The 45,337-nt window shown below is 51.4% G+C and carries 38 protein-coding genes; 17 read left to right on the top strand and 21 right to left on the bottom strand.

Translation table 11 applies throughout. The annotated features are described in order from the left end of the window. On the bottom strand, positions 1–769 hold a 769-nt coding region (locus tag J1784_RS02800; RefSeq protein ID WP_217147927.1), incomplete at its 3' end, for a hypothetical protein. Between the two features lie 331 nt (positions 770–1,100). Between J1784_RS02800 and J1784_RS02795 the strand changes: the two genes are divergently transcribed. Next, positions 1,101–1,427, top strand: coding sequence for a hypothetical protein (locus tag J1784_RS02795; protein WP_217147926.1), 327 nt, complete (start codon positions 1,101–1,103; stop codon positions 1,425–1,427). A 110-nt stretch (positions 1,428–1,537) separates the two neighbouring features. Here the strand turns inward: J1784_RS02795 and J1784_RS02790 are convergent, their stop codons facing one another. Further along, positions 1,538–1,843: an EthD family reductase gene (locus J1784_RS02790; RefSeq protein WP_217147925.1), complete on the bottom strand. Its 306-nt coding sequence runs from the start codon at positions 1,841–1,843 to the stop codon at positions 1,538–1,540. Between the two features lie 154 nt (positions 1,844–1,997). Between J1784_RS02790 and J1784_RS02785 the strand changes: the two genes are divergently transcribed. After that, on the top strand, positions 1,998–3,377 hold the full coding sequence (locus J1784_RS02785; protein ID WP_217147924.1) for a cation:proton antiporter: 1,380 nt from the start codon (positions 1,998–2,000) through the stop codon (positions 3,375–3,377). A gap of 45 nt (positions 3,378–3,422) precedes the next feature. Here the strand turns inward: J1784_RS02785 and znuB are convergent, their stop codons facing one another. Further along, positions 3,423–4,208: a zinc ABC transporter permease subunit ZnuB gene (gene znuB, locus J1784_RS02780; protein ID WP_217147923.1), complete on the bottom strand. Its 786-nt coding sequence runs from the start codon at positions 4,206–4,208 to the stop codon at positions 3,423–3,425. Next, entirely contained in the window at positions 4,205–4,963 is a 759-nt protein-coding gene (gene znuC, locus J1784_RS02775) for a zinc ABC transporter ATP-binding protein ZnuC (protein WP_120162828.1), read from the bottom strand. Before znuC ends, znuB begins: the two co-directional genes overlap by 4 nt. Positions 4,964–5,058: 95 nt before the next feature. Between znuC and znuA the strand changes: the two genes are divergently transcribed. The 3 genes from znuA (at position 5,059) to lpxM (ending at position 8,419) form a co-directional block, all read left to right on the top strand. Beyond that, a complete protein-coding gene (gene znuA / locus J1784_RS02770; protein WP_217147922.1) occupies positions 5,059–5,991 on the top strand; it encodes a zinc ABC transporter substrate-binding protein ZnuA in 933 nt (310 codons plus the stop codon). Positions 5,992–6,010: 19 nt separating this feature from the next. Continuing rightward, entirely contained in the window at positions 6,011–7,345 is a 1,335-nt protein-coding gene (gene mepM / locus J1784_RS02765) for a murein DD-endopeptidase MepM (RefSeq protein WP_217147921.1), read from the top strand. 93 nt (positions 7,346–7,438) lie between these two features. Next, entirely contained in the window at positions 7,439–8,419 is a 981-nt protein-coding gene (lpxM, locus tag J1784_RS02760; RefSeq protein ID WP_217147920.1) for a lauroyl-Kdo(2)-lipid IV(A) myristoyltransferase, read from the top strand. Positions 8,420–8,463: 44 nt separating this feature from the next. Here lpxM and J1784_RS02755 read toward each other — a convergent pair whose 3' ends face one another. The 6 genes from J1784_RS02755 to J1784_RS02730 form a co-directional block, all read right to left on the bottom strand. Further along, positions 8,464–9,684, bottom strand: a complete 1,221-nt coding sequence (locus J1784_RS02755; protein ID WP_217147919.1) for an MFS transporter — start codon at positions 9,682–9,684, stop codon at positions 8,464–8,466. A 136-nt stretch (positions 9,685–9,820) separates the two neighbouring features. After that, positions 9,821–12,205: a GNAT family N-acetyltransferase gene (locus J1784_RS02750; protein WP_217147918.1), complete on the bottom strand. Its 2,385-nt coding sequence runs from the start codon at positions 12,203–12,205 to the stop codon at positions 9,821–9,823. A gap of 14 nt (positions 12,206–12,219) precedes the next feature. Further along, a complete protein-coding gene (locus tag J1784_RS02745; protein ID WP_217147931.1) occupies positions 12,220–13,524 on the bottom strand; it encodes a lysine N(6)-hydroxylase/L-ornithine N(5)-oxygenase family protein in 1,305 nt (434 codons plus the stop codon). A gap of 19 nt (positions 13,525–13,543) precedes the next feature. Then, the gene (locus tag J1784_RS02740) at positions 13,544–15,112 is read right to left on the bottom strand and encodes a pyridoxal phosphate-dependent decarboxylase family protein (RefSeq protein WP_238485360.1); all 1,569 of its coding nucleotides are present in this window, start codon (positions 15,110–15,112) and stop codon (positions 13,544–13,546) included. Between the two features lie 629 nt (positions 15,113–15,741). Next, the gene (gene pyk / locus J1784_RS02735) at positions 15,742–17,184 is read right to left on the bottom strand and encodes a pyruvate kinase (RefSeq protein WP_217147917.1); all 1,443 of its coding nucleotides are present in this window, start codon (positions 17,182–17,184) and stop codon (positions 15,742–15,744) included. 246 nt (positions 17,185–17,430) lie between these two features. Further along, complete coding sequence (locus J1784_RS02730; RefSeq protein ID WP_217147916.1) at positions 17,431–18,300, bottom strand: MurR/RpiR family transcriptional regulator; 870 nt, start codon at positions 18,298–18,300, stop codon at positions 17,431–17,433. Positions 18,301–18,708: 408 nt separating this feature from the next. On the opposite strand from J1784_RS02730, the gene zwf reads away from it, so the two are divergent. After that, positions 18,709–20,184, top strand: a complete 1,476-nt coding sequence (gene zwf / locus J1784_RS02725; RefSeq protein WP_112290019.1) for a glucose-6-phosphate dehydrogenase — start codon at positions 18,709–18,711, stop codon at positions 20,182–20,184. A gap of 263 nt (positions 20,185–20,447) precedes the next feature. Beyond that, positions 20,448–21,089 carry a bifunctional 4-hydroxy-2-oxoglutarate aldolase/2-dehydro-3-deoxy-phosphogluconate aldolase gene (locus J1784_RS02720; protein ID WP_217147915.1) on the top strand — a complete coding sequence of 214 codons (642 nt, stop codon included), beginning with the start codon at positions 20,448–20,450 and terminating at the stop codon, positions 21,087–21,089. A 66-nt stretch (positions 21,090–21,155) separates the two neighbouring features. Here J1784_RS02720 and J1784_RS02715 read toward each other — a convergent pair whose 3' ends face one another. After that, a complete protein-coding gene (locus tag J1784_RS02715) occupies positions 21,156–21,500 on the bottom strand; it encodes a RidA family protein (RefSeq protein WP_120509193.1) in 345 nt (114 codons plus the stop codon). Between the two features lie 142 nt (positions 21,501–21,642). Here J1784_RS02715 and J1784_RS02710 point away from each other — a divergent pair, with 142 nt between their 5' ends. From J1784_RS02710 to rnd, 5 genes are all read left to right on the top strand, one after another. Then, entirely contained in the window at positions 21,643–23,556 is a 1,914-nt protein-coding gene (locus J1784_RS02710; RefSeq protein ID WP_217147914.1) for a DNA repair helicase YoaA, read from the top strand. A 197-nt stretch (positions 23,557–23,753) separates the two neighbouring features. Further along, entirely contained in the window at positions 23,754–24,455 is a 702-nt protein-coding gene (gene tsaB, locus J1784_RS02705) for a tRNA (adenosine(37)-N6)-threonylcarbamoyltransferase complex dimerization subunit type 1 TsaB (protein WP_217147913.1), read from the top strand. A 72-nt stretch (positions 24,456–24,527) separates the two neighbouring features. Beyond that, positions 24,528–25,160 carry a Slp family lipoprotein gene (locus J1784_RS02700; protein WP_274387301.1) on the top strand — a complete coding sequence of 211 codons (633 nt, stop codon included), beginning with the start codon at positions 24,528–24,530 and terminating at the stop codon, positions 25,158–25,160. A gap of 298 nt (positions 25,161–25,458) precedes the next feature. Continuing rightward, positions 25,459–27,156 carry a long-chain-fatty-acid--CoA ligase FadD gene (fadD, locus tag J1784_RS02695; RefSeq protein ID WP_217147912.1) on the top strand — a complete coding sequence of 566 codons (1,698 nt, stop codon included), beginning with the start codon at positions 25,459–25,461 and terminating at the stop codon, positions 27,154–27,156. Between the two features lie 97 nt (positions 27,157–27,253). Further along, positions 27,254–28,375, top strand: coding sequence for a ribonuclease D (gene rnd, locus J1784_RS02690; protein WP_217147911.1), 1,122 nt, complete (start codon positions 27,254–27,256; stop codon positions 28,373–28,375). A 375-nt stretch (positions 28,376–28,750) separates the two neighbouring features. Here rnd and minE read toward each other — a convergent pair whose 3' ends face one another. Genes minE through minC form a run of 3 tightly spaced genes read right to left on the bottom strand, consistent with a single transcriptional unit; the run spans position 28,751 to position 30,550 of the window. Next, a complete protein-coding gene (minE, locus tag J1784_RS02685) occupies positions 28,751–29,020 on the bottom strand; it encodes a cell division topological specificity factor MinE (protein ID WP_112290033.1) in 270 nt (89 codons plus the stop codon). A 3-nt stretch (positions 29,021–29,023) separates the two neighbouring features. After that, positions 29,024–29,836, bottom strand: a complete 813-nt coding sequence (minD, locus tag J1784_RS02680; protein WP_217147910.1) for a septum site-determining protein MinD — start codon at positions 29,834–29,836, stop codon at positions 29,024–29,026. 24 nt (positions 29,837–29,860) lie between these two features. Continuing rightward, complete coding sequence (gene minC / locus J1784_RS02675; protein ID WP_112290035.1) at positions 29,861–30,550, bottom strand: septum site-determining protein MinC; 690 nt, start codon at positions 30,548–30,550, stop codon at positions 29,861–29,863. Between the two features lie 136 nt (positions 30,551–30,686). On the opposite strand from minC, the gene J1784_RS02670 reads away from it, so the two are divergent. The 4 genes from J1784_RS02670 to J1784_RS02655 all read left to right on the top strand — a co-directional run bounded on the left by J1784_RS02670 (position 30,687) and on the right by J1784_RS02655 (position 33,500). After that, positions 30,687–30,959: a YcgL domain-containing protein gene (locus J1784_RS02670; RefSeq protein ID WP_217147909.1), complete on the top strand. Its 273-nt coding sequence runs from the start codon at positions 30,687–30,689 to the stop codon at positions 30,957–30,959. Positions 30,960–31,081: 122 nt separating this feature from the next. Continuing rightward, a complete protein-coding gene (locus J1784_RS02665) occupies positions 31,082–32,260 on the top strand; it encodes a lytic murein transglycosylase (RefSeq protein ID WP_217147908.1) in 1,179 nt (392 codons plus the stop codon). A gap of 26 nt (positions 32,261–32,286) precedes the next feature. Next, the gene (locus J1784_RS02660; RefSeq protein ID WP_217147907.1) at positions 32,287–32,943 is read left to right on the top strand and encodes a fumarylacetoacetate hydrolase family protein; all 657 of its coding nucleotides are present in this window, start codon (positions 32,287–32,289) and stop codon (positions 32,941–32,943) included. 107 nt (positions 32,944–33,050) lie between these two features. Beyond that, on the top strand, positions 33,051–33,500 hold the full coding sequence (locus J1784_RS02655) for a YcgN family cysteine cluster protein (protein ID WP_120131200.1): 450 nt from the start codon (positions 33,051–33,053) through the stop codon (positions 33,498–33,500). A gap of 74 nt (positions 33,501–33,574) precedes the next feature. Here J1784_RS02655 and iraP read toward each other — a convergent pair whose 3' ends face one another. The 4 genes from iraP to nhaB all read right to left on the bottom strand — a co-directional run bounded on the left by iraP (position 33,575) and on the right by nhaB (position 37,856). Then, on the bottom strand, positions 33,575–33,916 hold the full coding sequence (gene iraP / locus J1784_RS02650; RefSeq protein WP_217147906.1) for an anti-adapter protein IraP: 342 nt from the start codon (positions 33,914–33,916) through the stop codon (positions 33,575–33,577). Between the two features lie 169 nt (positions 33,917–34,085). Then, positions 34,086–35,195, bottom strand: a complete 1,110-nt coding sequence (locus J1784_RS02645; protein ID WP_217147905.1) for an AI-2E family transporter — start codon at positions 35,193–35,195, stop codon at positions 34,086–34,088. A 375-nt stretch (positions 35,196–35,570) separates the two neighbouring features. Beyond that, positions 35,571–36,101: a disulfide bond formation protein DsbB gene (dsbB, locus tag J1784_RS02640; RefSeq protein ID WP_217147904.1), complete on the bottom strand. Its 531-nt coding sequence runs from the start codon at positions 36,099–36,101 to the stop codon at positions 35,571–35,573. A gap of 177 nt (positions 36,102–36,278) precedes the next feature. Then, positions 36,279–37,856 (bottom strand): sodium/proton antiporter NhaB, encoded by a 1,578-nt coding sequence (gene nhaB, locus J1784_RS02635; protein ID WP_217147903.1) that lies wholly within the window; start codon positions 37,854–37,856, stop codon positions 36,279–36,281. A 244-nt stretch (positions 37,857–38,100) separates the two neighbouring features. Here nhaB and fadR point away from each other — a divergent pair, with 244 nt between their 5' ends. Beyond that, positions 38,101–38,823 (top strand): fatty acid metabolism transcriptional regulator FadR, encoded by a 723-nt coding sequence (fadR, locus tag J1784_RS02630; RefSeq protein WP_217147902.1) that lies wholly within the window; start codon positions 38,101–38,103, stop codon positions 38,821–38,823. Positions 38,824–39,089: 266 nt separating this feature from the next. Here the strand turns inward: fadR and J1784_RS02625 are convergent, their stop codons facing one another. The 3 genes from J1784_RS02625 to tssI all read right to left on the bottom strand — a co-directional run. Further along, positions 39,090–39,770 carry an ankyrin repeat domain-containing protein gene (locus J1784_RS02625; protein WP_238485359.1) on the bottom strand — a complete coding sequence of 227 codons (681 nt, stop codon included), beginning with the start codon at positions 39,768–39,770 and terminating at the stop codon, positions 39,090–39,092. A 111-nt stretch (positions 39,771–39,881) separates the two neighbouring features. Then, complete coding sequence (locus J1784_RS02620; RefSeq protein WP_217147901.1) at positions 39,882–43,949, bottom strand: RHS repeat-associated core domain-containing protein; 4,068 nt, start codon at positions 43,947–43,949, stop codon at positions 39,882–39,884. Positions 43,950–43,976: 27 nt separating this feature from the next. Then, the coding region (gene tssI, locus J1784_RS02615; RefSeq protein WP_217147900.1) for a type VI secretion system tip protein TssI/VgrG at positions 43,977–45,337 on the bottom strand (1,361 nt) is incomplete at its 5' end.

Raw genomic sequence — 45,337 nt, 5'->3', positions numbered from 1 at the left:
GGTTGCCATCGAGATGGGTGGCTTGGGCATTCTGATGCGTCGGAATACCGGTAGGATCGTTATGTTGATAAGCCGCGACTTCGGCAACGTGCTGTTGCAAAGCTGCCTGCTGCGCCGCTAAGGATTCGGCGGTGTTGTGATTACCGTCGAGGTGGGTGGCTTCGGCAATCTGATGCGTTGGAACTCCGGTCGGATCGTTATGTTGATAAGCCGCGACCTCGGCTACGTGCTGCTGCAAGGCTGCCTGCTGTGCCGCTAAGGATTCTGCGGTGTCGTGATTACCGTCGAGGTGGGTGGCTTCGGCAATCTGATGCGTTGGGATCCCTGCGGGGTCATTTTTAACCAGGATAGGCTCCGCAGGGATCAGATTAGGCATTGGCATAACAGCGGGGCCGGTGAAAGAAGTCTGCATTCTTGCTGTAGGATCAAAAGCTGGCATCAGAACATTTTTCGAACCGTCCCAATAAGTATTTGTTTTCAGATAGTCAGTGACTTGCTGCAGATTATCTTTTCTCAGTATCTCATTCTGCTTATCTACAGGAACCCAGGAGTAGTTTGCAAAATAGGCTCGCGCAGCTTCCAGATCAGTTCCGGAAAGCTGGGCTTGAACAGGTGAAACCGCGCTTAACGCAATCACAACACCCAGCCAGACACGGCGAACGTTAATTCTCTGTGTTTGGAGATAACCCATCGTTTCCGGTGTGATATTCATCTCTGGTTTGCTAACCGTGATGTCATTAATGTTGCGATGTTCGACCTGTGCATTCATTTGTTTTTTCCGATATTGAAATAAGTATCTGTTAGCGACAAATAAGAAGCGTTATCAGAACGCTATTCTTGTCTCTTTTCGAAAATCATACATGCGGTGAATGTGACTTGCTTCACGCATTCACCAGTCGTTTGACTTATGTCAAGAAACGTAAACTTATAGCGCAACATGAAATTGTTTCACTTAGCGCGCTTATTTGTAGCTAATGGACACGAATTGAGTTGTCTGGAATGTTAAAAACTAGGAATTTTCGTAGCGAGTAGCGACGGGATGAAATCTCTAGGGGATTCTTGTACAATGTGCAGGGTTTTTAGAAACTGGAGATAAGTGAATGGCAGATAACGCAAATGAATTCCTGGACTATGTCCGGCGGCTGGGAATTGACCAACCCGCGTTGTGTATCCTGTTAGGACTGCCTCGCAGCACGTTAAACAAGTGGATCAATGGTACGGTAACGCAAATCCCACAAGTGGCGGTTACTGCGGTCAGAATGCTTTGGTTTATGCGTAAAAGCGATGAAGCCTTATTTGAAAAGTGGGCGATGGTGCAGGATTTTGGTGTAACTGCCGACTATGCCGTCAACGATAAAGCTCAGGAATTTCTTCACACGATCAAACGTGAACCCAGTCCAGCGATAAAAAAGTTACTGACTAAATAAAGGTGCTGGCAGGATGATCTGTGGCTCTAAAAAAGCGATAAAAAAGGCGACTAACCTTCCGGGTTAGCCGCCTTTTTTGTCATTCTGGTTCAGAAGAACAGGTGGTTTTTTCAGACAACCACGTCGAAAATCATCTTAACCGGTTCGATATTAGTGAAGTTTGCTACATCAGCAACAAAGTCCTCAACATTCCCTTCCATGCCTTTAGCGAAGTCTTCCATTGAATTGCAGTAGATATGGCAGGCGGCGACAAATGGTGTGTCGGCGGGAGCGTCAGCCTGAATTTTATCGATTGAGTAGGAATGACAAAACTCGCCCATGCGGCTTTTGATCAGCGGCAGATGGACCTCACGATAATAATCATGATCAAAGCTTCCGCCTTCGATGTTCGGATATAACACGCTGTATTTAATCACGTCGTCTCTCGTCTTTTTCGCAAGTAAAAATCAATTTTAGCGCACCGGTCCCGGCGGTGCCGCGCGATTTGTGCCCGATGCTCTTTATCCTAAAAATCATTCAGCTGACCACATGTACTAAGCTTAAAAGATTGATACTTAATATGGGACACGCATGGGATTTTTAGGTTGGACAGCAGCAGTCGGAGGACTGCTATTGATTATGTCACTGGCGTCGGGGTGGATTTCCCGCGGTCCGGTGACGACTTTTGGTTTATATCTGGCGGCAGGCATTATCTGTGGCCCCTGGGTTTTGGACTTACTGCATGTCGATCTGGTGGCGTATTCCACGCTCACCGCGCGCTTTACTGAAATCGCGATGGCGGCTTCTCTCTTTATTACCGGTCTCAAGCTAAGGCTGCCTTTTCGCGCGCAAAGCTGGCGAGTTGGCGTGCTCCTGGCATTTCCAGCCATGATGCTGACCGTCCTGTGCGTCGCCGCAATAGCACATTATATCACCGGGATTTCGTGGCCGCTGGCACTGGCGCTGGGGGCCATTATTGCGCCGACGGATCCGGTTCTGGCGAGCATGATTGCGGTGAATGATGCCAATGACGATGACGGTTTGCGCGTCGCGCTTTCCAGCGAGGCAGGCATGAATGATGGCTCAGCGCTACCCATTCTGATGCTGGCGCTGATGCTGTTTACCGCGCACGAGGGGTTATCGTCAGAGGCGATCTGGCACTGGGCATGGCGTGATGTGGCCTGGGCGTTACTCGGCGGATTAGCGATAGGTTATGCGATGGGCAAGCTGGTCGGGCTAAGTGCTACCCGTTTTCACAGCCGACAGCGTACGGTCGCGCCAAGCGATTTTCTGGCGCTGGCGCTGATAGCACTGAGTTATGCTGCCGCGCAAAGTCTCGATGCTTCTGGTTTTCTTGCGGCGTTCGCCGCCGGTGTCGGGCTTCGCAGTGCAGAAGTACGCGTTGTTTCCCAGCATCCGCCAGAGGATATAGAAGAAGGCTCACGTCCGCCACCGGCAGAAGGGATGGTCAACCCCCATCAGCGGCATTCCATGCAGGCCGAAATGCCGCGAAATTCTATCGGGCTGATGGTCGGTGATGCGCTCTCTTTTGGCGATACCATTGAGCGTATTTTTGCAGCAGGGATCGTTATGGTGCTCGGCATCACGCTTGCTGAACACTGGGAACCGATGGGTCTGCTGATTGCGGCGCTGTTGTTTATTGTGATCCGGCCGCTGGCGGTATATATCACCACGCTGGGCGTGCATGTGCCGAAGGGCAGGCGGCTGATGATTGGCTGGTTTGGTATTCGCGGTATCGGCAGTATGAATTACATCGCTTACGCCTGGACCCACGGTTTACACGGGGCAGAAGCCAACTATATGACCAATATTGCGTTTACCGTGATTGTTACCAGCGTGGTTATCCACGGTGTGACCGTTTCACCGGTACTTCATTGGCGTAAAGCCAGACAGGAGGCTGCCCGTGAAGAACAGGAAGAGCGGGAAAAACAGCAAAATAATGAGGCATAAAAAAGCGGACGCTCATGGCGTCCGTTCTTCTCTCTCATGTGGCAGTCAGGCAATCTGTTTTTTGCCCAGACTGAGCATGAACAACACAGCGGCACAAAGCACGACAGAAGGGCCTGCGGGGGTATCGTAAAACGCTGAGAATGTCAGACCGCCCGTCACGGCAATAATGCCAATCGCTACCGCTACCAGCGCCATCTGCTCGGGTGTTTTGGCGAAACGGCGCGCCGTTGCTGCAGGGATAATCAGCAGCGAAGTGATGATCAGCGCACCGACAAATTTCATCGCCAGACCAATCGTCAGCGCCGTCACCAGCATCAGGACAACGCGCGAACGTTGCAGATTTACGCCATCTACATGGGCCAGTTCAGGGCTGATGGTCATCGAAAGCAGGGCACGCCATTGCCAGCAGAGTACGGCAATCACCACGGTAACACCGATGCCAATCATCCAGATATCGCTGTAGGTCACCGACAGCAAATCACCGAACAAATAGGCCATCAGATCGACACGCACGCCAGACATCAGGCTGACTACCACCAGCCCGAGCGACAGCGCGCTGTGCGCCATAATTCCCAGCAGCGTATCGACAGCCAGATGCGGTTTGCGCTCGAGCGCCACCAGCAATACGGCCAGTAATAAGGTGACGGCAATGACGGTATAAAAAGGATTCACATTCAGCAGCAAACCAAACGCAACGCCAAGCAGCGAGGCGTGGGCCAGCGTATCACCGAAATAGGACATCCGTCGCCAGACCACAAACGAACCCAGCGGACCGGCAGCGATAGCCAGTAAAACACCGGCCAGCCAGCCCGGTAATAACAGCGCGATCATGCGTCACGACCTCCGGTATTGCGCAAAATTATCTTCCCTTTTAAATCGTGACGATGGTTATGATTGTGACGATAAATCGCCAGTTGTTCTGCGCCGCGGTTACCAAACATCGCGATAAATTCCGGATGCGTGGACACCACTTCTGGCGAACCGGAACAACAAATGTGCTGGTTCAGACACAGCACTTCGTCGGTTTTCGCCATCACCAGATGCAAATCATGCGACACCATCAGCACTGCACAACCCAACTCGCAGCGCAGGCTGTCAATCAGGTTGTAAAGCGCCAGCTGTCCGTTGACGTCAACGCCTTGCGTCGGTTCATCGAGCACCAGTAGCTGCGGACTGTTCATCAGCGCACGGGCTAAAAGTACACGCTGGTTTTCGCCACCGGATAACTTTTGCATGGGTTGATCCAGCAGATGCGCGGCCTGTACGCGTTTAAGCGCAGGCAGAATATCGCTTTTTTTCACGCCAGGTTTAAGGCGCATAAAGCGGCTAACGGTCAGCGGCATGGTGGGATCAAGATGAATTTTTTGCGGCACGTAGCCGATGCGCAAGCCGGGCTCACGGGTCATCACGCCTTCGGTGGGCGCAATCAGGCCAAGAACCACACGGACTAGTGTCGATTTCCCCGCACCATTCGGGCCGAGAAGGGTCAGAATTTTCCCCGGTTGCAGGCTCAGCGAGATGTTGGACAGCACGCGTCGGGAACCGAAAGTCACTGAAATATTTTGGAGCGTAGCTAAAGTGGGCATGTCATTGGGTCTTGCAGAACAAATCGAATGTTATAATATTGCGTTTCGCGAAAAATAACCAGTTTTCCCCCACCACGAAGATGAGTTCACTCTGCATGATACAGAAAAAAAGCGTTAAACGGATGTTTCTTGCCGCCGCAATATTGAGTTCCACTGCGGTTTTTAGCACGCAGGCCGCCGTTGTGGCTTCCGTTCGCCCGCTGGGTTTTATTGCATCGGCTATCGCTGATGGGGTTATGCCGACTGAAGTCTTACTGCCGGATGGCGCATCTCCCCATGATTTTGCGCTGCGTCCTTCTGATATTTCGCGCATGCGCAGTGCTGATCTGGTTGTCTGGGTCGGGCCGGAAATGGAAGCCTTCATGACCAAATCTGTCGCGCAGTTACCGCCAAACCGCCAGGTAGAAATTGCGACATTGCCGGCCGTCAAACCGCTGCTGATGAAAGGCAGTGACGATGACGAGCATGACCACGATCATGCCCATGAAAACGACGGCGATGAGCATCATCACGGCGAATACAATATGCACGTCTGGCTGTCCCCGGAAATCGCCCGTCAGACCGCGATTGCCATTCATAACCAACTCGTTCAGCTCGTGCCGCAAAAAAAGCAACAATTAGATGCAAATTTATCTCATTTTGAAGACGGCTTGACAAAAGCTGACAAAAACCTTGGTAGTATTCTGCAACCTGTTCAGGGTAAGGGATATTTTGTTTTTCACGATGCCTATGGCTACTTTGAAAAACACTTCGGCCTTTCGCCGCTTGGTCACTTTACGATCAATCCCGAAATTCAACCCGGTGCACAGCGATTACATCTCATTCGAACACAGTTGGTTGAGCAAAAAGCGACCTGCGTTTTTGCTGAGCCACAATTCAGGCCAGCCGTCATAACGGCTGTTGCCCAGGGGACAAAAGTGCGTATGGGCACATTGGATCCGCTGGGGAGCAGCATTGCACTGGGTGCGGACAGCTATGTGAACTTCCTGTCACAGCTGACGAACCAGTACCTGAGCTGCCTGAAGTAAGCTAAAAGGACAGAATTAAGTGCAGCTGATAGCCCGATCTATCGCTCTGGCGTATAGCAACCTTCCACGGCCCCATCGCATTATGCTGGGGTCTCTTACCGTCGTCACACTGGCTGTGGCCGTATGGAAACCGTTAGCCTATCACCCGGACAATGACCTCTCTTATACCAAACCTCTGGTTAAAAACATTACGTTAGATAACCAGCAATTGCGTTCTTTGCTTCCCGAAGCCAGCGAACCGATTGACCAGACGTCTCCCGCTGATGATGACATTCCGCAAGATGATCTTGATGATAAAACGGCCAATGAAGCGGGCGTTCACGAATATGTCGTTTCTACCGGCGATACCCTCAGTAGTATCCTGAATCAGTACGGCATTGATATGTCTGAAATTGCTGCTCTTTCAGACGCTAACCGTGATTTGCGTAATCTGAAAGTTGGGCAGCAGATTTCCTGGACACTCAACGATGCCGGTGATTTACAACGTCTGACCTGGGAAAAATCGCGCCGCGAAACCTATACTTTTGACCGTTCCGGTAACGCCTTTAAATCCTCTCTGGAAACCCTGAAAGGGGAATGGAAAGACACGGTAATTAAAGGTTCGCTGAACGGGAGTTTTGTCACCAGCGCCAGAGCCGCAGGGCTGAGCAGCGGTGAAGTCAGTGCTGTTATCAAGGCACTGCAATGGCAGCTCGATTTCCGTAAATTACAGAAAGGCGATGATTTCGCGGTTCTGATGTCCCACGAAGTGCTGGACGGCAAAAACGAGCAGAGTGAATTGCAGGCGGTGCGTATGCGCACTGGCGGTAAAGATTATTACGCGGTTCGCGCGGAAGACGGTAAGTTTTATGACCGCTCCGGCAGCGGGCTGGCGAAAGGCTTCCTGCGTTTCCCGACCGGCAAGCAATACCGCGTTTCTTCCAACTTTAACCCGCGTCGTCTGAACCCGGTCACCGGCCGCATTGCGCCGCACCGTGGCGTTGATTTCGCGGTGCCTGTCGGCACGCCGGTTCTGGCTGTCGGTGATGGCGAAGTGGTTGTTGCCAAAAACGGCGGCGCAGCGGGTAACTATGTGGCTATCCGCCACGGTCGTCAGTACATGACCCGTTATATGCACCTGCGTAAAATTCTGGTGAAACCGGGTCAGAAAGTTAAGCGCGGTGACCGCATTGCGCTTTCCGGTAATACCGGACGTTCCACCGGCCCGCATCTGCATTTCGAAATGTGGATCAACCAGCTGGCCGTGAATCCGCTGACCGCTAAATTGCCGCGTACTGAAGGGCTGACAGGTAAAGATCGCAGTACTTATCTGGCCACCGTTCGTCAGGTTGTTCCTCAGTTGAAGCTGGACTGATCGCTTAGGTTTTAATGATTAGCCGCCGTGATTTATTGCAAAATAACTCACGGCACTTATCATTAAGCCAGAATTTGATATAAGAGCCTGAGCATGCAGCCAGAAAAAGAAAAACGATCTTCCTTAGAATTTATTCCGCAATTTCAGAAAGCCTTCTACCATCCGCGTTACTGGGGCGTCTGGCTGGGCGTCGGTGCGATGGCAACGATGGCCTGTTTGCCCGCGAAAGTCCGTGACCCTGTTCTAGGCAGTCTGGGCCGTCTGGCAGGTAAGTTTGCCAAAGGCGCGCGCCGTCGTGCTCAAATTAATCTGTTGTATTGCCTGCCGGAAACACCGGAAGCTGAACGCGAACACATCATTGATGAAATGTTTGCTACGGCGCCACAGGCGATGGTGATGATGGCTGAACTGGCTATCCGTGATCCAAAAAAAGTGATGCAGCGCGTTCACTGGCACGGCAAGGAAATCGTCGATGAGATGCAGGCGAAAGGACAGAATGTCATTTTCCTGGTACCGCATGGCTGGGCCGTGGATATTCCTGCGATGCTGATGGCCGCAGGCGGTCAACCGATGGCCGCAATGTTCCATAATCAGAAAAACCCGTTGACCGACTACCTGTGGAATACCGTGCGCCGTCGTTTTGGTGGCCGTATGCACGCGCGTAACGACGGCATCAAGCCGTTCATCAGTTCCGTTCGTCAGGGTTACTGGGGCTATTATCTGCCGGATCAGGATCACGGGGCTGAACACAGCGAATTCGTGGATTTTTTCGCGACCTACAAGGCGACATTGCCTGCGGTAGGGCGTCTGATGAAAGTTTGCCGCGCTTCCATTGTCCCGTTATTTCCGGTCTACAACGGCCATGAGCAGCGTCTGGATATTTACGTCCGGCAACCGATGGATGACCTGGCGGCTGCCGATGATAACTACATTGCGCGCCGGATGAATGAGGAAGTGGAAATGCTGGTCGGGCCGAATCCTGAGCAGTACACCTGGATCCTCAAACTGCTCAAAACCCGCAAACCGGGTGAGCCTGAACCTTATTCGCGCAAAGAGTTGTATCCGAAGAAGTAACCGTCTGGATTTGAAAAAGCTGAGGCTCGCACCTCAGCTTTTTTTTACGCTTTTTTAAGCGAATGTTTTAGAAATGCGGCAATCAGAATCGTTCCTGCAACGCCCGCGATAAGACCCGAGAGCATGAAAATGCCGTTACCCAGCGCAAAATAGAACTGTTTAGCAATTTCAATACCAGCTGCAAATACCACGATGGTCATCAGTCCCAGCGCGGCCGCAACGGTGCCTTTTCCTGTCGGACTGGAAAACAGCGTCAGACGATACAGGCCGGCATTCACAAGCCCCGTTCCCACTGCGTAAAGACTCAGCCCGCCAGTTATCCAGTACCAGGCGTGCATCATAAACAGGGCTGCGTACGCACTGACCGACAGCCCGAAAACAATCGGCACAATACCGAGCCAGACCGGCGTGCGGATATTCACTTTGCCGCTGATTTTGCTCAACGTGATATTGCCAATAATCAGTCCGGTGAATACCGGCACCTGTAACCAGCCATACTGTAAAGGTGTCATGCCGGCATCCTGGATCAGCAAAACGGGTGACTGCGCGACCCACGCCAGCAACGGCAGGGTGATCAACCCGATAGCGAGTGAGCCCGTCACTACGCCTTTATTGGTGAACACTTCACGGTAATCTGCCAGCAGCCTGTGCATCGAAAATCGGCCATCATGCGCTGAGGCGGTTTCCGGCATACTTCGCCACAAGCCCCAGAACGCCAGAGCGGAGATGAAAGCAAACAGCGCAAACATGGCTTTCCACGGCGCGTAATGAATGAACGCCGCGCCCGCCAGCGGCCCAAGCAGCGGGGCAATCAGTGTAATGTTTGCCATCAGCGCCATCAGTTTGACGCTCAGGGTTTCGCTGAACGCTTCCTGTATCGCGGCATAACCGACAGCGCCGATAAAGCACAGGCTCATCCCCTGTAAAAACCTCATCAGAATAAATTGTTCGATACTTTGGGTAAAAACGGTCAGCAAACAAGTAACAGTGAAAAAGGCGACACCAGCCAGCAGAACCGGCTTGCGTCCGAGGCGGTCGGAAAGCGGCCCCAATAGCCATTGCAGCAGAATTCCGCCGCACAGATATGCGGTCAGGGAGGTGGAAACCCAGTCGGCGCTTGCGCTGAAATCACTGATCACCTGCAACATACCCGGCTGGATCATATCGTGGGCGATATAGGTGGCGAACTCGAATAACACCAGCGACAGCGGAAACAGCCACTGGCGAAAATTCAGCCGTGATGCAGATTCAGAAACGGACGACATAACGTTAACACTCCGGTACTTAAAATCGAAAAACGCGGCCTGTGAAAGCCGCGCAACTATTGATCAAACCAAAATCATCAAACCAAAATCATCAAACTAAATTCATCGCAATAAATTCATCACTCTAAAATTTTGCTCAGTAGCGGTTAGCGTACGCCGCAATCGGGTTTTCCAGCGTACCGGCGAATTTGAGGTTCTGTGCCGGATCTGAGAGGTTGATCATTTGCTGGTTATTCGCCAGTTGCAGACGGTTCAGGCACGAGTGCGTAAACTCTGGGCCAAACATGTCATAGCGGGCAAATTTACCGGCCAGTTCCGGATACTGAATCTGGTAATCGCGTACCACTTCCGCCACTACCTGCCAGAACTGATCGGCAGGATAGTTGCCGTTCTCTTCCAGAATACGGGCGATAAAGCGGAATACACCGGCGAAGACGTCGGTGAAGATCGACAAAATTTTAAGGTCTTCCGGCACATCGACCGCCAGACGTTTGGCTTTCTCTGGCAGGTTAGCGTCCGGATCCATGACCGCGATTTCTTCTGCGATATCCTTCATGAAGGCATTAACCGGAATATTGTTTTCGAAACGCAGGATCAGGTTTTCGCCATGCGGCATGAACACCAGGTCGTACTGATAGAAACAATGCAGCAGCGGGCTGAGATAAGCGTGCATATAGCGTTTCAGCCAGTCACCTGTCGCCAGACCGGAGGATTTGATCATCTCGACAATCAGCGCATCGCCATGCTTGTCGGTGTGCAACAGGGCAGCCATGGTCATCAGCCGCTGATTAGGCTGCAACTGTGCCACCGGATTTTCGCGCCACAGAGCGGCAAACATTTTTTTGTACGCGCTGTCGCCTTTAATCGCTTCTTCGAAGTAATGGTTGTGATAACCGATCGAAGCGACTTCCTGCAAAATGCTGAAACCGGTGGATTGCAGGTAGGAATCGTTTTCCACCAGGTCCGCCAGCCATTCGTTGATGCCCGGCGTGGTGGCCATGTAGTAAGGCGACAGCCCGCGCATAAAGCCCATGTTCAGAATCGACAGAGCGGTTTTGACGTAGCGCGCTTTCGGACGGCTGGCGTTATAGAAGGTGCGGATTGACTGCTGTGCCAGATAATCATCCTCGCCTTGACCAAGATAAATCAGGAACTGACGGGCGATATCCGGGGCGAAAACCGTCAGCAATTTGTTCTGCCACTGCCACGGATGCACCGGCATGAAATAGTAGTTTTTCGGACTGACACCCAGATCCACCAGCTTCTGCGTAAAGGCACAAATCTGCGCATCGCCCAGTTCTTCGGCGATCAGCGTTTCATACGGTAAATCCTTCACGCTGGCGAAATGTGCCTTGTCGTGATGTACCGCGACCCAGACCAGCTGCAATGGATTCGCCGCTTCCGGTGCGTAGCGCACATAATCACCGGCATCAAAACCGATACGTCCATTGTTGGCGATAAAGCTCGGATGGCCTTCGGTCATGCTGGTTTCAACGGTCTGGAAATCGGCTTCAGACAGTTGTTTGGCCGTCGTGTGGTTGTTCACCAGTTTGTAAGCGCTGCTGTAAAGCGTGCTGCTGATTTCTTCCAGATAGGTCGGCAGCATGGCCTGTGAAATGCCAATTTGTTCTGCGAATTCAATGATGAATTTCACGACATCCAGCGGTTGCGGACTGAGATTATCAAGCCGCTGAATACTGTCGAGATCAATCATCCAGTCATTCAGGGGCAGCTGGCGTGCGCGGAAACGGTATTCAATTTCTGAGGCCGGAACCGCCAGCTGATAGTCGGTCCAGGTGCCGGTGGTTTTCAGTGCCTGCGGAGCGAGCAGGCGCTCATGCGTCAGCTCGGACAGGCATTTTCGCAGCAGCAGGGCATTGGCTTTAGCCCAGACTTCCGGTTGCAGATGCTGACCGGTTTGCATGTTAGATGGTGTCATACTGTTTTTTTCCTTCTGGCTGGCCTGAATAAAATCCTCACGCTGGCAAAATGCCAGCCATGCCGTTTTGTGTGTCAGCTGAATTTGTTTCTGATAACGGAAACCTGCGCGCTTATTCAGTTTGTGGATCTTGTCGTTACGCACGTCCGGCTCGACCACCACGCGTTTCACTTCCGGCTGGCTGAACAGGTATTCCATGACAGCGGAAAATACCTGCCAGCTGAATCCGGTGACAGGTTTGTCGGCGGGAGAAAGCAGAATATGCATGCCCATATCGCCGGTCTGAACGTCGTAATGTTCACGCAACGGATCGTCATGAACCGGATAGCACTCGATCAGGAATTGCGGCTGGCCGTTGATTTCACCCATCAGCGCAGCGCGCGGGTTACCTGCTGTCAGGTCGCGGTAAAACGCATCAACCTCTGCGACCGTGCTGTTTTGCATTCCCCAGAAATGTGCGTAGGGCTGCGTCATCCAGCCATGCAAAGTGGCGGCATCTTTTTCTAATGCCAGCAGGCGGAAGGACAGTTTTCCAGCGGCGCGCGGGCAGGAAAAGACGGAATTTGGAATAGCATCAGACATCGGTAAATTCTCAGTTAGTTTCCGGCAAGGCTGCGGGTGCAGAAGGTCTGGAAGGCGATAGATTTCTCTACCGGATAAATTTCGCGTCCCAGCATCTCGCGGATAATCGTGCTGTTGCGGTAGCACGCCATCCCCAGATCTGGCGTGACAAAACCGTGGGTATGCAGTTCGGCGTTTTGCACGAAAATCTGGTTATGGGCATCAATACTGTAATTACGATTAACGGCGTAACGGCCCGCGTCATCCCACTGAATACGGTGGTAAATGCCTTCAACAAACTGCGGCGGCTGATAGCCGTAACCGGTGGCGAGGATCACTGATTCTGTACGGTGTTGATACGCCTGTTGCTGTTCGTGATGCAGCAGGCTCATTTCCAGCTCGCCGCTGCGGTTGCGGGTCAGTGCCGTCAGTTCTGAGTGGGTATACAAGTCAACATTCAGTGGCCCGTCGAGACGTTTGACATACATCAGGTCGTAAATGTCGTTGATCAGGCTGATGTTAATGCCTTTGTACAGGCACTTCTGTTCGCGGTTGAGCTGATCGCGTTTGGCCATCGGCAGGTCATGGAAATAGTCGATGTATTCCGGCGAGGTCATTTCCAGCGTCAGTTTGCTGTATTCCAGCGGGTAGAAACGCGGCGCGCGGGTGACCCAGGTCAGATGATAATCGTGCTTTTCGATGTCGCAGAGCAGGTCATAGTAAATTTCCGCTGCGCTCTGACCGCTGCCGACCACGGTGATGGATTTGGAATTCTGTACCTGTTCTTTATTGGGCAGATACGCCGAGGAGTGATGCACGTTTTTGCCAGCATCACGCGTGCAGGCGGGCATCCACGGCGACGGGCCGGTGCCCAGCACCAGACGTTTGGTGCGGTAAACATGTTTCTCATTGCTTTTGGTCGAGCGCGCCTGGACCAGATAGCACTCCTGCGTCGACTCCCAGGTCACCAGTTCCACACGCGTAGAAAATTGCAGGCTGGTTAGCTGGCTGCAAGCCCACTGGCAGTACTGGTTGAACTCTTTTCGCATCATGAAGAAATCTTCACGAATGTAGAATGAGTAGAGTTTTCCCTGCAATTTCAGGTAATTCAGAAAGCTGTAAGGGCTGGTTGGATCGGCGAGCGTCACCAGATCTGCCATAAATGGCGTCTGCAAATGCGCACTTTCCAGCATCATGCCGGTGTGCCAGTCGAAACTGTCATTCTGGTCTAAAAACAGACCGTTCAGCGCCTTCACCGGCTCAGTCAGACAGGCCAGTCCGAGGTTGAACGGGCCAATGCCCACAGCGATAAAATCATAGGTTTTTTCGGTAGAATTCATATTCATGGTGCGTTTCCTTTTACCGGTTTTTTGCGGCGCTCAGCGCAGTGGCAGTCAGCTCTTTGCCATAATGGGTGATCAGACTGAGCACATCGGCAACATCTTCCCTGGTGGTGGTCGGGTTCAGTAAAGTAAATTTCAGATACTGACGGTCATGCACTTTGGTGCCGGCAATTACGGCGCTGCCGTCACGGAAAATTGCTTTACGGATACCGGCATTAATTGCGTCAATTTGCTCGTGATGCATGGATATGCGCGGAACAAAACGGAATACCAGCGTGCTCAGTTCGGGTTTATGCAGCACTTCGATGTTGGGATTTTGTTCCATCATCTGATGGGTTTCGGTGGCGCGCTCCAGCAACACATCGAAGGATTCACCCAGTGCCTGCTGGCCCATGATGCGCAGCGTCAGCCACATTTTCAGGGCATCAAAGCGTTTGGTGGTCTGGATGCTTTTGTTGACCAGATTCGGCGTGCCTTCCAGTTTTGCACTCAGCGGATTCAGGTATTCAGCATGATGAGTCACGTGTTCCAGATGGCTGTGATCGTTAACAAGGAACGCACTGCAACTGACTGGCTGGAAGAAGGATTTGTGATAATCCACGGTGACGGAGTCGGCCAGATGAATGCCTTCGATACGCTGGCGATGCTGAGGGGAAACCAGCAATCCGCAGCCGTAAGCGGCATCGGCGTGCATCCAGATTTTTTCTTTGCGGCAGATTTCTGCGATTTCATTTAGCGGATCGATGCTGCCAAAGTCGGTGGTGCCGGCGGTTGCTACGACAGCGATCGGGATAAGTCCCTCTGCGTGACAACGCTCGATTTCGGCTTTAAGCGCGCTGATGTCCATACGGAATGCACTGTCGCAAGCGACCGGTACCACGGCGTCATACCCCAGGCCGAGCAGGGCGGAGGATTTCTGAATGCTGAAATGGCTGACCTGAGAACTGAAAATACGCCAGCGGTTGGCTTCCGGCGGCAGTCCCTGATATTTGATACTGTGCTGCGGACGGGTACGTTTGCAGTGACTGTCGCGCGCCAGCAGCATCGCCATCAGGTTGGATTGCGTCCCGCCACTGGTGAAAATGCCGTCAGACTTTGCGCCAAAACCGATACGGGCGAGAGTCCAGTCAATGACTTTTTGTTCGATTAAAGTGCCACCTGCACTCTGGTCCCAGGTATCTACCGAGGAATTAATGGCACTGATAAAAAGCTCTGCAAGCTGGGACGGAACCACGGTCGGGCAGTTCAGGTGAGCGAGGTATTTCGGATGGTGGAAATAAACAGCGTGCTGCAGATATAAATCATCCAGTTCTTCCAGCGCCAGCCGTGTTCCTGCCAAAGGTTTGGTCAGATCAATATGGCGAAATTGTTCGGCTAACTCAGCAGGAGAAACACCGGAAAATGGTTTTTCCGTATGGTTAATATGAGATTTAATTAATTCAATCCCTTGTTCAATCTGATCCTGCCATTCAGGCGTACTATTTTGATTGAAAATATAACCCTTGTTTTCGCTTAATTTAGCCGGAGCAATCATGAGGTCTTTGGTGCTGTCCTGCATTATTTCCCAATTATTTATCTGGCTCATCATGGACCCTTTCTGTTTATCCGTTCTCTTTACTGCGGGCGAGGGGAGGCCACCCGGTATAAGTCAGGAGATTTCATTGAACGTGTGTATAGCAGGCAGGGCTCAAGTCCACGCCTGTCAGGTGTGCGGTTTAATCTGTTTTATTAACACAAATAATAAGGTTTAACTCTTGTGCGATTTCCTTTGAGCGGACTTAAACAAGGTTTTAACGAATGGGAATCATTATAAATGCAAATCATTATCATTCAACTACGGCATTGAACATTTAGGCATTCGCAGCGAATAAGCTTATTTTATGTGATGGCCATCACATTAATGATGGAGATTTGCCTTAAAAAACGTTATTCACATGAGAGTATTCTGTATTTATTATTCGTTTAAGGTTGCTGATTTCCACTATGAATAATATAAAAAGTTATATTAATGCGCACTAAAAGCAGGTCTATTTGTAGTTAATAAACTTTTTGTCAGCGAAGGGCGGAGAATTATTTCATACGGATGGTAGAATAATGATCAAATTAAGGCGGGAAAATGACCGGACTGTTTCAGGGTAACATGATTAACATGAGAAAATAAAAAGGCCGATCATAATAATCGGCCATTGATTCGTATTTAATTACATATTTAGTTTAATCAACACGCAAAATACGGCTGGTATTGGTAGTACCGATGGTGCTCATGACGTCGCCCTGAGTGATGATAACCAGGTCGCCTGACAGCAGATAACCTTTATCACGCAGCAGATTAACCGCGTCCTGTGCTGCCGCTACGCCGTCGTTCACGCTGTCGAAGAAGACCGGCGTGACGCCACGATAAATGGCGGTCAGGTTCAGGGTGTGCTCATGACGGGACATCGCAAAGATTGGCAGGCCAGAGCTGATGCGGGACAACATCAGCGCGGTACGGCCAGATTCCGTCATGGAAATGATCGCCGTCACACCTTTCAGGTGGTTGGCCGCATACATGGCTGACATCGCAATGGCTTCTTCGATGTTATCGAATTCCACGTCGAGACGGTGTTTGGACACGTTAATGCTTGGGATTTTCTCTGCACCCAGGCAAACACGAGCCATCGCAGCAACGGTTTCTGCCGGATACTGGCCCGCAGCGGTTTCAGCTGAAAGCATGACCGCATCGGTGCCATCGAGTACGGCGTTCGCCACATCCATCACTTCGGCCCGGGTTGGCATCGGGTTGGTTATCATCGATTCCATCATCTGAGTGGCGGTGATAACCGCACGGTTCAACTGACGGGCACGACGGATCAGTTTCTTCTGGATACCGACCAGTTCAGGGTCACCAATTTCTACACCCAGATCACCACGGGCAACCATGACTACGTCGGAAGCCAGAATGATGTCGTCCATGGCTGCGTCGGTGGCAACGGCTTCAGCACGTTCCACTTTTGAAACGATTTGAGCGTTACAGCCTGCATCGCGGGCCAGACGGCGCGCATAGTTAAGGTCTTCGCCGGTGCGTGGGAATGAAACTGCCAGATAATCTACGTCCATTTTGGCCGCAGTAATAATGTCTGCTTTATCTTTTTCAGTCAGGGCTTCAGCAGAAAGGCCGCCGCCCAGTTTGTTGATGCCTTTGTTGTTAGAAAGCGGGCCACCAACAGTCACTTCGGTAAACACTTTCATGCCCTGAACTTCGAGCACTTTAAGCTGCACGCGACCATCATCGAGCAACAAAATGTCGCCCGGCACAACGTCAGCAGGCAGACCTTTATAGTCGATACCAACTTTTTCTTTATCGCCTTCACCTTTGCTCATGTTGGCGTCGAGCAGGAATTTATCGCCAATATTGAGGAAGACTTTGCCTTCTTTAAAGGTAGAAACGCGGATTTTAGGGCCTTGCAGGTCACCGAGAATGGCGACATGGCGGCCAAGGCGGGCGGCGATTTCACGCACTTTGTTAGCGCGAAGGATGTGATCTTCAGGAGTTCCGTGAGAGAAATTCATACGTACAACGTTTGCACCCGCTGCAATGATCTTCTCTAGATTATTGTCGCGGTCAGTTGCCGGACCGAGGGTGGTAACGATCTTCGTTCTTCTGAGCCTTCTGGACATGCCTAACTCCGTTAACTGATGAAACATGGTAATGCTAAAAACAACGGGTCCACTGTGCCGGAGGTGTAATTGTAATACAAAAGGGTTTCACCTGTGTGACCCGCTGGCCTCATGTCTGACTTTCGCCTTGCGCACGTTGCGCGAAGATTTCCGGGCAGACTCCCTATTAAATCACTGTCTGTTAAATCATTAGTGTTGCACTCATTTGCTTCACGAATGATTTATGGATTCACTTGTTGAGTAAGCTCACTCAAGCAGGTTAGGGATGACTATCCCTTTATCAAAGCGCGATTCTTTCAACGCTTCTTTGACCCGCTTCAGGTTATCTCTGAATTTTGCGCCACGACGCAGAGTAAACCCGGTGGCCAGCACGTCGATCAACGTCAGCTGGGCAATCCGCGAGACCATCGGCATGTAAACGTCGGTGTCTTCAGGAACATCCAGTAACAATGCCAGCGTCGCTTCCTGGGCCAGAGGTGTATTAAAAGACGTAATCGCGATCACCGTGGCATCGTTCTCACGGGCGAGTTGGGCAAGTTCGACCAGATTTTTAGTGCGTCCGGTGTGTGAAATTAGTACCACGACGTCGCCTTCGCTGGAATTCATACAGCTCATACGCTGCATGACGATATCGTCGAAGTAAACCACGGGAATGTTAAAGCGGAAAAACTTGTTCATGGCATCATGGGCAACCGCGGCGGATGCGCCCAGCCCAAAGAAGGAAATTTTCTTGGCCTGAGTGAGTAAATCGACGGCGCGATTGATGGCCGCGATATCCAGGGTATTCTTCACCTGGTCGAGGCTGGCCATGGCGGATTCGAAAATTTTACTGGTGTAAGCGCTGACACTGTCGCTTTCATCCACGTTACGGTTCACATAAGGCGTACCATTTGCCAGACTTTGTGCCAGATGCAGTTTAAAATCTGGAAACCCTTTTGTGTCGAGACGACGGCAAAAACGGTTTACAGTAGGTTCACTGACGTCGGCCATGCGGGCGAGAGTGGCAATACTGGAGTGAATAGCAACATGCGGCGATGCCAGGATCACTTCAGCAACTTTGCGTTCTGACTTGCTCAGAATGTCAAGGTGAGTCTGGATTTTTTCCAACGTATTCATAAGCATGCCACTCATAGGTTTCAACGATTTCTGTGAAAAGAGGAAATCGGACTGATTTGATGAAAATATACTACGCGCTTCATGCCGTTGGCAGCGTCAGCCAGGCGAATTTACGGCTTTTTTTGTCAGAGTTTGACCGAGATCTAACTTTCAGTATGGTAAATTCTGTTCAGTTTTGTCATAAAATTACAGAATGTTGTAGGTTTTGACAGCACCTGAGAGACTTATGATAAAAATAAGGTTTTCCGCAGAGTTATTACCCTGTCAGATCATGGTTTACGGCTTACGGGCAATCAGAGTACATTGTTGCTGAAATAAAATTACAATATGTACCCGGGATAATTCGAGTTGCAGCTCACGCGGAGCAACCAGAAATATGTCAGGTATTCCTGCATTGAGGAGAAGAACATGGCGGTAACTCAGACAGCCCAGGCTTGTGATCTGGTAATTTTCGGTGCGAAAGGCGATCTTGCGCGCCGTAAGCTGTTGCCTTCCCTGTATCAGTTAGAGAAAGCAGGTCACATTCACCCGGATACTCGCATTATCGGTGTCGGACGTGCGGAATGGGACAAAGCGGCCTATACCGAAGTGGTCAAAGAAGCACTGACTACCTTCATGAAAGAAAAAATTGATCCGGAACTGTGGGATAAACTCAGTGCCCGTCTTGATTTCTGCAACCTTGATGTCAATGATCTGAAACATTTCAAAGTGTTGGGCAAGATGCTCGACCAGAAAAATCGCGCAACCATTAACTACTTTGCGATTGCGCCAAGCCATTTCGGGGCTATTTGCCGCGGACTGGGCGAAGCAGGGCTGAACAAAGAGCCTGCACGCGTCGTGATGGAAAAACCGCTGGGCCACTCGCTGGAATCTTCACAGGTTATTAACGATCAGGTCGCCGAGTACTTTGCAGAATCTCAGGTTTACCGTATCGACCATTATCTGGGCAAAGAAACGGTACTGAACCTGCTGGCGCTGCGTTTCGCCAACAATCTCTTTGCCAGCAACTGGGATAACCGTACTATCGATCACGTGCAGATCACCGTTGCTGAAGAAGTGGGTATCGAAGGCCGCTGGGGTTACTTCGATGATGCGGGTCAGATGCGTGACATGATCCAGAACCACCTGCTGCAAATTCTGACCATGATTGCCATGTCTCCACCGGCTGATCTGAGCACCGACCGTATCCGTGATGAGAAAGTGAAAGTACTGCGCTCCCTGCGCCGTATCGATCAGTCTAATGTGCGTGAAAACACCGTGCGCGGTCAGTACACTGCCGGATTCGTACAGGGTAAAAAAGTCCCTGGTTATCTGGAAGAAGAAGGCGCGAAGAAAACCAGCAGCACCGAAACTTTTGTGTCTATCCGCGTGGATATTGATAACTGGCAGTGGGCGGGCGTACCGTTCTATCTGCGTACCGGCAAACGTCTGCCGACCAAATGTTCAGAAGTTGTGGTGTATTTCAAAAGCCCGGCACTGAACCTGTTCCGTGATTCTTACCAGCAATTGCCGCAGAACAAACTGACGATTCGTCTGCAACCGGACGAGGGTATCGAGATCGAAGTACTGAACAAAGTACCGGGTCTGGAACACAAGCACCGTCTGCAAACCACCAAGCTGGACTTGAGCTTCACTGAAACCTTCAATGAACAACATATTGCCGATGCTTACGAGCGTTTGCTGCTGGAAACCATGCGTGGGATCCAGGCGCTGTTTGTACGCCGTGACGAAGTGGAAGAAGCCTGGAAATGGGTCGACTCCATCATGAATGCATGGGCGGCGGAAAGCGAAGCACCAAAACCGTATCAGTCCGGGACATGGGGGCCGGTGGCGTCTGTGGCGATGATCACCCGCGACGGCCGTTCCTGGAACGAGTTTGAGTAACTGATAATTTTTGAGTAATTACTCCCCAAAATACTTGGAGTTGCAGCAAGGCGGCAAGTGAGAGAGTCCCGATGAGCTGACATGAGTCAGTGATTCGGGTGCGCTAGCGCAGCCAACGCCGCTGCGGCTCCAAGTATGACGGGGAGGGTAGTACTGTCCAATCGGGTGTGGTCGGTTTCCGGCGGAGAAAGTTTCTGCTGGTCCCTGTGGCAGGGGCGCGCCATCAATCACAACGATGCCTGCGGGCATGAATGGAGAAAAAGATGAAAAACTGGAAAACAAGCGCGGAACAAATTCTGACCTCAGGGCCGGTCGTTCCTGTGATTGTTATCAATAAACTGGAACATGCTGTCCCGCTGGCGAAAGCGCTGGTTGCCGGTGGTGTACGTGTTCTGGAAGTCACCTTACGTACTTCGTGTGCGATGGATGCGATCCGCGCGATTGCCAAAGAAGTCCCGGATGCCATCATCGGTGCAGGAACTGTGCTCAATCCTGAACAACTGGCCGAAGTGACCGAAGCCGGGGCTCAGTTTGCGATTAGCCCTGGCCTGACAGATGCGTTACTTAAAGCGGCGAACGCAGGTTCGATTCCCCTGATCCCAGGTATCAGCACTGTTTCAGAACTGATGCTGGGTCTGGATGCTGGTCTTCGTGAATTTAAATTTTTCCCGGCAGAAGCCAACGGCGGCGTGAAAGCGTTGCAGGCGATTGCAGGACCATTCCCGCAGGTGCGTTTCTGCCCGACCGGCGGCATTTCACCGGCTAATTACCGTGATTATCTGGCACTGAAAAGCGTGCTGTGTATCGGTGGATCCTGGCTGGTACCAGCCGATGCGCTGGAAAGCGGTGACTATGCACGAATCACTGAGCTGGCCAAAGAAGCTGTTGCTGGTGCAAAAGCCTGATAAAGCGTTGCACGGATAACGAAAAAACCTCCCGCGGGAGGTTTTTTTATATCTGAAAATGAGTGATTAACGCGCAGCGATAATCTTGATTTCAATTTTGTATTTTGGGTTCATCAGATTGGCCTGCACGGTACAACGCACAGGGGCATTACCCGGAGAAACCCACGCATCCCAGGCTTCGTTCATGGCCGGGAAGTCTTCTTTGTTCACCAGAAACAGCGTGGCATCAATAATTTTGCTTTTGTCTGAGCCCGCTTCAGTCAGCGCTGCATCGATAATCGCCAGCGTTTCTGCCGTCTGATCTTTGGCGTTAGCATCCAGATTTTCCGGTACCGCGGTGTAATAAATGGTGTCGTTATGGATAACGATGTCGGACATCCGTGGCTCAGGGCGGATACGTTCGATGGTCATTTTTTAACTCCGGTTAGTCACATTATTTTGATGGCGCTAAGGGTATCACAAAGGATGAATACGTTGGATTGGCAGATGACGGTGGTAGTGAAGCCAAGGGATTGGCATAATCACTGCTGATCCGTACAGGTAGAGAGACAGAGTGACAGACGATTTCGCAACAGACGGCGCACTGGCGCAAAAAATTGAAGGTTTTAAACCCCGTGAACCTCAGCGTCTGATGGCGCAGGCTGTCAGCAAAGCGATCAGCGGTAAGCAAGGGCTGGTGGTGGAAGCTGGTACAGGTACCGGTAAAACCTATGCGTATCTGGCGCCGGCTCTGCGCTCCGGCAAAAAAGTCATTATCTCCACCGGTTCGAAAAATTTACAGGATCAGCTCTATTCCCGCGATTTACCTAAAGTTGCCAGCGCACTGAATTTCAAAGGCCGCCTGGCGCTGCTAAAAGGGCGCTCAAACTATTTGTGTCTGGAACGTCTGGAACAACAATCGCTGTCCGGCGGCGATCTCGCCAGTCAGGCTCTCAGCGAACTGGCGCATTTGCGACACTGGTCGAGCAGCACGGAAGAGGGTGATATCAGTACCTGCAACGTGGTGCCGGAAGACAGCTTTGTCTGGCCACTGGTGACCAGCACTAACGATAACTGCCTCGGCAGTGACTGTCCGTTGTATAAAGAATGCTTTGTGGTGAAAGCCCGTCGCAAGGCGATGGACGCCGACGTGGTGGTGGTCAACCATCACCTGTTTATGGCGGACATGGTGGTAAAAGAAAGCGGTTTCGGTGAGTTAATCCCTGAAGCCGACGTCATGATTTTCGACGAAGCCCATCAGATCCCCGATATCGCCAGCCAGTATTTCGGCCAGCAGGTGACCAGCCGTCAGCTGCTTGATATGGCGAAAGACATCACGATTGCTTATCGCACCGAAGTGCGTGATTCCGTACAGCTTCAGAAAAGCGCTGACCGCCTGAGCCAGAGCACGATGGATTTTCGACTTGCGCTCGGAGAACCCGGTTTTCGTGGCAATCTGCGCGATGTGCTTAATCAGCCAGCTATCCAGCGCGCACTGCTGTTACTCGATGACGCGCTGGAGCTTTGCTACGACGTGGTGAAATTGTCGCTCGGCCGTTCTGCGTTACTGGATGCTGCGTTCGAACGTGCCACGCTTTACCGTAACCGACTGAAACGCCTGAAAGATGTCTCCATTCCCGGTTACAGTTACTGGTATGAATGTAACTCGCGTCATTTCGTCCTGGCGCTGACGCCATTGTCAGTGACTGACAAATTCAGCGAAATGATGAAAGAAAAACCGGGCGCGTGGATTTTCACTTCCGCAACGCTTTCGGTGAACGATCAGCTGCATCATTTTACCGAACGTCTGGGGCTGGATGAGGCCGAAACATTACTGCTGCCGAGTCCGTTTGATTACGCTAAACAGGCGCTGTTATGCGTGCCGCGTTTTTTGCCAGAATCGAATGTAAACGGCAGTTCAAAACAGCTGGCGCGGATGTTGCGTCCGCTGATTGAAGCCAACAAAGGCCGCTGTTTCTTTCTGTGTACGTCACACAAAATGATGCGTGAACTGGCCGAGGAGTTCAGGGCCAGCCTGACGTTGCCAGTTTTATTACAGGGCGAAACCAGTAAAGGCCAGCTTCTGGCGCAGTTTGTCGAAGCTGGCAACGCATTACTGGTGGCGACCAGCAGTTTCTGGGAAGGCGTGGATGTTCGCGGCGATGCGTTGTCCTGCGTCATTATCGACAAACTGCCGTTTACATCACCTGATGACCCGCTGCTCAAAGCCCGTATTGAAGATTGTCGCCTGCGCGGCGGTGATCCGTTCAATGACGTACAATTACCTGATGCGGTTATTACGCTGAAACAGGGTGTCGGACGTTTAATCCGCGATACCTCTGACCGGGGTGTGATGGTGATTTGCGATAACCGGCTGGTGATGCGCCCTTATGGCGAAGTTTTCCTCAACAGTTTGCCGCCGACACCGCGCACGCGTGATCTGGCACAAGCGATCCGCTTTTTACAGGGTGTCGAAGAGCAGAAATAGCCCTTTGTTTATGCTAAGATGCCGCCCCGAAAAAGGCTCTTATGCCCGTCATATTTCAAGTTGCAGATGCGTTGACTGCGCTCACTCACCCCAGTCACTTAGTTATCTAAGTTCCCGGGGATTCACGAGCTTGTCGCCTTCCTCCACCTCGAAGTATTTAGGGTGTAACTTATTAATTTCCCCGCCTGAGGTCTGGCATGTCCACGCGAATTTTAGCAATTGATACGGCGACAGAAGCCTGTTCGGTTGCGCTTTATAATCAGGGCGAAACGCTCGCTCATTTTGAACTCTGTGCCCGTGAGCATACGCAGCGCATTTTGCCGATGGTTCAGCAAATTCTTGCCGAGGCAGGACTATCCCTGACTCAACTCGACGCGCTGGCTTTTGGTCGCGGTCCGGGCAGTTTTACCGGTGTGCGTATCGGCATTGGTATGGCCCAGGGGCTTTCTCTTGGCGCAGAACTGCCTTTGTTGCCGGTGTCTACATTGCAGACCATGGCGCAGGGCGCGTATCGCCTCACTGGTGCTGATACCGTACTCGCAGCCATTGATGCCCGCATGGGTGAAGTGTACTGGGGTGAATTCAGCCGCAATGCACAAGGTGTCTGGAGCGGTTCAGAGACCGAGAAAGTCATCAAGCCGGAACAGCTTCTGGCGCGCGCTGAAGAATTATCTGGCCGTTTTGCGAAGGTGGGAACCGGCTGGGAGACTTATCCTCATCTGTTAGGTGAATCTCCGGTCGCCGAATTATTTGATGGCAAAATGCTACTGCCTCATGCGGAAGATATGCTGCCGCTGGCGCTCCAGCTCTGGGAAAATGGCGTTCGTGTTAATCCCGAAGATGCGGAACCGACTTACCTGCGCAACGAAGTGACATGGAAAAAGCTGCCAGGACGGTAAATGACGGTAAAGTCAGGCAACTTGTGCTCTGAAAAGTGGTCAAAATTAAGAGTTTGCACAGGAGTCAACGCAATGCGTAAGTGGTCTGTAATTCAGCAGTTATCAGGTAAAACGGGTAAAAGAATGGCACTGAGTGCGGTTGCGCTGAGTGCTCTGGTGTTATCGGGTTGTGTCACGGTGCCGGATGAAATTCGCGGAACCACGGCAACGCCGCAAATGAATTTACAGGCAGTGCAGGGCGCACCGGGTCTTTATGTCGGGCAGGAATCGCGTTTTGGCGGCAAAGTGGTCTCTGTGACTAATCTGCAAAACAAAACCCGTCTCGAAATTGCCACTGTACCGCTGGATGATGGCGCAAGGCCTATTTTAGGCGCACCGTCGCGCGGGCGGATCATGGCTTACATTAACGGCTTTGTGGATCCTGTTGATTATCGCAATCAGCTGGTGACCGTCGTCGGACCGATTACCGGTGTGGAGAAAGGCAAAATCGGCCAGACTTCTTATGATTTTGTCACGGTAAACGTCAACAGCTATAAACGCTGGCGGATACAGCAACAGGTCGTTATGCCTCCGCAGCCATTTGGCCCGTGGGGCTACGGCTACGGCGGCCCTTATGATTCCTGGGGGCGCGGGTTTGGACCCGGCTGGGGGCCCGGTTGGTATGACACGACACCCGCACGGGTCGAGAGCGTTGTCACCGAATAGACCTCCGCCACCGCACGGAGAACCGCCGCCACATTCTGGCGGGCATCCTCCGGTGGTAATGAAACCGGCTCCGGCACCGAAGCATTAAAGGCAGTAGTTGTTAAGGCGGCTTATTTGCCGCCTTTTTCTTTTAAGCCACGGATGGTTTGGCAAAGCAAGGGTACAGAAAAAGTGACCCGCCTCTCAACCTCGACATTGTTTGAAACGCAACTGGTAAGCTGAGTTAAAATATTGTTAAAGACGTGATAAAACTCGTCGAATAGAGACGGCAACAGAACATGATTTCAGGAGTGATACCTTGGAAAAGGTTTGGCTAAAACGATATCCGGCAGATGTTCCTGAGAACATCGATCCTGACCGCTACAGTTCGCTGGTCGAAATGTTTGAAAATTCCGCACTGCGTTATGCCGACAGTGTGGCATTTATTAACATGGGCGAGGCGATGACCTATCGCAAACTCGAAGAACGCAGCCGGGCGTTTGCCGCGTATCTGCAAAATGAGCTGGGTCTGCAGAAGGGCGATCGTGTCGCACTGATGATGCCGAATTTGCTGCAATACCCGATTGCCCTGTTTGGCGTGCTGCGCGCAGGCATGGTGGTCGTTAACGTTAACCCGCTGTATACGCCGCGAGAGCTGGAACATCAGCTGAACGACAGTGGCGCCAGTGCGATTGTAATTGTCTCCAATTTTGCCCATACGCTGGAAAAAGTGGTGTACAAAACGCAGGTCAAACACGTCATCCTGACCCGCATGGGTGATCAGCTTTCTGCCGCCAAAGGCACGCTGGTTAACTTTGTGGTGAAATATATCAAACGGCTGGTGCCGAAATACCATCTGCCGAACGCGATCTCCTTCCGTACTGCCTTACAGCGCGGGCGTCGCCTGCAATACATCAAGCCCGATATCATCAACGACGATCTGGCGTTCCTGCAATATACCGGCGGAACGACAGGCGTGGCGAAGGGCGCGATGCTAACACACAGAAACATGCAGGCGAATCTCGAACAGGCTAAAGCAGCATATGCACCGCTGTTACGTCCGGGCCATGAACTGGTGGTGACGGCGCTCCCGCTTTATCATATTTTTGCCCTGACGGTGAACTGTCTGCTGTTCCTCGATCTGGGCGGTAAGAGCCTGCTTATCACCAATCCTCGCGACGTATCCGGAATGGTTAAAGAGCTGGCTAAATATCCGTTTACCGCCATCAGCGGGGTCAATACTCTGTTTAATGCGCTGCTCAATAACGAAGATTTCCGCGAGCTGGATTTTTCCACGCTGCGTCTTTCGGTTGGCGGCGGGATGTCTGTACAAAAATCTGTGGCAGACAAATGGGAAAAACTGACCGGTAAACATCTGCTGGAAGGTTATGGTCTGACCGAATGTTCACCGCTGGTGGCCGGTAACCCGTACGATTTGAAACATTACAGCGGCAGTATTGGTCTGCCGGTGCCATCGACAGAAGTCCGTCTGGTGGATGACAACGGCCATGATGTCGCGCCTGGGCAGCCGGGCGAGTTGTGGGTGCGTGGCCCTCAGGTCATGCTGGGATACTGGCAGCGGCCTTCGGCAACCGATGAGGTGCTAAAAGATGGCTGGTTATCGACGGGCGATATCGTTACAGTGGACGAGCAGGGCTTCTTACGGATTGTTGACCGTAAAAAAGACATGATCCTGGTTTCCGGTTTCAATGTTTACCCTAACGAAATTGAAGAGGTGGTTTCACAACACGACAAAGTGCTCGAAGTTGCCGCCATTGGTGTGCCGAATGAGTCGTCAGGTGAAATTGTCAAAATTTGCGTGGTGAAAAAAGACCCTTCACTGACCAGCGAAGAACTCCTGGCGCACTGTCGCCGGTTATTAACCGGTTACAAAGTACCGAAGATTGTCGAGTTCCGTGATGAGTTACCGAAGTCAAATGTCGGTAAAATCCTCCGACGGGAACTTCGCGATGAGCAGGCAAAACCCAAGGCCGATCCGAAGCAGGATGCAGCATAGCGGTTAACACGTTTGTTCAGTGATGGTCAGATTCTTAACGCCGGCGATGTCCGGCGTTGTCACGTTATAACGCAGTAATGATTAAGAGAATTAAGATTTGAATTATCAGTTGATCACTACCAATGACGCGCTGGAGCAGGTTTGTCTTCAGGCTCAAGCGCACAGCAAAATTGCGCTGGATACCGAATTTGTCCGCACCCGCACTTATTACCCGCAACTGGGCCTGATTCAGCTTTTTGACGGCGAACAGCTCACGCTTATCGATCCTTTGCCGATCACCGCCTGGCAGCCTTTCATTGATTTGCTGGTTAATCCTGATGTCATCAAATTCCTCCATGCCGGCAGTGAAGATCTCGAAGTTTTCCAGAATGCTTTTGGTGTGATGCCAACCCCGCTGATTGATACGCAAATACTGGCCGCTTTCAGCGGGCGTCCGCTTTCCTGTGGTTTTGCCCGTCTGGTGGCAGAAACCACCGGTGTTGAGCTGGATAAAAGTGAATCGCGGACGGACTGGATTGCCCGTCCGCTTAGCGAAAAGCAATGCGTATATGCAGCGGCTGACGTGTGGTATCTGCTGCCGCTGGCCGATCAGCTGATGCGTGAGACTGAAGAAGCAGGGTGGATGGACGCGGCGCTGGACGAATGTCTGGCACTTTGCCGTCGTCGCAGCGAAGTACTGCAACCTGAGCGGGCCTATCTGGAAATCGGCAATGCGTTCCAGCTTCGTCCACGTCAGCTGGGTTGCCTGAAACTGTTGGCCGCATGGCGTCTTAATCAGGCGCGTCAGCGTGACCTGGCGGTAAACTTTGTCGTTCGTGAGGAAAATCTCTGGCAGGTCGCCCGCTATCAGCCGACCTCTCTGGGTGAGCTGGAAGCGCTGGGCCTGAGTGGTCCTGAAATTCGCTATCACGGGCGCACGCTCCTGGCACTGGTGGAAGAATCCAATGGGCTGGATGAATCTGACCTTCCTGCACCGATTTCGAACCTTATCGATCAGCCGGGTTATCGCAAAGTCTTCAAAGACATCAAGGCCCTGATCCAGACCGTGAGCGAAGAAAGCAAACTGAGTGTTGAATTACTGGCATCGCGTCGTCAGATTAACCAGTTGCTGACTTATCACTGGAAGTTAAAAGATAAAGAATCACAGCCGGAATTAATCAGTGGCTGGCGCGGAAAATTATTAGCTGAAAGGCTTAATGAAATTCTGAGCAATTATTGATTCCTTCGTTAAGAAGGAAAAATGAATTCAGGCAGTGAATAAAAAAGAGCGGGCAAATGTCCCGCTCTTTTTTATTCACTGCTAAAAGCATTAGCGGAAAATGGTTGCAGATAACACGTCGTGATGAGGTATACCGAATTAAATCAGTGTAGGGATATCAATTTCAAGCATGAATGAGATGAGTCTTAATCAAAATTTTCCGGAATAAATGAAACCAGTCGGTAAATGAATCCATTTAGTGGATTTATATACAGTGGTTATTGGGAGGGGAAATAAGAATAACAGGGAAAATTGTGAAAAAAACAGTGGCCCCCTGAGGAAACAGAGGGCGCTATGCTGAAAAAAACACCTGTAAACAGGCTAAATGGACTGCTGTCATTTAGGCGCTTCTTCCGACTCTGGCAGGGTGACGTTAAGTTCCAGTACGGAAATATCGTCACCTTTCTGCTCGAACTGAACCTGCAGCATTTCCGGGTCAATCTTAATGTACTTACAGATGACTGCGAGAATATCGCGTTTCAGTTCAGGCAGATACGACGGTTCACTATCCCCACGACGCCGTTCGGCTACGATGATCTGTAGCCGTTCCTTGGCTATATTGGCTGTCGATTTTTTGCGGGACAGAAAGAAATCTAACAATGCCATGGTTTATCCCCCAAAAAGGCGTTTCAGGAAACTCTTCTTCTCTTCCTCAATGAAACGGAATGCACGTTCTTCCCCAAGCAGACGGCTGACAGTATCGTCATACGCTTTACCTGCATCGGATTCCTGATCCAAAATGACCGGTTCGCCCTGATTGGACGCACGCAGTACAGACTGATCTTCAGGGATAACCCCGATCAGAGGAATGCGCAGGATTTCCAGCACATCTTCCATGCTCAGCATGTCGCCACGGCTGACACGGCCCGGGTTATAACGGGTAAGAAGCAGATGTTCTTTGATAGGCTCCTGGCCCAGTTCCGCACGGCGGGATTTTGAAGACAAAATGCCCAGAATACGGTCGGAGTCACGAACGGACGAGACTTCAGGGTTTGTGGTGATCACGGCTTCATCGGCGAAATACAGTGCCATCAGCGCGCCGGTTTCGATACCAGCAGGGGAATCACACACGACGAAATCGAATTCCATCTCGCCTAAATCGTTCAGGATTTTCTCTACGCCTTCACGGGTCAGCGCATCTTTATCGCGCGTCTGTGAAGCCGGAAGAATAAACAGGTTTTCAGTGCGTTTATCTTTGATAAGCGCCTGATTCAGCGTGGCATCACCCTGGATCACGTTCACGAAATCATAAACCACCCGGCGCTCACAGCCCATAATCAAATCGAGATTACGCAGACCGATATCGAAATCGATAACAACAGTCTTTTTGCCTTTTTGAGCTAAACCGGTAGCAATGGCCGCGCTTGAAGTGGTCTTGCCAACGCCCCCTTTACCCGATGTAACAACTATGATGCGTGCCATGAATGGATTCCTTGTCAAAAGGGCTTAGTTTAAAGGTTGTATGGTTAACACATTATTTATCAGGCTGAGGCGCGCTGCCTGACCGAGGTAATCGGCCGGGATTTGATCACTCAACCAGTATTGCCCTGCGATAGAGACTAGTTCAGCGCCTAATTGCGTGCAAAAAATCTGACAATTTGCATCGCCTGCGGCGCCAGCTAACGCTCTGCCTCGCATCATGCCGTAGATGTGGATATTGCCATCGGCAATCAGTTCCGCACCTGCGCTGACACTGCTGGTCACGATGAGGTCGCTGTTACGGGCATAAATCTGTTGGCCGGATCTGACCGGGGTACTGACAATGCGTGTCTTGGCCGGGGCATTGTCGGGCACGACAGGAACCGGTGGTTCAGCAGCGATACGCTGGGCACGACCTTCACTCAGCAGCGGCAAACCGGTGCGGGAAAGTGCGCGTTTTTGCGCTTCGTCTTTACAACCACTGATGCCAACAACGCGAAAGCCTGCAGAAGCGACAGCCTGTTGAATGTCTTTCCAGTTTGCCGCACCTGTGAGTGAAGCAACGTTGATAACAACAGGGGCATTTTTCAAAAAGGCCGGAGCTTGCTCCACTTTTTCCTGTAATGCCTGATAAATAACCTCTGGTTGTGAACTATGTAAATGAACAACCGATAAGGTAAAACTGCTGCCTTTTAGTTCTATTGGCGATTGTGACATCTATCCTGACTCAGTCTCAGCAACTCTAAATCCCCGGAATACGACTCGGGGGGCGATATTCCGATGTACGATAAGCATGTTATAGTTACAGTTATATCTAGGCAAGCCACCGTTTCAATAAAATAGAGTTAAAAAAATGCTTTGTGTGATCTATAGAAGTACTAAACGCGACCAGACTTATCTGTATGTCGAAAAAAAAGACGATTTTTCCCGTGTGCCTGAAGAATTACTGAAAGGTTTTGGTGTGCCTCAGTTCGCAATGATGTTAAATCTGGCGAACCGTGAAAAACTGGCAGCGGCCGATATTGCTAAAGTCCGTCAGTCTCTCGAAGATCAGGGTTATTATCTGCAGGTCCCACCGCCGGCAGAAAGTTTATTGAATATCCATCTTAGCGACACCAGTAAATAACGCATTCCTGACATTTGTTTCGGCATTCCTCGAACTTTCGGACGTGATGACTTGCATTCATCGTTGTAGTGCTCAAAGCTTAGAACGATGAATCACTTGCAGAAGTCAAAAGGAAGAAATTGATGAAATTGTCGGCACTGGCTGTGTTAACACCGCTGATCATCCTCAGCGGTTGTGCAGCACAAAAAGCTACCTCAGGGCAAACCACCACGCCATCCACTCCGGCAACACAGCCTGCCGCCGCCGCACCGGCAGCGCCTTCAGGCAAAACATCTCTGGCAGAGCAGGGGCGGGACCCCGCTGAATTCCCGGCTTATATCGAACAACTCAAAGCGCAGGCGCTCGCTCAGGGCATCAGCCAGCAGACCATCGACAGTACCTTCGCGAATATCCATTTCGTCGACCGCGTGATCAATTCAGACCGCAATCAGTTAGAGAAAAAAATCACCCTCGACGATTATCTGACGCGCGTACTCCCTGAATGGAAAATCAAACAGGGGCAGGAGCAGTTGCAGAACAACCTGCCTGCGCTGACAAAAGCCAGCGACCGCTATGGTGTACAACCACAGTTCATCGTGGCGCTGTGGGCGATGGAAAGCAGCTTCGGCAAAATTCAGGGTAAAGAGGATGTGTTCTCAGCGCTGGCAACGCTTGCCTTTGAAGGTCGTCGTGAAGCCTTCTTCACCAAAGAATTTATGTCAGCACTTAAAATTGTCGATTCGGGCAAAGCCAGCAGCGACATGATGAAAGGTTCCTGGGCCGGAGCGATGGGGCAATCGCAATTTATGCCAAGCTCTTATCTGACTTACGGCGCGGACGGTAACGGCGATGGGAAAATCGATATCTGGAAAAACACCGACGATGTGTTTGCCTCAACGGCCAACTACTTATCTAAAGAAGGCTGGAAGGGCGATCAGGGCTGGGGACAGGAAGTCAAATTACCCGCTAACTTTGACGGCAATCTGACAGGGCTTAAAAATAATCAGATGCATCCGGCCCGTTACTGGCAGCAACTTGGTGTAACCCAGGTGGATGGCAGCCCGCTGGCATCGACAGCCACCCGCGCATGGATGATCACACCGGATGATACGCAGGGGCGCGCGTTCCTGGTTTACGATAACTTCCGTACGATCATGCACTGGAACCGTTCGACCTATTTCGCACTGAGTATCGGCATGATGGCTGATGCTGTAACAGGCGCGCAGACACCGGTGGTTTCCGGCGCGACAACACCGGTTCAGAACATACCTGCACCTTCTGCACCCTTAGCGCCGGCACCGCATAATCCGTTCAGCGGCTGATATTCCTCACATCAAGGAGTGGCTGTATGTACCAACACAGAGACTGGCACGGCGCATTACTCGATTTTCCGGTGAACAAGGTGGTATGTGTCGGTAATAACTATGCAGACCATATCAAAGAGATGGGCGGCAAGCAGTCGGCTGAACCGCTGGTGTTCATTAAACCGGAAACGGCGCTCTGCGATATTCGCCAGCCTGTCGCGATCCCGAAGGATTTCGGCGCTGTGCATCATGAAGTCGAACTTGCGGTACTGATCGGTACTCCGCTTAAACAGGCAACGGAAGATCGCGTAGCTAATGCCATCGCCGGTTACGGGCTGGCATTGGATCTCACGCTGCGGGATTTGCAGACTCAACTTAAAGAGTCCGGACAACCCTGGGAAAGAGCAAAAGGATTTGACGGCTCATGCCCTATCAGTGGGTTTATTCCGGTCAGCGAATTTGGCGATGCGCAGCAGGCCGAATTACTGCTGGAGATCAACGGGCAGACGCGACAGTCAGGCAATACCCGCGACATGCTGACGCCGCTTCTGCCGCTGATTGCCTACATGAGTCGTTTCTTCACGCTGCGTGCCGGTGACATTATTCTGACCGGTACACCTCACGGCGTCGGGCCTCTCCAGGCTGGCGATGAAATCTTAGCGACACTCAATGGTAAGCAAGTCACTACCCGCGTGATATAACGCATTGCAATGAGGTCGCCGGAGCAGCTTTCCGGCGGCTTTACTTGCATCTGACGGCTAAAGCGTCTATATAAGCACCCTTCTTTTATTTATACCGGATGCACATCATGACTGAACCCGCTTTTTGGCAGCAAAAAACGCTGTCTGAAATGACTGACCAAGAATGGGAAGCATTGTGCGACGGCTGCGGGCAATGTTGCTTGCATAAGCTGATTGATGAAGACACGGATGAGATTTACTTCACCAACGTCGCGTGTAACCAGCTCAATATTAAATCTTGTCAGTGCCGCAACTACGAACGCCGTTTCACGCTGGAAGAAGACTGCATCAAACTGACGCGTGAAAACCTGACCACTTTCGACTGGTTGCCGCCTACCTGTGCCTACCGCCTGATAGGCGAGGGCAAACCTCTGTTGCCGTGGCATCCGCTGCTGAACAAAGCGTCCAAATCGGCCATGCACACCGCGCAGATTTCCGTACGTTACATCGCTGTTCGCGAAGACGACGTCGAAGACTGGCAGGATCACATCATGAATAAGCCAAGCTGGGCGAAGTAAGCTCGTTTTGATTGTGCTTTGAAATGAAAAAGCCCCGGCAAATGCCAGGGCTTTTTATGTTTCGGACTAAGACATCAGATTTCTGAATCGGGGCGGACGGCACCGAGTGCATTCAGCGCTTCAGGATCCAGCTCCGGATCGGCTTTATCGATAAGTCGCGTCATTTCAATCAGAGCCTGAAACTGTTCGAACAAAATTTTGGCGTCGGATTTAACAACTTCATCATCAGAGTCGAGCACTGAATTTATGGCTTTATTGACGCTTTCGATGATTTCCTGCGGTCCGCCATTTTTCCCAACAGTAATGAAAATCGCGCCGAGAAGAAGTGACTGCGCCTCAACCTGCGCGGTAAGCTGTTTAGTGTCTGCTTCCATACGGGAGATTTTTGCGATCATACCTAAAATGATATTTTTCATTTATTACCCCTGCAGATCGAAAGTGTAAGTTGCCATTTATTTCTACGCCAGGTTCTGAAAACTGCATAATCTTATTTGGTAAAAGTGGGTTGTTTGTAACACCCCCCCATGAAATTCACGCAGAATACAACAATTCGCAAAACGGGCGTTCAACTAAACGCCCTGCGTATCATGCCTCCGGGTGATTTTTACCTTCTTCAATGAAATCTTCATCAATCTCATCGGTATTGTTTTGATGATCGCGCCCGGAAAGAATGTTCCAGCAGGCGATGAACAATGCCGCAATCAGAGGGCCAATCACAAAGCCGTTAATGCCGTAGACTTCCATGCCGCCCAGCGTGGTGATAAGGATCAGGTAATCCGGCATTTTGGTATCTTTGCCGACCAGCAGCGGACGTAAAACGTTATCGACAATACCGATGACCACAACGAAGAAGACCACGATGAAGATCCCCTGCCACAGCATTCCTGAAGCGAAGAAATAAATGGCAGCCGGTACCCAGATAATGGCTGATCCTACCGCCGGAATGATTGACAAGAAAGCCATCAGCGCGCCCCAAAGAAGGCTGCCATCCAGACCTGCAATATAAAATGCTAGTCCGCCCAGAGCGCCCTGAACGATTGCTACCACTACCGTCCCTTTCACTGTTGCACGGGACACGGCAGCAAACTTCATAAACAAATGGTGTTTAACGTGGCGGGAAAGCGGCAGGGCTTCCAGCGTAAGATTGACCAGATAGGCGCCATCTTTTAGCAGGAAGAACAGGATATACAGCATGATGCCAAAACCGACTACAAAGCCGAATGTGCTTTTACCGATAACAAATACACTGCCTGCCAGATACTGACTGCCTTGCAGGGCGACGTCGGAAAGCTTTTTCTGAATTTCAATCGTACTGTCCAGATTATGTTCCGACAGGAAATGTCTGGCCCAGCGCGGTAAATGGTGGATAGTATCAGTCAGCATGACCGGCAACTGTGAGTCATTCCCCTGAAGTTTGGTGTAAACCGCATTGAATTCGATGGCCAGCGAAGAAGTAATAATCGCCAGCGGTGTGAAGACAATCAGACAAATAATCATAACGGTTAAAAAAGAAACAAGACCATTACGGTCACCGACATATTGCTTAAGCCGGTTTTTAAGCGGATTAAAAATAACTGCGAGAATAACTGCCCATAGCACGGAAGAATAATAAGGCCTCAATACATCGAAAAAAGCCAAAGTTACGATGAAAAGAATCGCGATGAAAAAACCTTTTGAAAACCCTTTGACGACCATACTTGTTCCTCTGATGAACCTTTTTGCCCTCGTAGCATAGAACTCATTGAGGTTTTTACAAATTAAGGTCTTTTTTTGCTCAATATTCGTGGCAACACTGCGGATTGTTAAAGGCCCGGAGGAAAAATCAGCGGGCCCGTTGTCGTATTTCTCTTTATTTAAAGAATCCATAAAAAATGAAACCGACCGCGGCCCAGAAAAGAACACAGGCTCCGACGCAAATTATCCAGATGAGCCAGACAGGGAGATTTTTCATAGCAGTTCCAGATTAGTCATATAAATCATTCAAATTAAAAGAGTCTGCATTCCCTGCGTAAAGATGCTGATTTCCATAGAAAAGGCGCCCTGAGGCGCCCTGATGAATTCTGTGCTTAATTAACGGCCGAACAAATCACGACGTTTTGGTTTCACAAACTGTGCCAGCAGTACCAGGATCGCAATCACCATAAATACGCTGAAAACAACGACCAGCCATTGCGGCATACCGAGCGAAAGGAATTCCCACTGCTTTTCCGCGCAATCACCGCTGGCAATAAACATCCACGGGAACCATTTGTCCAGCGGCAACCAGGTCGGGAAGCGGGCAGCAAAATCACAAGTCGCGAACGGAGAAGGATGCAGCTGGATCATGGTGTGTTCCCATGACAGGCGGATCCCTTCGTAAGCACTGTAAATCCAGATAAGAATACCGGCATAACGTAGCCAGGTGGAGGGGGCAATTGCACCGACCAGGCCAGCCGCCAGAATACCCATCAACGCACAGCGTTCATAAATACACATGACACAAGGTTTAAGAAGCATCACGTGTTGGAAATACAACGCGACCAGCTCAAGAGCCAGGGCGGTTAGAGTCATCAGAAGCCATGCACCGCGGCCTTGAGAGCAGCGGTTAAGATATTGCAACATAGTAAATTTTCCCTGCAGTTAGCTACTGAGACGCAGTGTAAACCAATTGCTCCCTGCTGCCAGCCTGTCAGAATAAATATTAGGTAAATAAATAATATGAATCGGACATTTCACGTTTAAATCCGGTAATTTTCAAGATTGCAAGCTTCCAGAAAATTACCGGGTACGTCTTCGGGATCAGCGAGGCATGAGCAATTCACTGGCCGGTGGCAAACTCAGCCATCCCATATTCGTAAACCACTGCGTCATATCCGGCAGCAGATATTGTACGCAAAGCAAACCCACCAGCGTCATCACTAACGTGTAAGGCAGCGCCATCCAGACCATTTTTCCGTAAGAAAGACGGATAAGCGGAGCAAGGGCGGAAGTCAGCAGGAACAGGAATGCCGCCTGACCGTTAGGAGTGGCCACTGAGGGCAGATTTGTCCCGGTATTGATCGCGACCGCCAGCAATTCGAACTGCTTGAGGTCAATCACGCCATTAACCAGCGCCGATTTCGCTTCATTGATATAAACGGTGCCGACAAAAACATTATCAGAAACAGAAGAAAGCAAGCCATTGAACAGATAGAACAATGACAGTTGGTTTGACGGCGCTGACTGAAGCACATAGTGAATGATTGGAGTGAACAGGTGCTGTTCGATGATTACGGCAACGATGGCAAAAAAGACAGTCAGCAGGGCGGTGAAGGGCAGGGAATCCTGGAAAGCTTTACCAATTGCATGTTCATCCGTCACACCGCAAAACGCAGTAGCAAAGATAATGACCGTCAGGCCGATCAACCCAACTTCTGCCAGATGGAAAGCCAGCGCGATAATTAGCCATACACCTATGACGACCTGTACCGCCAGCTTAATGCGCTCCTGTTTGGTAATGTTCTCGCTGTTCTTTTGATCGAACTTTTTGAGCACTTCATACACCGGATGTGGCAGTTTTGCGCCATAGCCAAACAGACGAAAACGTTCCACCAGCGCGCAAACCACGAAACCACATATAAACACCGGCACAGTAACCGGAGACATGCGGATCAGGAAATCGACAAACTGCCAGTCGGCGCTTTTGGCGATAATCAGGTTCTGCGGTTCACCGACCATCGTCATCACGCCACCGAGCGCAGTACCGACGCCTGCATGCATCATCAGGCTGCGTAAGAATGCACGGAACTGTTCCAACACGGCCTGGTGCTGCTGATTACCGGTAAACGTGCTGTCGTCGGTCACGTCCGCGCTTTCACTCTGATTTGAGGCGAAATTGTGGTAAATCGAATAGAAACCGACGGAAACGCTGATCACCACGGCGATAACTGTCAGAGCATCGAGGAAGGCAGAGAGAAAAGCGGCAGCGAAACAAAAGGCCATCGATAGCGCGATTTTATTTCTCAGATTTAGCAGCAGTTTGGTAAAAACGGTCAGCAGGAGTTGCTTCATAAAGTAGATGCCCGCAACCATGAAAATCAGCAGCAGGATGACTTCGAGGTTGGCCGAAATCTCTTCGCGAATGCGCTCTGCGGTGGTCATACCGATCATGACCGCTTCGATAGCCAGCAGACCGCCCGGCTGGAGTGGATAGCATTTAAGCGCCATACCCAGTGTAAAAATGAACTCGACGACCAGCAGCCATCCGGCTAAAAACGGACTGACCAGAAAGAAAATCAACGGGTTAATAATCAAAAACGTCAGGATGGTAATTTTGTACCAGTTAGGAGACTGCCCCAAAAAGTTTTTAATAAATGCGCGACTGTAGGTTGTTTCCATATTCCCCAGAACTCCTTTGTCTGTAATTTATAGTTGTATCAAAAACATAGGCCAGTTTAATTGTCTGACTGAAATTTTCCACCAGAAAGGACAGTCACATAACCCTGTAAGAGATTTGAAATTCTGCCAACCCCTGCACAGTTTCAACATTTGTTCTGCCTGAGTGCTATAACCGGCGTTTTTCATCTGGTATGATGAGCTGAACTATATCCCCAATAAAAGCCTCACACGGAACGACAAACACATGGTTATTAAGGCACAAAGTCCTGCCGGTTTTGCCGAAGAGTATATCATCGAAAGTATCTGGAACAGCCGCTTCCCTCCGGGCTCTATTTTGCCCGCAGAGAGAGAACTTTCAGAACTCATTGGCGTGACCCGAACCACATTGCGTGAAGTGTTACAGCGGCTTGCCCGGGATGGCTGGTTGACAATTCAGCATGGTAAACCGACCAAGGTGAACAATTTTTGGGAAACGTCGGGTCTGAATATTCTGGAAACACTGGCGCGTCTTGATCACGAAAGCGTACCGCAGCTCATTGATAATTTGCTGTCTGTTCGTACCAACATTGCAACGATTTTTATCCGTAAAGCGATGCGTAGCAATCCGGAAGAAACCCAGCGGGTACTGGCCAAAGCCGCTGAAGTTGAAGATCATGCCGAGGCCTTCACGGCGCTCGATTATGGTATTTTCCGTGGTCTGGCCTTTGCTTCCGGCAATCCAATTTACGGGCTGATCATCAACGGATTACGCGGATTGTATACCCGCGTAGGACGTTATTACTTCTCCAATCCTGAAGCGCGTAAACTGGCGATCAATTTCTATAAAAAACTATCCGATATCTGCCACGAAAAAAGTTACGAGCAGATTGTTGATTCCGTTCGTAATTATGGTCGTCAGAGTGGTGAAATCTGGCACAGTATGCAGAGCGCGATGCCGGGTGATCTGACCGAACAGAAGCATCGTTAAATTTCGGACTGTTTGGGAACACTAATGAAGCTGATGGTAACCAGCGTAAAGCCGGTTACCTCAAAATCCACAGATCGGTGCAGTAAGTTGTTTCCGTTCCGAAGTATACAAATGGCCAGCGTTGCTGGCCTTTTTGCTTTTAGAATCACTTTGACTGATTAGTACCTAAAGTTTCTTTGTAACGTTTCCTGCATCTATATCGCAGGGCCTATGTTCCTACCCCTCCAGACCAGTTTCTTAAGTTAAGTCACAAACTAAGAAATAAATTATTTACATTCTGAAAATGTAGCAGGCATCAGATCGGGTTTGTTTTTAATCAAATTACAACATCCATCAATGAACGGTATTATTTCCGCTCTGCCATAAACTATTGCTGCTTCACATGCACTTCTCTCTCTGACTCCTGTAACGGGTGACATATCGAGAATTGCTCCGTTATCAATTAACAATCTTGCAAAATCAATATTATTTTTCCAGATTGCAACCAGTAATGCTGTATTATTAGGCCGTAATTCGTTAATTGTATTGACATCAGCCCCAAGAGAAATCAGATGTTTGGCTATTTGTTGATGTTCTTTAGAACCATAATATGCTGCATTCATTAGTGGCGTGTCATTGTCATCCTTTGTAATGCCATTTACATCTGCCTTTGCGACATCGACCAGAAAATAAACTGCTTCAGTGTTGGGCCTGCTCATTGCTAAGCTTAAAGCCTCACTTCTATCAGGTAGAGTGATCTCATTACATTGTTTAACGTTGTTAGTTTTACAGCGTTTATCTTTGAGGCATTTTTCACAAAAATACCATCTATTTTTTAATCCCTCTATTTCATATGGAAAACTGGCTACGTTACTTATTTTAAAATCTCTTTTAATCTCAGATTCATCACAGCCAGTAATTGTGAATATGATAACTGCTAATACGACTGTGGTGGCTATTTTTAACATCATCATCTCTTAAAATGTCGCTATTGCTTAAAAGTTTCACAGTGCTAAATATTTTGAGTCTTCTTTAGCTATATGAATCTGGGAATGTATGTTGACACCTTTCAAATTCGCCTATTTTTGTGCCGCGTCATATGCAGAACCACCGAATTTTTCCACTGCTGACTGATAAATAACCGCAGTTGCTCTACAGCTATAAAGTGTGTTTTGAGCTTCGGGAATTCCTTCCAACATCCCCAGGGCCCTATCACATGCTAATACTATATTTTTTCCTAATTCTGTATCACATGCTGGTTTACTTGTACCTCTAGTTTCATAGCATTTGTCGTGAATTTTACAAGCTTTAGTAAAGTCAGCACCATACATACCATCCGGAACATATCTGTCAGTCTTAGCATCACCACAACCCGCTCCCCAAGGCTGGCCATCAGGACGCATTGAGGGCGATGATGTTGGTGATGTAGCCGGTGTCCCAGATTTAATTCCTGCTTGCTTGAGTAGGATATCCCAACTCGCCAAACCAAGAGGATCAACCTGTTCTATCGGATTATTTGTATATGAATACCCATTCCATCCCCCCATCAACCCAATCGGATCCTGAGTAATATACCGCCCCTGCGCCGGGTCATAATAACGATGCCGGTTGTAATGCAGCCCCGATTCCTCATCAAATTGCTGTCCCTGCATGCGGATGGGCTGGCGCAGTTTGTGGGGGTTATCGCAGCTCTGCACGTTGCCCCAGACGTCAATGTCCGCGTTCCATTCCACTTTGCCGTTTTTGTGATTAACCAGCCCGATTGGCGTCCCCAGAGGGTCGCAGTGGAACAGGTGCAGTGCCATTTCGTGACTTTCCGGCAGCGGGTCGACCCACAGCGCGATGTTTTCGGCTTTCAGGCTGACGGAGGCCAGCCATTGGTGATTCGCCTCGCTCACCTGATTGCGCCGGATTTCCTGCTCAATCACGTTAAAACGCTCATGAATATCCGGCGGGAACACGCCGCCCGCGTCCTCTTCGAGTTTTTCCGCCAGCGTGCGGTGGCTGTCTTCTGCCCGCGCGTGCTCGGCGCGCAGCAGCGGCACAAAGCTGCCAAGGTGATAAATGGTGTGCAGCTGGATGTCCCGGTTTTCGGTCAGCACCAGCCGGTCGCCGTCCCAGCCAAACCAGGTGTTTTGCGTGTCGGTTTCCTGCGTTTGCGGATTCAGCGTGCTCACCTGTTTGCCGACGCGCCGCCCGAGCGGGTCGTAAATATAGCGCGCCCGCGTGGTGGTCTGGCCGTTCTGCTCAATGGTAAAGCGCGTCAGCCGGTGCGTGCGGTCATACGCGAAGGTGTGTACCGCCTCATCGTCGTGCGAATGCTGTACCCAGCCCGCGTAATAAGGCCGTTTTGCGGTCAGATTCCCCCACACATCGTATTCATACTGATACCGCTCGTCGTGCTGAATGCGGTTGCCGTGCCAGACCGGAAGCTCGTTTATCGGAGCCGGATGCGAATCATGATGCGTGAGCGTGCGGTTGCCCGCCGGGTCGGTCAGGGTGGTCAGCACGCCCGCCGGTGAGCTGACGCTGTGCAGCCTGCCTGCGGGCGTGTAGCGGTAAAAATGGTCGCCTCCGCCGGTGGACATCTGCGTCATTTGTCCGGCGGCGTTGTAGTGATAATTGCGGGTTAGATGACCGCCTGATAAAGCGTGTTGCCCGGCAAGTTGCCCGGTGCGGGAATAGGTTTTTTCAGACTGCCAGTGTTGGCCGAACTGCCGCGAGGTTTCCCGGTGCAGTTTGTCGCGACCGAGCTCCAGCATGACGTCGTCGCCGAGTCTGACACCCAGCAGATGGCCGGGGCCGTAGGTCTGCCAGCGGATGTCCGGCAGGCCGTCGCAGTTTAAGGACGATTCAAAACCGCGCGGGTCGAACTGGCGGCGCACGGTGTGCTGCCACAGCAGGTCGCCGCTGGCGTTGTGGATAATCTGGCGCTCGCCGGTAAGGTTATCGTTGGCGTCATACTGAAAGCGCACGCTGACCAGATGGGTCTCGCTGCGGTGGCCGGTTTCCAGCACCCGACCGGAGGCGTCGTAGCGCCACAGCACGTCGTCCGGGCCGTCGCTGAGGCCGGGACGCTGCTGGCGGATAAGCTGGCCTTCGTCGTCGTAGTGCCAGAGCGTGGTCAGCCCGGCGTCGTCGCTCTGAACCAGCTGACCGGCGGCGTTGTAGCGATAACCCTGCGTGCGTCCGTCAAAGCCAATTTCCTGCGTCAGCCGGTCCATCACGTCGTAGCTGAACCGGGTTTCAGCATCATTTTCATTGACCAGGCGGACAAGCCTGCCCGCGCTGTCGAACTCTGTCCGGCGCGTTAACCCGCCGTCACTTTGGCTTGCCGGATTGCCGCGGGCGTCGTAACTTTGCACACTTTTACTGCCGTCAGGGCGGGTAACCGACATCACGTCACCGGCGTCATCATATTCCCACTGCGTCCGGTTTCCGGCGGCATCCGTACTGGCAATCCGCCGTCCACGCGCATCGTACTCAAAGCGGATGGTTATACCTTCTTCATGCAGGATTTCTACCGGCTGACCGTCGCGGTTGTAGCGGTACGAAGTTTTATAGCCGGAGCAGTCGGTAAACGACGTCAGCAAACCCAACGCGTTCCATTCGAGTTCCTGTCTGCCGCCCGCGGCGTCTTCCGTCGCGCAAGGCTGCGCACTGTTTTCATCCGCGTAGTGATAGCGGCGGGTCTGGCTCAGGGCGTCGGTTTCAGCCGTCAGACGCCCAAGCTCGTCATACTTTTTATCCACCCGACGCCCGTCCGGCGCAATGGCGGTAACCAGCTGGCCGGCGCCGTTGTAGCTGAACTGGCTGCGCTTTTCGCCGTCGGGATACAGGATTGCGACCAGCGCGCCGTTGGCCGGATTCAGCTGAAATTTTGTGATGCGCCCGAGGCTATCGGTCTGCGAGGTCAGCCGCCCCTGCGTATCAAAGGTGCTCTGCGTACTGCTGCCGTCGGGCTGCTCAAGCTTCACCACCCGGCGTAATCCGCGCTCGCCCTCGAAGTGGTAGACGCGCACGCGCCCGAGGTTGTCGGTGACGCGGGTCTGGTCAGAACGGTATTCAAACTGATAACTGAGGCCGCCGGGATTCACCTGAGAAATGACTTTGCCGGAGGCATCATCGTAGACGTAGCGCGTTGCGGGCCTTCCGGCGTACTGGTGCGCGGTCATCAGGCCGCTATTTTCAGGATGCCAGTCAAAGCGGCGGACGATTTCGCCCGCACGGTCGTACACGGTTTTCAGCTCGCCGCGCGGCGTGTAGTCGTAACGGACCAGCGGTTTATCGGGCAAATCCGGAAAGCTCAGGTCTTTTGCCAGCCAGACAGCAACTAAGCGCACGCCAGAATCTTCGCCCCGGCCGGTGTTCAGCGCGGGTTTAAAGTCCACAAGCCGCGTCAGCTCAAGGCGAAAGCGCCGCCCGGCACTGTCGGTAACACCGGTAATGTGTCCGGCAAACTCAGCCTGCGTATCGCGGTGATAGCGCAGCGTATTACCGAAGCGGTCGGTTAATCCGAGCAGTTCGCGCGAGGCAGGCAGAGGGCGCGGCAGCTCGTTCTGCGCCGTTTCGGGTAACTGAACGCAGCCTAAAATCCACCACGGACCGGTGGCGTCGTTCGCCACGAAATAGTCATCGGGACTGTTGCGAAGCTCCTGCGGCAGCGCCTGCCACAGTTTGCTGAGCGGATGCGCGCTGTTTTGCGTATCAATACCACCGCGCGCCAGCCAGAGCTTTTCGCTGTTGCTGAAGGCAATCTGGCCCGGCGGCAGCAGATGAAAATGCAGGCTGCGCCCGCCGTTGTCGTTCAAAATCAGTTCATCCGCGCGAATTTGCAGGCGGATGTCTGCCGCGGCGGTCCAGCCGGGGCCGAACAGCCCGACCGGCGCGGGCGTATCCGTTTTATAGCTGCTGTAGGAGCGGCTGAGGACAAACGGCAGCGCCGCGGGCAGCGCGATATCGGTCTCGTCCGGCAGGACTTTAGCGCCCAGCGACGGGTTGACCGGGCTCCCCACTTTGACCCCGCCGGGGCAAACCGAGCACGCCACGCCGGTCGGCGCGCCAATCATTACGCCCAGCGAGCCCTGAACAATCGGGCCACCAATGGCGGTCATATCCTTCTGCCGTGCTGCCGGAAATCCGGTCATGGGGTAAATCCTTTTAATGTTAATATTTTAAATAAACGGAGGAGTTGCGCCTGCTGGCGGCATGTCGCTGCTTCCCGAGGCCGGTGGGGCGGGTGGTGGCGCTACCGATAATCCGCAGTTAAGATTTATGAGTGCCGAGTCACTGTTAACCATCGCGACTCCCTGCATATGTAATGTGGTGCCGGAGAGAAAAATGCTGCCATCTTTGGTTAGTACGATTTTGGCGGCGCCACAACTGAGCTCCAGATGGTCTCCGGCTGAATATAGCGAGGTCTTGCCGGCCATTTCGCTTTTGATTTCACCTACGCTCAGCTTCATTTTTTTCCCGACGTCGATGCTGTACGTTTGTCCTACATTCAACGTTTTTAAGACGCCGATCTCAGAGGATTGCGATACCCCAACGGTAGTGTTCATGCTGCTGCCCACGGAAACCTGATACGCAATCCCAACAGATAATGCGCTCAAAAAACCGACCGTTTCAGTTTTAATGATGCCGACAGTTTCTGATTTGTTATTTCCCACATTGACCACCTGGTTAGAGGTGATGGTTTCAATCTGGTTTGCACCCACGTTTTGTATCTGGTTTTTAGCAATGGTTATTGCCTGATTACCGCCAACTTTTTCTGTGTGGTTGGCAACCACATCCGTCATCCTGTTATTCAGCACCTTGGTCTTCATGTCCTTCTGGGCATGGATCGAAAGCAATTCCTGCGCGGTGGCATCTTCGAACATCAGCTCGTTGTAGCCGCTGCCTTTGTAGGTTTGTGAGCGGATCGCCATCTGCGTTTTAGTGCCGGGTAAGCTACCGGGTGAGCGGTTGCTGGCGTGATAGGTGCGACCGGTGATGATAGGTTGGTCCGGGTCGCCGTTGAGGAAATCGACGATCACTTCCTGGCCGACGCGCGGAATGGCGATGTTGCCAAAACCGGTGCCTGCCCATGCCTGCGAGACGCGGATCCAGCATGAACTGCCTTCGTTGGCTTTGTTGTAGCGATCCCAGGCAAATTTCACCCGCACGCGCCCGTGCTCATCGCAGAAAATTTCTTCTCCCGGCGGGCCGGTAACGATGGCAATCTGCGGGCCGTCAATGCGCGGTTTGGGATGCGGTACCGACCGCCACGTTTGCGTCGCCGGGATCACCTGAAAGTGGCTGGAAAGGGTGGTTCCCTGACCTTCGTTACCAATCAGCGCCTGCGGCTGATCGCCCTGAATTTCGCAGGCGATCACCTGCCACTGAGAGTTCAAATCCTCACGGGGATGGTCCGTCAGCGCAAAGCACAAACCCGGCTGCATGCGCGGGGAATTAGACGTTCCGGAGACCATATCCGCGTTATTACGCCAGCCTTCAATCTGATAGCGGGCAAAATCTTCGCCGTGCTGTTCGTCTT

Origin of the sequence: Rahnella ecdela (assembly GCF_019049625.1) — a bacterium.
Classification (GTDB): domain Bacteria; phylum Pseudomonadota; class Gammaproteobacteria; order Enterobacterales; family Enterobacteriaceae; genus Rahnella; species Rahnella ecdela.
The sequence above is the reverse complement of the archived record's forward strand: the minus strand, read 5'-3'. Positions and strand labels throughout refer to the sequence as shown.

Bases quoted from the DNA above. Each gene is read 5' to 3' on its own strand.
- dsbB (WP_217147904.1), bottom strand. From the start codon at position 36,101: ATGTTGCAATATCTTAACCGCTGCTCTCAAGGCCGCGGTGCATGGCTT.
- J1784_RS02750 (WP_217147918.1), bottom strand. From the start codon at position 12,205: ATGTCTGATGCTATTCCAAATTCCGTCTTTTCCTGCCCGCGCGCCGCT.
- zwf (WP_112290019.1), top strand. From the start codon at position 18,709: ATGGCGGTAACTCAGACAGCCCAGGCTTGTGATCTGGTAATTTTCGGT.
- fadR (WP_217147902.1), top strand. From the start codon at position 38,101: ATGGTTATTAAGGCACAAAGTCCTGCCGGTTTTGCCGAAGAGTATATC.
- pyk (WP_217147917.1), bottom strand. From the start codon at position 17,184: ATGTCCAGAAGGCTCAGAAGAACGAAGATCGTTACCACCCTCGGTCCG.
- znuC (WP_120162828.1), bottom strand. From the start codon at position 4,963: ATGCCCACTTTAGCTACGCTCCAAAATATTTCAGTGACTTTCGGTTCC.
- J1784_RS02740 (WP_238485360.1), bottom strand. From the start codon at position 15,112: ATGAGCCAGATAAATAATTGGGAAATAATGCAGGACAGCACCAAAGAC.
- J1784_RS02745 (WP_217147931.1), bottom strand. From the start codon at position 13,524: ATGAATTCTACCGAAAAAACCTATGATTTTATCGCTGTGGGCATTGGC.
- J1784_RS02720 (WP_217147915.1), top strand. From the start codon at position 20,448: ATGAAAAACTGGAAAACAAGCGCGGAACAAATTCTGACCTCAGGGCCG.
- J1784_RS02700 (WP_274387301.1), top strand. From the start codon at position 24,528: ATGCGTAAGTGGTCTGTAATTCAGCAGTTATCAGGTAAAACGGGTAAA.
- J1784_RS02645 (WP_217147905.1), bottom strand. From the start codon at position 35,195: ATGGTCGTCAAAGGGTTTTCAAAAGGTTTTTTCATCGCGATTCTTTTC.
- J1784_RS02660 (WP_217147907.1), top strand. From the start codon at position 32,287: ATGTACCAACACAGAGACTGGCACGGCGCATTACTCGATTTTCCGGTG.
- J1784_RS02730 (WP_217147916.1), bottom strand. From the start codon at position 18,300: ATGAATACGTTGGAAAAAATCCAGACTCACCTTGACATTCTGAGCAAG.
- J1784_RS02795 (WP_217147926.1), top strand. From the start codon at position 1,101: ATGGCAGATAACGCAAATGAATTCCTGGACTATGTCCGGCGGCTGGGA.
- minD (WP_217147910.1), bottom strand. From the start codon at position 29,836: ATGGCACGCATCATAGTTGTTACATCGGGTAAAGGGGGCGTTGGCAAG.
- J1784_RS02620 (WP_217147901.1), bottom strand. From the start codon at position 43,949: ATGACCGGATTTCCGGCAGCACGGCAGAAGGATATGACCGCCATTGGT.
- minC (WP_112290035.1), bottom strand. From the start codon at position 30,550: ATGTCACAATCGCCAATAGAACTAAAAGGCAGCAGTTTTACCTTATCG.
- iraP (WP_217147906.1), bottom strand. From the start codon at position 33,916: ATGAAAAATATCATTTTAGGTATGATCGCAAAAATCTCCCGTATGGAA.
- znuB (WP_217147923.1), bottom strand. From the start codon at position 4,208: ATGATCGCGCTGTTATTACCGGGCTGGCTGGCCGGTGTTTTACTGGCT.
- minE (WP_112290033.1), bottom strand. From the start codon at position 29,020: ATGGCATTGTTAGATTTCTTTCTGTCCCGCAAAAAATCGACAGCCAAT.
- J1784_RS02665 (WP_217147908.1), top strand. From the start codon at position 31,082: ATGAAATTGTCGGCACTGGCTGTGTTAACACCGCTGATCATCCTCAGC.
- J1784_RS02670 (WP_217147909.1), top strand. From the start codon at position 30,687: ATGCTTTGTGTGATCTATAGAAGTACTAAACGCGACCAGACTTATCTG.
- lpxM (WP_217147920.1), top strand. From the start codon at position 7,439: ATGCAGCCAGAAAAAGAAAAACGATCTTCCTTAGAATTTATTCCGCAA.
- tsaB (WP_217147913.1), top strand. From the start codon at position 23,754: ATGTCCACGCGAATTTTAGCAATTGATACGGCGACAGAAGCCTGTTCG.
- J1784_RS02715 (WP_120509193.1), bottom strand. From the start codon at position 21,500: ATGACCATCGAACGTATCCGCCCTGAGCCACGGATGTCCGACATCGTT.
- znuA (WP_217147922.1), top strand. From the start codon at position 5,059: ATGATACAGAAAAAAAGCGTTAAACGGATGTTTCTTGCCGCCGCAATA.
- J1784_RS02785 (WP_217147924.1), top strand. From the start codon at position 1,998: ATGGGATTTTTAGGTTGGACAGCAGCAGTCGGAGGACTGCTATTGATT.
- J1784_RS02755 (WP_217147919.1), bottom strand. From the start codon at position 9,684: ATGTCGTCCGTTTCTGAATCTGCATCACGGCTGAATTTTCGCCAGTGG.
- J1784_RS02625 (WP_238485359.1), bottom strand. From the start codon at position 39,770: ATGTTAAAAATAGCCACCACAGTCGTATTAGCAGTTATCATATTCACA.
- nhaB (WP_217147903.1), bottom strand. From the start codon at position 37,856: ATGGAAACAACCTACAGTCGCGCATTTATTAAAAACTTTTTGGGGCAG.
- J1784_RS02655 (WP_120131200.1), top strand. From the start codon at position 33,051: ATGACTGAACCCGCTTTTTGGCAGCAAAAAACGCTGTCTGAAATGACT.